Origin of the sequence: Streptomyces aureocirculatus (assembly GCF_000720475.1) — a bacterium.
Classification (GTDB): domain Bacteria; phylum Actinomycetota; class Actinomycetes; order Streptomycetales; family Streptomycetaceae; genus Streptomyces; species Streptomyces aureocirculatus.
On the sequence record NZ_JOAP01000021.1, the window covers coordinates 56,191 to 112,740 of the forward strand.

At 71.5% G+C, this 56,550-nt stretch carries 51 protein-coding genes (1 of these 51 only partly in view); 36 read left to right on the forward strand and 15 right to left on the reverse strand.

The genetic code is table 11. From position 1 onward, the window contains the following. On the forward strand, window positions 1-178 hold the 3' end of the coding sequence (locus IG78_RS0120390) for a UbiX family flavin prenyltransferase (protein ID WP_030565271.1). 515 nt of this gene lie to the left of the window's left edge; only the last 178 of its 693 coding nucleotides appear in the window; its start codon lies beyond the left edge, outside the window; it ends in the stop codon at window positions 176-178. Here IG78_RS0120390 and IG78_RS52165 read toward each other — a convergent pair. Continuing rightward, on the reverse strand, window positions 175-300 hold the full coding sequence (locus tag IG78_RS52165; protein ID WP_263972723.1) for a hypothetical protein: 126 nt from the start codon (window positions 298-300) through the stop codon (window positions 175-177). The two genes, IG78_RS0120390 and IG78_RS52165, sit on opposite strands and share 4 nt — an antisense overlap. Window positions 301-437: 137 nt before the next feature. Here IG78_RS52165 and IG78_RS0120400 point away from each other — a divergent pair, with 137 nt between their 5' ends. The 4 genes from IG78_RS0120400 to IG78_RS0120415 all read left to right on the forward strand — a co-directional run bounded on the left by IG78_RS0120400 (window position 438) and on the right by IG78_RS0120415 (window position 4,262). Then, window positions 438-893 (forward strand): Lrp/AsnC family transcriptional regulator, encoded by a 456-nt coding sequence (locus IG78_RS0120400; RefSeq protein WP_030565272.1) that lies wholly within the window; start codon window positions 438-440, stop codon window positions 891-893. Between the two features lie 61 nt (window positions 894-954). Next, window positions 955-2,118, forward strand: a complete 1,164-nt coding sequence (gene mqnE / locus IG78_RS0120405; protein WP_030565274.1) for an aminofutalosine synthase MqnE — start codon at window positions 955-957, stop codon at window positions 2,116-2,118. A gap of 94 nt (window positions 2,119-2,212) precedes the next feature. Further along, window positions 2,213-2,506 (forward strand): DUF4229 domain-containing protein, encoded by a 294-nt coding sequence (locus IG78_RS0120410; protein WP_030565276.1) that lies wholly within the window; start codon window positions 2,213-2,215, stop codon window positions 2,504-2,506. 427 nt (window positions 2,507-2,933) lie between these two features. Next, window positions 2,934-4,262, forward strand: coding sequence for a dicarboxylate/amino acid:cation symporter (locus IG78_RS0120415; protein WP_030565278.1), 1,329 nt, complete (start codon window positions 2,934-2,936; stop codon window positions 4,260-4,262). 115 nt (window positions 4,263-4,377) lie between these two features. On the opposite strand, the gene IG78_RS0120420 is transcribed toward IG78_RS0120415, so the two are convergent. Beyond that, window positions 4,378-4,620, reverse strand: a complete 243-nt coding sequence (locus tag IG78_RS0120420; protein ID WP_030565280.1) for a chaplin — start codon at window positions 4,618-4,620, stop codon at window positions 4,378-4,380. 394 nt (window positions 4,621-5,014) lie between these two features. On the opposite strand from IG78_RS0120420, the gene IG78_RS0120425 reads away from it, so the two are divergent. Beyond that, a complete protein-coding gene (locus tag IG78_RS0120425; RefSeq protein ID WP_030565282.1) occupies window positions 5,015-5,632 on the forward strand; it encodes a TetR/AcrR family transcriptional regulator in 618 nt (205 codons plus the stop codon). Window positions 5,633-5,643: 11 nt separating this feature from the next. On the opposite strand, the gene IG78_RS0120430 is transcribed toward IG78_RS0120425, so the two are convergent. Continuing rightward, a complete protein-coding gene (locus IG78_RS0120430) occupies window positions 5,644-6,585 on the reverse strand; it encodes a MaoC family dehydratase (protein WP_051852798.1) in 942 nt (313 codons plus the stop codon). Between the two features lie 246 nt (window positions 6,586-6,831). Then, on the reverse strand, window positions 6,832-8,136 hold the full coding sequence (locus tag IG78_RS0120435; RefSeq protein WP_030565286.1) for a 3-oxoacyl-ACP reductase: 1,305 nt from the start codon (window positions 8,134-8,136) through the stop codon (window positions 6,832-6,834). Window positions 8,137-8,374: 238 nt separating this feature from the next. On the opposite strand from IG78_RS0120435, the gene IG78_RS0120440 reads away from it, so the two are divergent. Then, the gene (locus tag IG78_RS0120440) at window positions 8,375-9,937 is read left to right on the forward strand and encodes an alpha/beta hydrolase (RefSeq protein ID WP_051852807.1); all 1,563 of its coding nucleotides are present in this window, start codon (window positions 8,375-8,377) and stop codon (window positions 9,935-9,937) included. Between the two features lie 16 nt (window positions 9,938-9,953). Here IG78_RS0120440 and IG78_RS0120445 read toward each other — a convergent pair whose 3' ends face one another. Then, a complete protein-coding gene (locus IG78_RS0120445) occupies window positions 9,954-10,829 on the reverse strand; it encodes a helix-turn-helix transcriptional regulator (RefSeq protein WP_031128978.1) in 876 nt (291 codons plus the stop codon). Between the two features lie 152 nt (window positions 10,830-10,981). On the opposite strand from IG78_RS0120445, the gene IG78_RS0120450 reads away from it, so the two are divergent. Beyond that, window positions 10,982-12,460, forward strand: coding sequence for an MFS transporter (locus IG78_RS0120450; protein WP_030565292.1), 1,479 nt, complete (start codon window positions 10,982-10,984; stop codon window positions 12,458-12,460). Between the two features lie 29 nt (window positions 12,461-12,489). Here IG78_RS0120450 and IG78_RS0120455 read toward each other — a convergent pair whose 3' ends face one another. After that, entirely contained in the window at window positions 12,490-13,698 is a 1,209-nt protein-coding gene (locus IG78_RS0120455) for a lipase family protein (RefSeq protein ID WP_030565294.1), read from the reverse strand. 79 nt (window positions 13,699-13,777) lie between these two features. Next, window positions 13,778-14,842: an AraC family transcriptional regulator gene (locus IG78_RS0120460; protein ID WP_051852799.1), complete on the reverse strand. Its 1,065-nt coding sequence runs from the start codon at window positions 14,840-14,842 to the stop codon at window positions 13,778-13,780. A gap of 163 nt (window positions 14,843-15,005) precedes the next feature. Here IG78_RS0120460 and IG78_RS0120465 point away from each other — a divergent pair, with 163 nt between their 5' ends. Next, window positions 15,006-16,769 carry an AMP-dependent synthetase/ligase gene (locus IG78_RS0120465; protein ID WP_030565298.1) on the forward strand — a complete coding sequence of 588 codons (1,764 nt, stop codon included), beginning with the start codon at window positions 15,006-15,008 and terminating at the stop codon, window positions 16,767-16,769. A 131-nt stretch (window positions 16,770-16,900) separates the two neighbouring features. Here IG78_RS0120465 and IG78_RS0120470 read toward each other — a convergent pair whose 3' ends face one another. Continuing rightward, window positions 16,901-17,215, reverse strand: a complete 315-nt coding sequence (locus IG78_RS0120470; protein ID WP_030565300.1) for an AzlD domain-containing protein — start codon at window positions 17,213-17,215, stop codon at window positions 16,901-16,903. Continuing rightward, a complete protein-coding gene (locus tag IG78_RS0120475) occupies window positions 17,212-17,961 on the reverse strand; it encodes an AzlC family ABC transporter permease (RefSeq protein WP_030565302.1) in 750 nt (249 codons plus the stop codon). The genes IG78_RS0120470 and IG78_RS0120475 overlap by 4 nt, the downstream gene beginning before the upstream one ends. A gap of 143 nt (window positions 17,962-18,104) precedes the next feature. On the opposite strand from IG78_RS0120475, the gene IG78_RS0120480 reads away from it, so the two are divergent. After that, complete coding sequence (locus tag IG78_RS0120480) at window positions 18,105-18,692, forward strand: helix-turn-helix domain-containing protein (protein WP_051852800.1); 588 nt, start codon at window positions 18,105-18,107, stop codon at window positions 18,690-18,692. Between the two features lie 315 nt (window positions 18,693-19,007). Here IG78_RS0120480 and IG78_RS0120485 read toward each other — a convergent pair whose 3' ends face one another. Then, window positions 19,008-19,211, reverse strand: a complete 204-nt coding sequence (locus tag IG78_RS0120485; protein ID WP_016645643.1) for a cold-shock protein — start codon at window positions 19,209-19,211, stop codon at window positions 19,008-19,010. Between the two features lie 323 nt (window positions 19,212-19,534). On the opposite strand from IG78_RS0120485, the gene IG78_RS0120490 reads away from it, so the two are divergent. The 3 genes from IG78_RS0120490 (at window position 19,535) to IG78_RS0120500 (ending at window position 22,935) form a co-directional block, all read left to right on the forward strand. Then, the gene (locus IG78_RS0120490) at window positions 19,535-20,419 is read left to right on the forward strand and encodes a menaquinone biosynthetic enzyme MqnA/MqnD family protein (RefSeq protein WP_030565306.1); all 885 of its coding nucleotides are present in this window, start codon (window positions 19,535-19,537) and stop codon (window positions 20,417-20,419) included. Window positions 20,420-20,812: 393 nt separating this feature from the next. Beyond that, window positions 20,813-22,456 carry a serine/threonine-protein kinase gene (locus IG78_RS0120495; RefSeq protein ID WP_030565317.1) on the forward strand — a complete coding sequence of 548 codons (1,644 nt, stop codon included), beginning with the start codon at window positions 20,813-20,815 and terminating at the stop codon, window positions 22,454-22,456. A 203-nt stretch (window positions 22,457-22,659) separates the two neighbouring features. Next, window positions 22,660-22,935, forward strand: coding sequence for a WXG100 family type VII secretion target (locus IG78_RS0120500; RefSeq protein ID WP_051852801.1), 276 nt, complete (start codon window positions 22,660-22,662; stop codon window positions 22,933-22,935). Window positions 22,936-23,119: 184 nt separating this feature from the next. Here IG78_RS0120500 and IG78_RS0120505 read toward each other — a convergent pair whose 3' ends face one another. Together IG78_RS0120505 and IG78_RS0120510 are read right to left on the reverse strand one after the other, a co-directional pair. Further along, window positions 23,120-27,592 (reverse strand): type VII secretion EssC family protein, encoded by a 4,473-nt coding sequence (locus tag IG78_RS0120505; protein ID WP_030565329.1) that lies wholly within the window; start codon window positions 27,590-27,592, stop codon window positions 23,120-23,122. A gap of 230 nt (window positions 27,593-27,822) precedes the next feature. Continuing rightward, window positions 27,823-28,089, reverse strand: a complete 267-nt coding sequence (locus IG78_RS0120510) for a hypothetical protein (RefSeq protein WP_030565331.1) — start codon at window positions 28,087-28,089, stop codon at window positions 27,823-27,825. Window positions 28,090-28,430: 341 nt separating this feature from the next. Between IG78_RS0120510 and IG78_RS0120515 the strand changes: the two genes are divergently transcribed. The 6 genes from IG78_RS0120515 to IG78_RS0120540 all read left to right on the forward strand — a co-directional run bounded on the left by IG78_RS0120515 (window position 28,431) and on the right by IG78_RS0120540 (window position 34,004). Beyond that, window positions 28,431-28,964 carry a DUF3093 family protein gene (locus IG78_RS0120515; protein WP_031128972.1) on the forward strand — a complete coding sequence of 178 codons (534 nt, stop codon included), beginning with the start codon at window positions 28,431-28,433 and terminating at the stop codon, window positions 28,962-28,964. A gap of 12 nt (window positions 28,965-28,976) precedes the next feature. Next, the gene (locus IG78_RS0120520) at window positions 28,977-29,801 is read left to right on the forward strand and encodes a hypothetical protein (RefSeq protein WP_030565335.1); all 825 of its coding nucleotides are present in this window, start codon (window positions 28,977-28,979) and stop codon (window positions 29,799-29,801) included. A gap of 72 nt (window positions 29,802-29,873) precedes the next feature. Beyond that, complete coding sequence (locus tag IG78_RS0120525; RefSeq protein ID WP_051852802.1) at window positions 29,874-31,112, forward strand: hypothetical protein; 1,239 nt, start codon at window positions 29,874-29,876, stop codon at window positions 31,110-31,112. Between the two features lie 135 nt (window positions 31,113-31,247). Further along, window positions 31,248-31,730, forward strand: coding sequence for a hypothetical protein (locus tag IG78_RS0120530; protein ID WP_225882127.1), 483 nt, complete (start codon window positions 31,248-31,250; stop codon window positions 31,728-31,730). 110 nt (window positions 31,731-31,840) lie between these two features. Continuing rightward, a complete protein-coding gene (locus tag IG78_RS0120535; RefSeq protein WP_030565340.1) occupies window positions 31,841-32,674 on the forward strand; it encodes a hypothetical protein in 834 nt (277 codons plus the stop codon). Window positions 32,675-32,708: 34 nt separating this feature from the next. Continuing rightward, on the forward strand, window positions 32,709-34,004 hold the full coding sequence (locus IG78_RS0120540; RefSeq protein ID WP_030565342.1) for a hypothetical protein: 1,296 nt from the start codon (window positions 32,709-32,711) through the stop codon (window positions 34,002-34,004). A gap of 64 nt (window positions 34,005-34,068) precedes the next feature. On the opposite strand, the gene IG78_RS0120545 is transcribed toward IG78_RS0120540, so the two are convergent. Beyond that, window positions 34,069-34,653, reverse strand: a complete 585-nt coding sequence (locus tag IG78_RS0120545) for a hypothetical protein (RefSeq protein ID WP_051852803.1) — start codon at window positions 34,651-34,653, stop codon at window positions 34,069-34,071. Between the two features lie 162 nt (window positions 34,654-34,815). On the opposite strand from IG78_RS0120545, the gene IG78_RS0120550 reads away from it, so the two are divergent. From IG78_RS0120550 to IG78_RS44165, 16 genes are all read left to right on the forward strand, one after another. Next, the gene (locus tag IG78_RS0120550) at window positions 34,816-35,337 is read left to right on the forward strand and encodes a DinB family protein (protein WP_030565345.1); all 522 of its coding nucleotides are present in this window, start codon (window positions 34,816-34,818) and stop codon (window positions 35,335-35,337) included. Window positions 35,338-35,917: 580 nt separating this feature from the next. After that, on the forward strand, window positions 35,918-36,643 hold the full coding sequence (locus IG78_RS0120555; RefSeq protein ID WP_030565347.1) for a hypothetical protein: 726 nt from the start codon (window positions 35,918-35,920) through the stop codon (window positions 36,641-36,643). A 17-nt stretch (window positions 36,644-36,660) separates the two neighbouring features. Further along, window positions 36,661-37,488: a hypothetical protein gene (locus IG78_RS0120560; RefSeq protein ID WP_030565348.1), complete on the forward strand. Its 828-nt coding sequence runs from the start codon at window positions 36,661-36,663 to the stop codon at window positions 37,486-37,488. After that, window positions 37,485-38,792 (forward strand): TadA family conjugal transfer-associated ATPase, encoded by a 1,308-nt coding sequence (locus IG78_RS0120565; RefSeq protein ID WP_030565350.1) that lies wholly within the window; start codon window positions 37,485-37,487, stop codon window positions 38,790-38,792. Before IG78_RS0120560 ends, IG78_RS0120565 begins: the two co-directional genes overlap by 4 nt. 7 nt (window positions 38,793-38,799) lie before the next feature. Continuing rightward, window positions 38,800-39,762: a type II secretion system F family protein gene (locus IG78_RS0120570; protein ID WP_030565352.1), complete on the forward strand. Its 963-nt coding sequence runs from the start codon at window positions 38,800-38,802 to the stop codon at window positions 39,760-39,762. Further along, window positions 39,759-40,688, forward strand: a complete 930-nt coding sequence (locus tag IG78_RS0120575; RefSeq protein WP_030565354.1) for a type II secretion system F family protein — start codon at window positions 39,759-39,761, stop codon at window positions 40,686-40,688. The genes IG78_RS0120570 and IG78_RS0120575 overlap by 4 nt, the downstream gene beginning before the upstream one ends. Window positions 40,689-40,763: 75 nt before the next feature. Then, on the forward strand, window positions 40,764-41,015 hold the full coding sequence (locus IG78_RS0120580) for a hypothetical protein (protein WP_030565356.1): 252 nt from the start codon (window positions 40,764-40,766) through the stop codon (window positions 41,013-41,015). 157 nt (window positions 41,016-41,172) lie between these two features. Then, entirely contained in the window at window positions 41,173-41,607 is a 435-nt protein-coding gene (locus IG78_RS0120585; protein WP_030565358.1) for a TadE/TadG family type IV pilus assembly protein, read from the forward strand. Then, the gene (locus IG78_RS0120590; RefSeq protein ID WP_030565360.1) at window positions 41,607-42,011 is read left to right on the forward strand and encodes a TadE/TadG family type IV pilus assembly protein; all 405 of its coding nucleotides are present in this window, start codon (window positions 41,607-41,609) and stop codon (window positions 42,009-42,011) included. Before IG78_RS0120585 ends, IG78_RS0120590 begins: the two co-directional genes overlap by 1 nt. Further along, window positions 42,008-42,475, forward strand: a complete 468-nt coding sequence (locus IG78_RS0120595) for a TadE/TadG family type IV pilus assembly protein (protein ID WP_037685765.1) — start codon at window positions 42,008-42,010, stop codon at window positions 42,473-42,475. Before IG78_RS0120590 ends, IG78_RS0120595 begins: the two co-directional genes overlap by 4 nt. A 227-nt stretch (window positions 42,476-42,702) precedes the next feature. Continuing rightward, on the forward strand, window positions 42,703-45,744 hold the full coding sequence (locus tag IG78_RS0120600) for an AfsR/SARP family transcriptional regulator (RefSeq protein WP_030565364.1): 3,042 nt from the start codon (window positions 42,703-42,705) through the stop codon (window positions 45,742-45,744). A gap of 304 nt (window positions 45,745-46,048) precedes the next feature. Then, the gene (locus IG78_RS0120605; RefSeq protein WP_030565366.1) at window positions 46,049-46,777 is read left to right on the forward strand and encodes a prepilin peptidase; all 729 of its coding nucleotides are present in this window, start codon (window positions 46,049-46,051) and stop codon (window positions 46,775-46,777) included. 91 nt (window positions 46,778-46,868) lie between these two features. Further along, the gene (gene mqnC / locus IG78_RS0120610; protein WP_030565368.1) at window positions 46,869-48,068 is read left to right on the forward strand and encodes a cyclic dehypoxanthinyl futalosine synthase; all 1,200 of its coding nucleotides are present in this window, start codon (window positions 46,869-46,871) and stop codon (window positions 48,066-48,068) included. 15 nt (window positions 48,069-48,083) lie between these two features. Then, window positions 48,084-48,623, forward strand: a complete 540-nt coding sequence (locus tag IG78_RS0120615) for an imidazolonepropionase-like domain-containing protein (protein WP_030565370.1) — start codon at window positions 48,084-48,086, stop codon at window positions 48,621-48,623. Between the two features lie 184 nt (window positions 48,624-48,807). Next, window positions 48,808-49,503: a demethylmenaquinone methyltransferase gene (locus IG78_RS0120620; RefSeq protein ID WP_030565372.1), complete on the forward strand. Its 696-nt coding sequence runs from the start codon at window positions 48,808-48,810 to the stop codon at window positions 49,501-49,503. A 172-nt stretch (window positions 49,504-49,675) separates the two neighbouring features. Next, window positions 49,676-52,615, forward strand: coding sequence for a hypothetical protein (locus IG78_RS44165; protein WP_157855819.1), 2,940 nt, complete (start codon window positions 49,676-49,678; stop codon window positions 52,613-52,615). Window positions 52,616-52,718: 103 nt separating this feature from the next. On the opposite strand, the gene IG78_RS0120630 is transcribed toward IG78_RS44165, so the two are convergent. Next, window positions 52,719-53,264, reverse strand: a complete 546-nt coding sequence (locus tag IG78_RS0120630) for a GNAT family N-acetyltransferase (protein ID WP_051852808.1) — start codon at window positions 53,262-53,264, stop codon at window positions 52,719-52,721. Window positions 53,265-53,415: 151 nt separating this feature from the next. Between IG78_RS0120630 and IG78_RS0120635 the strand changes: the two genes are divergently transcribed. Next, a complete protein-coding gene (locus IG78_RS0120635; protein WP_030565378.1) occupies window positions 53,416-54,699 on the forward strand; it encodes a geranylgeranyl reductase family protein in 1,284 nt (427 codons plus the stop codon). Window positions 54,700-54,959: 260 nt separating this feature from the next. Here the strand turns inward: IG78_RS0120635 and IG78_RS0120640 are convergent, their stop codons facing one another. Continuing rightward, window positions 54,960-55,811, reverse strand: a complete 852-nt coding sequence (locus IG78_RS0120640; RefSeq protein ID WP_031128966.1) for a C40 family peptidase — start codon at window positions 55,809-55,811, stop codon at window positions 54,960-54,962. Between the last annotated feature and the right edge of the window lie 739 nt (window positions 55,812-56,550).

Sequence of the window (56,550 nt, forward strand, 5' to 3'; positions counted from 1 at the left end):
GGTCGTGCTGCCCGCCTCGCCGGCGTTCTACGCGGGGGCGACGCACATCCAGGATCTGGTGGACTTCGTCGCGGGGCGGGTGCTCGATGCGGCAGGGGTGCCGCACACGCTGTACCGCCGGTGGAAAGGGGAGCTGGGAGGCGGCTCCCGTGAGCCGTACTCCCCGCGGAGCGGTTAGCGCTTCTTCGCGGCGCGCTGCTTCTTGGCGCGCACGGCGGTGGCGGGCTGGTGGGCACGCGAGCGGTTGGCCAGGTCCTGCAGCTCACGCATACGGGCGTAGGCCATCTCGATCGTGTACACGGAAACACTCCTGAAAGTTCGAAGGATCGTCGTTGATCGGCTGAGTTTTCGGAAGATTCGCAGGGTCTAGACCCTGTTACGCCTTAGATTCTACACGTAGACTCTCGAAAACGCTAAATAATGAAAGGCTTCGCCCTATGGACGCCGTGGACAGGCAGCTCATCCAGGCTCTGCGCGAGAACGGCCGCGCCTCCTACGCCGAGCTCGGGCGCCTCGTCGGCCTCTCCGGCCCCAGCGTCACCGACCGCATCAACCGCCTGGAGGCGGCCGGCGTCATCACCGGCTACCGCGCGACGGTCGACTCCGCCTCCCTCGGCCTCGGCGTCATCGCGCTGATCGGCATCTCCCTGTCCGACGCCGCCGACCACGAGGACGTGGCCCGGCGCCTTCGCGACCTGCACGAGATCGAGGACTGCTGGTTCATCGCGGGCGACGACTCGTACATGCTCAAGGTGCGCGCCTCCGACGTGGACGGCCTGGAGAAGACCATCCGCAGGCTCAGCGGAACGCGCGGCGTCTCGCGCACCCGCACCACGATCGTGCTTTCCACCAAGTGGGAGAACCGGGTCGGGGAGCTCCCCGAAGAGGTCTGAGAGCCAGGGAGTACGGTGGGGCGGGTCTGTCGCAGGTCGTCGGAGAGATAGAGGTACGGCAATGGACGCAGGGCTCAAGCGCGACCTTGAGGAGAAGGTCCGCTCCGGGGAGCGGCTGTCCCGCGAGGACGGCATCGCCCTGTACGAGTCCGACGACCTGGCCTGGCTCGGCGGTCTCGCCCACGAGGTGCGCACCCGCAAGAACGGTGACGTCGTGCACTTCAACGTCAACCGGCACCTCAACATGACGAACGTGTGCACCGCCTCCTGCGCCTACTGCTCGTTCCAGCGCAAGCCGGGCGAGAAGGACGCGTACACGATGCGCATCGAGGAGGCGGTGAAGCTCGCCAAGGCGATGGAGGGCGAGAACCTCACCGAGCTGCACATCGTCAACGGCCTGCACCCGAACCTGCCGTGGCGCTACTACCCGCGCTCCCTGCGCGAGCTGAAGGCCGCCCTGCCGGACGTCTCCCTCAAGGCCTTCACGGCCACCGAGATCCACCACTTCGAGACCATCTCCAAGCTGAGCGCGAGCGAGATCCTCGACGAGCTCATCGACGCCGGTCTGGAGTCGCTGACCGGCGGCGGCGCGGAGATCTTCGACTGGGAGGTCCGGCAGCACATCGTGGACCACCGCACCCACTGGGAGGACTGGTCCCGCATCCACCGGCTCGCCCACGAGAAGGGTCTGAAGACCCCGGCGACGATGCTGTACGGCCACATCGAGGAGCCCCGGCACCGCGTCGACCACGTGCTGCGGCTGCGGGAGCTCCAGGACGAGACCGGCGGCTTCCAGGTCTTCATCCCGCTGCGCTACCAGCACGACTTCGTGGACGTGAAGGACGGCAAGGTCCGCAACAAGCTCCAGGCCCGCACGAAGATGGCCTCCGGCGCCGAGGCCCTGAAGACCTTCGCCGTCTCCCGGCTGCTCTTCGACAACGTGCCGCACGTCAAGGTCTTCTGGGTCATGCACGGCGTGGCGACCGCACAGCTCGCCCTCCAGCACGGCGCCGACGACATGGACGGCTCCGTCGTCGAGTACAAGATCACCCACGACGCGGACAACTTCGGCACGCCGAACAAGCTGACCCGGGACGATCTGCTCGACCTCATCCGCGAGGCGGGGTTCCGCCCGGTCGAGCGCAACACCCGCTACGAGGTGATCCGCGAGTACCCCGGTCCCGACCGGGAACTCCGGGAGTCGCCGCAGCCGATGCGGTTCTGATCCGTATCCAGCCCGTCCGCACCCCCCTCCTGCTCGTCCGGGCACCCGTGCTTCACTGGAGAGGCTCCTTTTCGGAACGGAAGAGTGGATTGACATGCTCCGCTACACGCTGATGCGACTCGGGATCTTCGCGGGCTGCTTCTTGGTCGTCTGGGGCCTCGTCTACTCCGGCATCGTGCCCCGCGGTCTCGGCGGGTCCAACCTGCTGTGGGTGGCCCTTCTCGCCCTGGTGATCTCCGCGCCGATCAGCTTCGTCGTCCTGCGCAAGGAGCGCGACCGCGCGTCGGAGAAGGTCGTGGCCAAGGTCAACGACGTCAAGGCGGGCCTTGAGCGCAACCGTACGCAGGAGGACGTCGCCGACGACGCGGCGCGCACCGCGAAGCCGTAGCGCCCATGGACGGAATGCGTCCCACGAGCAGGACGCGTCCCACGAACGGGACGCGTCCCACGAACACGTCGCGTCCCACGGAAGCCTCGTAAGGTTCCTCACACACATCGAACCCCGGTAACGGAGCTTGTCGCTCCGGTACCGGGGTTTTGCCGTTCTTGAGACCCTTGAGGGCGCTCTACCTCAAACAAGGTCTTTGATGTACTCAAAGTTCAAGTGTTAACGTGTTCGACATGAAGACTGCAGCCGCGCACCGCACAGCCATGGGCACTCTGCTCGTGGCGCGCCTGCATGTCGATCTCTGCCGCTGCGTGTCCGCGGCCTGTCGCCGCGTCTGATTTCCCCGAACAGACCCCTGCAGCGGTGCCCGTCGGCCCTTCGCGGTCGCCGCTCCAACACGTTTCCCGTCATCACCCGGAGTGTGTCCGTGTCCGCGAATTCCGCGTCCCCCGTCGAGCCCGAGTCCGGGTTCCGGATACCGAAGTTCCTCAAGATCCCCTTCTGGGCCCAGATCCTCGGCGGTCTGGTCCTCGGTGTGCTGCTCGGCTGGCTCGCCCGCAGCCAGGACATCAGTTGGCTGGTCACCACCCTGTCGAAGGTCGGTGACACCTTCATCGGCCTCCTCAAGCTGGCCGTGGCCCCGCTGGTGTTCTTCGCCATCCTGATCTCGATCACCAACCTGCGGAAGGTCAACAACGCCGCCAGGCTCGCCACCCGCACACTGCTCTGGTTCATGATCACCTCGCTGATCGCGGTCGCGATCGGTCTGGTCATCGGCCTGGTCACCAACCCCGGCGCCGGTACGGGACTGACCCCGAAGGACGGCGCCAAGCCCGAGCACACGGGCTCCTGGATCGACTTCCTCACCGGCATCATCCCGACCGACGTCATCACGCCGTTCACCGAGCTGAACGTCCTCCAGATCGTCTTCATGGCGGCCGTCGCGGGTGTCGCCATCCTCAAGATCGGCGACGAGAAGGCCAAGCCGATCCTGGACCTCAGCGAGGCCGTGCTCGAACTGCTCCAGAAGGCCCTGTGGTGGGTCATCAAGCTGTCCCCGATCGGCACCGTCGGCCTCATCGGCTTCGCCATCGCCGACTACGGCTGGAACCTGATCAGCAAGTACGCGACGTTCACCGCCGACATCTACATCGGCTGCGCCCTGGTGCTCTTCGGCGTCTACCCGCTGCTGCTCGCCACCGTCGCCAAGGTCAACCCGTGGCAGTTCTTCAAGGGCGCCTGGCCGGCCATCCAGTTGGCGTTCGTCTCGCGCTCCTCGGTGGGCACGATGCCGCTCACCCAGAAGGTCACCGAGCGCCTCGGCGTGCCGAAGGAGTACACCTCCTTCGCGGTGCCGTTCGGCGCCACCACCAAGATGGACGGCTGCGCCGCCATCTACCCGGCGATCGCCGCGATCTTCGTCGCGCAGATCTTCGACGTACAGATGGGCGTCAAGGAGTACCTGCTCATCGCGTTCGTCTCGGTCGTCGGCTCCGCCGCCACGGCCGGTCTGACCGGCGCGACGGTCATGCTGACGCTGACCCTCTCCACGCTCGGCCTGCCCATGGAGGGCGTCGGTCTGCTCCTGGCCATCGACCCCGTCCTGGACATGATGCGCACCGCCACCAACGTGGCCGGGCAGGTCGTGGCGCCGCTGATCGTGGCCGCGCGGGAGAACATCCTCGACCGCGAGGCGTACGACAACGCCACCGCGTCGCCGGTGGACGAGCCGGGCGTGGCCCCCGCCGCCGCCTGACGTCCCCTGGCGGGGCATGTCCCCTGGTAGGGAAGTGCCCTGCTCACCGGGTTGAACGACGGGCCGAAGGCCGCCTCCGCACGGTGCGGAGGCGGCCTTCGCCGTGTCGGCCCGGCTAGTGGTTCTTGCAGGTGTTGTCGGTCGCCGGGTTGAGCAGGCCGACGATGTCGACGGTGGTGCCGCAGACGTTGGCGGCGACGTCGACCGGCACCTGCACCGCGTTGCCGGAGAGCACGCCACCGGAATTGGATATTCCGGCCGCGGCGTCGGGCTCGGGGTCCGCTGCCGCGGCGCCGGCCCCGCCGATGACGACGGTCGCGGCGAGGGCCGCTGCGGCGAAGAACGCACGCTTGCGCATGGGCTTACCTCCTGATGAGGGAAAGTCGGACGGTTTCGAGCCTCGTCCGGGCGCCGTCGCGGGGAAACAGCAGTGCTCCGTTCGGCCCAGGGGACCCGCTCGTCCGGGGGGATCTTCCTCGTGGAGGTTTCCCGCCGCCCGGTGATCTCCCGGTGATCTCCGGGTGTCCTACGGGTGGGGCGGAGCTCGCCGTACGCTGACCGGTGGACGGTTGGTGCGGAAGGCGGGGGCCGGAGTGGCGGATGTGAAGACCGTGCGGGCTGCGAAGGCTAAGAAGGCCGTGAAGACGGCCAAGCCTGCGAAGGCTGCGAAGGCTGCGAAGCCGGTGAAGGGCGCCAGGGCGGGGAAGGCGGCGGAGGCGAAGGGCGGGGACAGGGCGGTGCGGCAGAAACGGATGCCGCGTGCCGTGCGGGAGCGGCAGATGCTCGACGCGGCGGTGCGCACCTTCGGACAGCGGGGTTACCGCGCCGCGTCCATGGACGAGATCGCGGAGCTCGCCGGGGTCTCCAAGCCACTGGTGTATCTGTACCTGAACTCCAAGGAAGACCTGTTCACGGCCTGCATCCGGCGTGAGGCCGCGGCCCTCGTCGAGGCCGTACGTGAGGCCGTGACCCCGGACGCGCCCGCCGACCGCCAACTCTGGGACGGGCTGCGGGCCTTCTTCGCGCACACCGCCGAGCACCCCGACGCCTGGGCGGTGCTGCACAGCCAGGCCCGCACCGTCGGGGAGCCCTTCGCCGCCGAGGTCAACGTCATGCGCGAGGAGATCGTCACCTTTGTGACCGCGCTCATCGCCGCGGCCGCCCGTGCCGCCCACCACGACGCCGCGCTGCCCGACCGGGAGGTCGCGGGCCTCGCCCACGCGCTCGTGGGCGCGGCCGAGTCGCTCGCGGGCTGGGCCAACACGGAGGCGACCGTGTCCGCACACCAGGCAGCGGCGACGCTGATGAACTTCGCGTGGGCGGGCCTCGGCGACCTGATGGAGGGGCGCCCCTGGTCACCGCCCCGGTAGGTCGCCCCTGGTCACCGCCCCGGCAGGCGGTGCGGCTCCGGTGCCCGCGGGGTCCCGCCCGGCTCCCGCGGCGGGCCCGGCCGCACCGCACCCGTCAGGTGCACCCGGCCCGCCGGACCGCGCAGCGCGAAGGCGTCGCCCGCGGCCGCGTACGTCACCGAGCCGGGAAGCAGCACCGGCGCCCTGAACTCCGCGCTCACGCACAGCGCCGAGCCGCTCCCGCCGTCCGCCCACGGCCCCGCCTCGCGCTGGTGCTCGGCCACGCAGCGCGCGAACGTCCACATGCCGTGGGCGATGGCGCGCGGGAAGCCGAAGAGGCGGGCGGTGAGCGGGTGCAGATGGATGGGGTTGTGGTCCCCGGACACGGCGGCGTAGCGCCGGCCGAGGTCGCCGGGCAGCCGCCACTCCGCGTGCGCCGGCGGGCCGGGGGCGGGGTCGGGCGTGGGGCCGGGCCACCCGTCCCGCGCGGCCACGGACGGCTCCGCCCTGCGGTGCCGGGACAGGTAGGTGCTGCGGGACTCCCACACGGGCGTGCCGCCGACGCTCGCGAGGGTGACGACCGTCGCCTCGGTGCCCCGCCGGTGCGGTGCCAACGCCTCCGCGTACGTGGTGAGTTCGAGATCCTCCGCGGGCAGCAGGGCGCGGTGCTGCACGATCTCCACGGACGTGTGCACGAGCCCGAGCAGCGGCAGCGGGAAGTCTCGGCCCGCCATCAGCCGCATGGCCCCCGGGAACGCGAGGACGTGCGGGTACGTCACCGGCAGCGGCTCACCCCCGCCCGTGCCGCCGCCCCGCCCGGCCGCGAACCCGCACAGCCTCTCGTACGCGACGAGCCGCTCCACATCGGCCCGCACCCGCCCCGAGACGGCCCCCGGCAGCGGAGCATCGGACCGGGCCCGCTTGAACACGGACAGGGCTGCTCCCCGCAGCAGGGTGAGCGCGAGCGAGGTCATGACGGTCCCCTTCTGGTCACTGGGCGATCGGGACAACGGCGGGCGGGCCGGGCGGCGCGTGCGTGCGCTGGGTCCGGCGAGTTCGGTGGGAAAGTCGGGTCCGGCGAGTTCAGCGGGAATGCCGGGTCCGGTGTGTTCGGCGGGAGGAAAAGGTGGGTGGGTGGGAGAAACCGCCGCGGGGCGGCGGAGGGTTCGGCGGGACGGGAACGTGCAGGTTCAGGGGGGAGCCGCGGAACAGCCGGAGGCTCACGCGCCGAGAAGGCTCTGACCGCACACGCGGAGGACCTGCCCGTTGACGGCGCCGGTCGCAAGCCACGCCGTGGCCTCGGCGACATCCACGGGGAGCCCGCCCTGCCCCAGGGAGTTCATGCGCCGCCCGGCCGCACGGATGAACAGCGGAACCGCCGCCGTCATCCGGGTCTCGATGAAGCCGGGCGCGACGGCGTTCACCGTGACGCCGTACTCGGCGAGTGCCCGGGGCGCGAGGGAGCGTACGAAGCCGACGACGCCCGCCTTGGCGGCCGCGTAGTTCGTCTGGCCCGCGTTCCCCGCGATGCCCGCGATGGACGCCGTGGCCACGACCCGGCCGCCCCGGCACAGCGTGCCGGACTTCAGCAGGAAGTCCGTGGTGCGCAGCACGCTCGCGAGATTGACCTCGACGACCGAACTCCAGCGGTCGGCGGCCATGTTGGCGAACCGCCGGTCCCGGGTGATGCCCGCGTTGTGCACGAGGACGCCGAGCCCGTCGGGCAGCGCGGCGGCGATCCGCTCACCGGCGTCGTCCGCGGTGATGTCCAGGGGCAGCGCGGTGCCCTCGACGCGCGCGGCGACGCGGCCGAGCTCGGGCGCGGCGGACGGCACGTCGAGGACGACGACGTGTGCGCCGTCGCGGGCCAGGACCTCCGCGACGGCGGCGCCGATGCCGCGGGCCGCACCGGTGACGAGGGCGGTGCGGCCCGCGAGCGACCGGGCGCTGGCCGCCGTGTCCTCGTCGAGGTCGACGTCGATGACCTGTCCGTTCACGTACGCCGACTTCGGTGAGAGCAGGAAGCGCAGGGTGGCCTCGGCGGCGCGCGCCGACGGTGCGCGGACGAGCTGGACCGTCCTGCCGCGGCCCAGCTCCTTGCCGAGGGAGCGCACGAACCCCTCGAGGGCCTGCTGGGCGGCGGCCTGGTGGTGGTCGGCGGGGGAGAGGGGCGCGCCCAGGATCACCACGCGCCCGCAGGGGGCTATGGACCGGACGACGGGGTGCAGCACGGCGTGCACGTCGGCGAGGGCGGTGACCGTGGCGACGCCGGTCGCGTCCAGGACGACGGCGCCCGGAAGGCGGCCGCCGAGGGGCCCGCTGTGCGGGGGCAGGCCGGTGCGGGTGAGGGCCTCGTGCAGGCCGGGCAGGGGGATGTCGCCCGCGGTCAGGAGGAGGAGCGGGCCTTCGAGAGCCGGGCGCTCGGGCGACCAGCGGTGCAGGACGGCGGGCCGGGGCAGGCCGAGTCTGCGGGCGAGGAAGCGGCCGGGGCCGGTGCGGGTGAACGTCGCGTAGCGGTCGGCCATGGTCCTGCTCCCGGCGAACTCGGCGCTGAATTTACTTCGGAGTAAGGTTACTTGGGAGTCAGGGGGCGGTCGAGGGGGCGGATGAGGAAGATCGAGGGGGCGCGGGGTGCACGTACCGGCGCATTCGCTCAGCGAGCGCCGGTAACCCCCGGTCACGGAGCGTGATGACCTGAACGGGCGAGGTGGCCCGGGGGCGCCTAGGGTGACCGGAGGGGACCCGCACCTCTTGGAGGTCGCCGTGCGCAGCACATCCGCGCTCACCGCAGCCGCAGCCACAGCCTCAGCCGCGACCCTGGCACTGACCCTCACGGCCCTGCCCGCGAAAGCTGCTCCGGCGGAACCGGCGAAGCCGGACCTCGGGCGCTTCTACGCGCAGAAGATCAAGTGGGCCGCCTGCAAGCCCGATGCGCAGAACCTGCCCGAGGACGTGACCAAGGACAAGGACATCACCTGCGGCAAGGTCACCGTCCCGCTGGACTACGCACACCCGGGCCGCGCCACCCTTGATCTCGCGCTCATGAGGGTGAAGGCGAGCGGCGACAAGCGGGGGTCGCTCCTGGTGAACTTCGGCGGGCCCGGCGGCGCGGGCGTCGCGGGGCTCGCGGGCTCCAAGAAGGACTTCGGCTATGTCGGCAAGGGGTACGACGTCGTGGGCTTCGACCCGCGCGGGGTGGGCCTGAGCGAGCCGGTGAGCTGCGGAGGGCGGCCGGACCCCGGCGACGGCACGGGGGACGGCGCGGACGACCCGGCGGCGCTCCTGAAGCAACTGCGCGAGGCGGCCGCGCGGTGCGACAAGGAGTCGGGCCCCGTCCTTCAGCACATGGGCACCGTGAACGTCTCCCGGGACCTGGACGTCATACGGCAGGCGCTCGGCGACAAGAAGCTCAACTACCTGGGCTTCTCGTACGGCACCCGGCTCGGGGCGGTGTACACCTCGCAGTTCCCGAAGAAGGTCGGCCGGATGGTGCTCGACGGCGTGGACACCCTGACCGAGAACGTCGAGGAGCAGGGCCTCGTCGGCGCGGAGGGACGACAGACCGCCCTTGACAACTTCCTGCTGTGGTGCACCAAGAACGCCGGCTGTGTGTTCGGCAAGGACTCCCGTGCCGCCCGGCAGACCATGGTGAAGGTCATCGAGGATCTGGACGCGCACCCCCTGCAAGCCATGGACGGCCAGGAGTTCACGGGCCAGGACGTGGTGAGCGTCCTCGGCACCGCGCTCTACAGCAGGCAGGCCTGGCCCGCACTCTCGCAGGCGCTCGGCGGGCTGCTCGCGGACGGCGACCCGCGTGCGCTGCTGCGGATGGGCGGCGCCATGGGCGAGAGGCCGCAGGCACCGCAGGGCGCGCGCGCCGAGGTGCCCGAGGACAACGCCGATGCCGCGCTCATGGCCGTGAACTGCGCCGACGACCCGGACCGGCCGGACGCGAAGCGGCTGGAGCGGGAGGTCGGCCGCATCCAGCGGGAGTTCGAGGAGGTCTCACCGGTCTTCGGCAAGTCGATGCTGACACCCGTTCTCCTGTGCTTCGGGCGGCCCGCGGGCACCGACTACATCCGTAACGACGTACGCGACGTGGACACCCCGAAGTTCCTGCTGGTCGGCACGCGCGGCGACCCCGCGACGCCGTACCGCTGGACGGAGGAGACCGCGAAGCGGCTCGGGTCCTCCGCCGTCGTCCTGGACAACAAGGGCGACGGGCACACCGGTTACTTCGGTTCGAAGTGCGTGAAGGCCAAGGTGGACGCGTTCCTGCTGTACAAGGAGATGCCGAAGAACGGCAGTTCGTGCGCGGCCGAGTGACGGCGCCGGACGAACGTCACCCCCGCGGTGCCGAGCGGGCCGCCGTGTCCAGGCTCAGCATCGCCGTCTCGTCCGCGCTGCCCGGCTCCGCCTGGTACGTGATCAGGCGCTGGCCCGCGGTACGGGCAAGGCGCATCACCTCGTACGTGAGGGTCATCGGGCCCGCCTTGGGGTGCGCGAAGGTCTTCACGCCGCCGCCGCGCTCACGGACCTCGTACCGGTCCCAGAGGCGGGCGAACTCCGGGGACTTCAGGCACAGCTCGCCGACCAGGGCGGCCAACTGCGGCGAGTTCGGGTCCCGGCCGCCGACCGCGCGCAGATGCGCCACGGACTTGGCGACGGTCTCCTCCCACGGCACGTACAGCTCGCGGCCCACGGGGTGCAGGAACAGATAGCGCGTGAGGTTGCGCTGCTCGACGGGCCAGTCCCACAGGCCCGGCATGAGGCGGCGGCCGGGGGCGTTCGCGGCGAGCAGGTAGTTGTGCGGGCTGACCACGTACGCGGGCAGCGGGCGCAGGGCCTCCAGCATCCGTACGACGGAGGGGCGCACCTCGGACTCCGTCGTCGGATGCGGCTCGGTGAGCCGTCCCGACGCGAGCTCGGCGAGTTCGTGGAGGCGCTCGTGGGCGTCGCCGCTCAGCCGCAGCGCCCGGGCGAGGGCGTCGATCACGGCCGGTGACGGGTTGCTCTCGCGGCCGCGCTCCAGGCGCGTGTAGTAGTCGACGCTCACCCCGGAGAGCGTCGCGAGCTCCTCGCGGCGCAGACCGGGCGTGCGGCGCAGGCCCGTCCCTGCCAGGAGCCCGGCTTCCGCAGGGCGGATCTGGGCGCGCCGGGCCCGCAGGTACCGGCCGAGTTCGGTCCCGCCGCGTTCGGGGGGCGTGCCGTTCGTCATGGCTCCAGTGTCCGTGACGCGTACGGAAAGTGGGGGGCCGTGTCAGGACCAGGAACAGCGCGGTCTGCCGGGCGCGGCCGCGTGCGGGGATCGTGGGTGCCCGGCGGCCGGTGTACGGGCGCCGCCCGACACCCCCCTCCCGAAGGGCCCCCATGTCGTCCTCCACCTTGCTTCCGCGTTCACGACCCACCCCTGGGAGCGCCCCTGACCCCGGCGCCCCTGACCCTGGCGCTCCGGGCCCCGGTGCCCCGGGCCCCGTCACCCCGGACCGGCCCGCCGTCGCCCTCGTCGCCGCCCTGCTCGGCTTCACCGTCATCACCGTCGACGTGTCCGCCGTGAACATCGCGCTGCCCGGTATCAGCGCCGATCTGCACGGCGGGATGACGGGACTGCAGTGGGTCGTCGACGCCTACACCCTGATGTTCGCCGCGCTGATGATCTCCGCGGGGGCACTCGCGGACCGGGCCGGGGCCCGCCGGGCGTACGCCTGGGGCACCGCCCTGTTCGCCCTGGCCTCGCTGGCGTGCGCCCTCGCGCCGGGCATCGGCACGCTGATCGCCGCGCGGGTGGCGCAGGGTGCGGCCGCCGCCGTCGTCATGCCCGCCTCGCTCGCACTGATCCGCCAGGCCTACGACGACCCGCGGCGCCGGGCCCGCGCCATCGCGCTGTGGACGGTGGGCGGATCGGTGGCGATGGCCGCGGGCCCGGTGCTCGGCGGGGTGCTCTCCGAGACCGTGGGCTGGCGCGCGGTCTTCCTCCTGAACCTGCCCGTCGGCGCCGTGATCCTCGCCCTGCTGACCCGCATCCCGCCGTCCCCGCGCCGCCCGGCACCGCTCGACGTGCCCGGCCAGCTCACCGCCGTCACCGCACTCGCCGGGCTCGCGTACGCGGTCATCGAGGGCGGACACGCGGGGTGGACGGACCCGGGCGTCCTGGTCGCCGTGGCGGTCGCGGTCCTCGCGGCGGTCGCCTTCCGCGCCGCCGAGAAGCGCCACCGCGCGCCCATGGTGCCGCTTTCGATGCTGCGGCAGCGCGAGGTCGGCGTCTCGCTCGCCGTCGGCTTCGCGGTGAACGCGGGCTTCTACGGGGTGGTGTTCCTGCTCGGCCTGTACTGCCAGCAACTGCTCGGCATGTCGGGGATCGCGACGGGCCTGATGTTCGTGCCGCTCGCCGTGCTCATCACCTCGACGAACCTGGTGTCGCCGCGCATGGCGGAGCGCGTCGGCCGCCGCCCGGTGATCGTGACCGGCCAGCTCGTCCTCGCCATGGCCATGTTCGCCCTGCTGCCCCTCGGCGCGGACACGCCCCTGTGGCTCGTCCTGCTGCTCCTCGCCCCGACCGGCATCGGCGGCGCGCTCGCCGTGCCCGCGCTGACGGCCCTCCTGATGGACACCGTCCCCGGCCACCGCGCGGGCACCGCGTCCGGCCTCCTCAACTCCCTGCGCCAGACGGGCGGGGCGCTTTCGGTGGCCCTGTTCGGCGCCCTGATCGGCGGCTCCGGGGGCTCCGGCGCCGAAGGGTTCGCGGTGGGCGGGATGCGGCAGGGGCTCGTGGTGGTGGGCGTGACGCTCCTTGCCACGGCGGGGCTCTCGGGGTGGCTGCTGCCGCGGGGCGGCGGCCGGGCCTCGTGAGCCCGGCCCCCGACCAGGCCCGACAGGCCCTAGCAGTTGCCGCGCACCGGCTTGTCCGCGAAGCGGTTCGCCAGCCACTGGGTGGCCAGGGGCGACTGCGTGATGACGCCGCTCACATGCTCACCGAGCGGGATGGTGTGCCACTCCACGTTCGCGCCCCGCGCGCACCAGTCCGTGCGGACCTGCCTGCCGACGCCGTACGGAATGAGCTCGTCGGCCAGCGCGTGGTAGAGGTACACCGGCGCGTCGGGAGCGCGCGTGCCGACCTGGGACTCCCGCAGGCGCTGCTGCCAGTCGGCCTGTTCGAGGGGGTTCTCCGTCGTCACGTCGCGGATCTTCTTGAACGAGCCGAGCACCGCCCCGTCCGCCACACAACTGTTGCGCAGCGCGCCGATCAGGCTCCTGCCCGTGGCGTTCAGATACGACTCCAGCTTCAGTTCGGGGAACGCCGCGTTCTGGCCGATGGCCGCCATGAAGACGAGCCCCGAGCCGTAACTGCCGTCGTTGAAGTCGGCCACCTTCATCAGGTCGCCGGGCACACCGCCGGTCGCCGTGCCCTTGACATCGAGGTCGGGAGCGTACGAGCCGTGCAGCTCCGCGGCCCAGGACGAGGCCTGGCCGCCCTGCGAGTAGCCCATGATGCCGACCGGCGAGTCCTTCGAGAGCCCCGCACCGGGCAGCCGGATGGCGGCTCGGGCGGCGTCGAGTACCGCGTGCCCCGCGGCCCTGCCCACCGTGTACGTGTGGTCCCCGGGGGTGCCCAGACCCTCGTAGTCGGTCACGGCGACCGCCCAGCCGCGCAGGGTGAGCTGCTGGATGAGGTTGGCCTCAAGCGTGGTGCCCCGGGGGAAGCCTGCGCTCGGCGCGCAGTGGTCGCCGACGCCGACCGTGCCCACGGCGTAGGTGATCAGCGGGCGCGGCCCCGTGCGGCCGTCCTGGGGGACGATGACGGTGCCGGAGACGGTGTTCGGGGTGCCCTTCGCCGTGGTGGAGCGGTAGTGGATCTTCCAGGCCTTGGTGTGGGTGGGCTGGCCGGGCAGCGGGTGGAAGGCGCTCGGCTCGGAGCTGACGATGTCACCCGGCGCGGCGGCCGCTCGCGCGGGGGCCGCGGCCCCGGACCGCGCGGGGTCACCGGCGGCCTTGGTGTCGTCGGCGTGCGCGGCGGTCGTGAGGGTCGCGGCCGACAGGCCCGCGGCGGCCAGCAGGGCAACCGCTCTGAAGCTCGTGCGTACGTGCATGCGGCTCTCCCAACAGTTCGTGGGGGATGGGAGAACGACCGTAGTGACTGGTGAGTAAGGACGGGGCTGACGCGAACGCTCAGCTTTGTTGACCTGGGGTGCCAGTGGCACCCGCGGGGAAGGGTCGACGGGTGCCGTCGGCCCCCGTGCCGTCGGCGCGGTAGGCCCCGGGTGTCGTTCCCGTCCAGCGCCTGAACGCCCGGTGGAACGCCGTGTCCTCGGAGAACCCGAGTCGCGCCGCGAGCTGCGCGATCGGCTCCCGCCCCGCGGCGAGCCCGGCGATCGCCGCGTCCCGCCGCACCGCGTCCTTCAGTTGCTGGTACGACGTGGACTCCTGGGCGAGCCGTCGCCGCAGCGTCGCCGGGCTCACCGCGAGCCGCGCCGCGATCTCGCCGAGCGAGGGCAGGCGCGGCGAGGTCCGCAGCGCCACCGCGAGGGCCCGCCGCACCTGTTCGGCGACCGTCGTCCCGTAATCATGGCGCGAGAGCAGGTCGAACGGCGCCCGGCGCAGCATCGCCGAGAGCGCGTCCTCGTCCCGCACGATTGGCGCGGCCAGCCAGTGCGCGTCGAGCCCGGCCCCGGTGCGCTCCGCGCCGAAGCGGACCGGACAGCCGAAGAGCAGCTCGTACTCGTCCTTGTGCGGGGGCGGCGGATGCCCGAAGTCGGCCCAGCGCAGCGCGATCCGGCGGCCGATCAGCCAACTGCACAGCCGGTGCCAGATGATGACCAGACACTCGGCGAGGAAGAAGTCCTGGTCGAGGTCGTTGCGTACGGTGAAGACGACGCCGTCGGGCGCCTGCGTCAGGGCGAGGTCGGGGCCGTCGGGGAACAGTCCGTAGAACGTCACGCCACGCTCCATGGCCGCGCCCAGATCGTGGCAGCCCAGGGCGGCGTAGCACATCATCGCGAAGGTGCCGGGCCTGCTCGGCGATGAGCCGAGGCCGAGGAACTCGTCCTCCGTCGCCCGGTACAACTCGCGGAAGAGGCGGGCGAACTGGGCGGTCGTGACGCGCGCCCGGTCGTCCCCGAGAAGCAGCGGCGGTATCTGCGCGGCCTGGAGCAGCGGCACGGTGTCGATGCCGCCGCGCTCGGCGCCGCGCAGCACGGCCCGTACATGGTGCACGGTGATCGTCCGCCTGGCCATGACCACGACGTTAGCCGCCGGGGGCGCGGTCAAGAAGAGCGCACGGCGGGAGGGGGCCCGTCGACGAGCACGACAGGCCACCCGGTGGGTGAGCGCCCCGGCCAGGGGCGCTGACGTTTCGGGTCATCCCGCGCGACGGGGCGCCGTCCTTAGCGTCGTGAGCATGACTCAGTCCTCCGCGCTGCCACCGGCCGAACGGCCGAGGACCCTGTCCGTCCTCGCGGAATGGGCGGCCGACCGCCACGGCGAGCTGCCCGCCCTGCGATACAAACGCGACGACGCCTGGCAGGAGGTCACCTACGAAGGGCTGCGCACCGCCGTACGGGAGGTGGGGCGCGCCCTGCTCGGACTCGGCGTCGGGTGTGGGGACCGGGTGGCGATCCTCGCCGAGACCCGCCCGGAGTGGACGTACGCGCACTTCGGGGCCTTCGCCGCCGGAGCCGTCGTGGTGCCGGTGTATCCGACGGCGGGTGACGACGAGGTGACCTGGGTGCTCGGCGACTCGGGGGCCTCGGTGGTGCTCTGCGAGGACGCGGCGCAGGCGGCCACGGTGGAGCGGCTGCGGGGGCAACTGCCGGGGCTGCGGCGCGTCGTCGTGATGACGGCGGCGGACGCGTACGCCGGCGCCGGAGCTGTCACGGCCGACGCACTGGTGGCACGGGCACAGAGCCGCGGGCCCGACGATCCCGCGACCATCATCTACACCTCGGGCACCACGGGCCCGCCCAAGGGCTGTGTCCTCACGCACGGCAACGTCGGCGCCGTCCAGGACGCCTCACTGCCCCTGATCGAGGGCGGGCCCGGTGACGCCATGTACCTCTATCTGCCGCTCGCCCATCTCCTCGCGCAGCTCATCGAGTTCACCACCCTCATCGAGGGCGGCACGCTCGTGTACTTCGGCGGCCGCATCGAGAACGTCGTCACCGAGCTCGCCGAGGCCCGGCCCACCCATCTGCCGTCCGTGCCCCGCCTCTTCGAGAAGATCCACTCGGTGGTGCTCGGTCTCGCGGAGTCCCAGGAGGGCGGGCGCGAACGCTTCGAGGAGGCGGTGCGGATCGGGGTGCTCGCGGCGGACGGCGCGCTGCCCGACGAGCTGCGCGCAGCGTACGAGGCGGCGAACGGGACGCTGTACGAGCCGGTCAGGCAGGCCCTCGGCGGCCGGGTCCGGTGGGCGCTCACCGGCGGGGCCCCGATCGCCCCGCGCGTCCTGGACTTCCTGCGGGCCTGCGGCATCCGGGTCTTCGAGGGGTACGGGATGACCGAGTCCGGTGGAGTCATCAGCCTCAACCATCCGGGGGCCGTGAAGTACGGGACGGTCGGGAAGCCCATCGCGGGCTGCGAGGTGCGCGTCGCCGACGACGGCGAGGTGCTCGCCCGCGGCGCCAACGTCTTCCCCGGCTATCACGCCGACGAGGCCGCCACCCGCGCCGCCCTCGACGACGAGGGCTGGCTGCACACCGGCGACCTCGGCTCGTTCGACGAGGACGGCTATCTGCGCATCACCGGACGGAAGAAGGACCTCATCATCACCTCGGGCGGCAAGAACCTCACGCCGTCCCTGACCGAGTTCGCCGTCCAGGCCTCCCGGTTCGTCTCCCGCGCGGTCCTCGTCGGCGACCGGCGGCCGCACCCCGTCGCCCTGATCACCCTCGACGCGGAGGAGGTCGCGGGGTGGGCGGAACGCTCCGGCGTCACCCTCACCGCCCCCGCGTCGGCGGACCCGCACGTCCGCGCCCTCGTCCAGGAGGCCGTCGACGCGGCGAACGCCCAGGTGTCACGGCCCGCCCGGATCCGCGCCTTCGCGCTCCTTGAGGAGGACTTCACGGTGGCGGAAGGACTGCTCACGCCCAGCCTGAAGGTGCGCAGGCGGGCGGTGACGGAGCGGTATGCGGCGGTGGTGGAGAGGCTGTACGAAGATGGTTCGTGAGGCGGGGGCGAGGCGGTCCGCCGCTTTGACCGCGGCCCTTGACCGCCGCTCGTGAACGTCGCCCGTGACCGCCACCCTTTACCGCCGCCGGTGACCGCCGCCCGTGCCGGCGATGCCCAGGAGACGGATGCCTACGACAGCCCTGTGAGCCGCAGCAGCGCCGTCGCGCCCGCCGCCCCCGCCACGACCACCGCGAACGGCGCCCTGCGCCACGCGAGCACGCCACCGACGAGCACGCCCGCCGGACGCGACCAGCCCGCGAAGTCCTGCCCCTCGGTGAACGCGCCGGTGGTGAGCAGCGCGACGAGGAGCACGGTGGCGCCGACGGTCAGCAGTTCCTGTACGCGGGCGGGGAGTTCGACGCGGCCGTGCAGGACCGGGCCCGCGAGGCGGAAGGCGTAGGTTCCGGCGGCGAGGACCAGGACGCAGGCGAGGTAGGCGTTCATGAGGGGCTCCCGGGGCTCGGCGGGGTGACCGGCACCCGGCGGCGCATGGCCACCAGGCCGAGGAGGGCGAGCAGCACCGGCGCCCCCGCGGGCAGTACCGGGGTGGCGGCGAGGGCGATCACGGCGCCGACGGCACCGGCCCGGCGCGCGTTGCCGTCGTCCCGTACCGCGGGCAGCACCAGGGCGAGCAGCACCGCGGGGAACGCGGCGTCGAGTCCGAACCGCCCGGTGTCCCCGAGCGCGGAACCGGCGAGCGCACCGCCGAACACACTGATGTTCCACACGGCGAAGAGCCCGGCGCCGGAGATCCAGAACGCGGCCTTGCGGCTGCGGAGGTCCGGCTGGGCGAGGACGAAGGCCGCGGTCTCGTCGGTGATCAGGTGCGCGCCCACGAGCCGGGCCGGCCAGGACCGCCCCAGGCTGTCGGCGACGGCCAGGCTGAAGGCGGCCGTACGGGAGTTGAGCAGCAGCCCGGTCGCCGCCGCCGCTGCGGGGCCGCCGCCCGCGGTGAGCACGGCGACCGCGCTGAACTGGGCGGAGCCCGCGTACACGAGCAGGGACATGGCGACAGGCACCCACAGGGGGAGGCCGCCCGCGACGGATATCGCGCCGAAGGAGAGGCCGACGACGGCGTCGGCGACCAGGACGAGCGCGATGTCGCGCAGGACGCCGGGGGGCAGATCGGAGAATCGGACCAACCCCGTCGTTCGCTCTACGGGGTCATCCGTTCGGTGTGACGAACACATGCCGGGTAGCATGAACAGACACCACGCCGTTCGTCAAGCCGAACGATTCGTTCTCTGTGCCGAACGTCCTGCGGTCCGGGGAAGCCGGGAACCGGGACCGGGACCGGGAAAATCAGCAGCAGGAAGCGCAGGGAGAACACCGCATGACCGATGTCGACGAAGGCGCCGGGGCACCTCGTCCGGCAGGGTTGCCGCGTGAGTGGATCGCCGCGGCGCTGCGCCGCGAGCGCGCCCGCGTGGGGCTGTCCCTCTCCGAGCTGGCCAAGCGTGCGGGCATCGCCAAGTCCACGCTGTCCCAGTTGGAGGCGGCTTCGGGCAACCCCGGCATCGAGACCGTGTGGGCGCTGGCCGTGGCGCTCGGCGTGCCGTTCAGCGTCCTCGCCGAGTCGCCCGGCCCCGCGGTGACCGTGATCCGGGCGGGGGAGGGGCCCACGATGCACGCCGAGCAGGCCTCGTACGCGGGCACCCTGCTGTCCCCGGGGCCTGCCGGGGTGCGGCGCGACATCTATCACGGCGCGATGGAGCCCGGCTCGGTGCGGGCTTCCGAGCCGCACATCCCCGGTTCCGTGGAGCACCTGATCGTCAGCACGGGACGGTTGGCCGCGGGCCCCGTGGGGGAGGGTGTGGAGCTCGGCCCCGGGGACTACATGTCGTACCGGGGCGATGTCCCCCATACCTACGAGGCGCTGTCTCCGGGCACGACGTTCGTCCTGGTGATGCAGCACGTGTGACCGCCCGCCGCATCGCGGCCTTTTCTCCCACCCACCCACCCTTTCCACCCGTACCAGGGCGAAGGGCACCCAAATAGCCCGTCCGGCGCTTGAGGACAAGGCCGAAGGCCGGGGTAGTTCAGCCCGTCCGGCGTTTGAGGACAAGGCCGCGGGCCGGGGTGTTTCAGCCCGTCCGGCGTTTGAGGACGAGGCCGAAGGCCGACAACCCCCGCCAAGGGCGCCCACGCCAGGAAAAGGCAGGAGCCCCGTAGTCCCCGCCGACGCGGGGAGCCCGGGGCTCCTTGGGTACTGCTTCCGTTCCGGATCAACCCACCGCTAAGCGGGGGTGACGTTCTCCGCCTGCGGGCCCTTCGGACCCTGCGTGACGTCGAAGGTCACGGCCTGGTTCTCCTCAAGGGAGCGGAAACCGCTGGCATTGATCGCGGAGTAGTGCACGAAGACGTCGGGGCCTCCGCCTTCTTGGGCAATGAATCCAAAGCCCTTTTCGGCGTTGAACCACTTCACGGTTCCGGTAGCCATAAGCCCTCCTTGGGCCAAAGGGTTGCCCTGCTCCAGAACCTGCGATTGTTGAAACAACTGCAAAAGTCTGAAAACGACGAGAGCCTGCGGGTTACATGCTCCGCAGGCTCTGTACTGCAAGGGAAACCAAACTGCAACTTGCGGTGAGCTTAGCACGCAGGCACCCGAATGCAATAGGGATCAAGATCACGTCACCCGGAGGTTTGACGGGGGCCCGGAGGGGTTGACGGGAGCGCTCCCCGAGGTGCTCCCCAAGGCCCTCCCCGAGGGGCCCAGGGGCCCCGGCCGTCGCACCGTACCGAGGGAGGGCTAACCTCGCCGATGTGGACAATTCTCCCGCTGACACCTCGGACGGGGCAGCCCCCGTCCGCACCGCGCGGCCGCGCGTCGGCCACATCCAGTTCCTGAACTGCCTCCCCTTGTACTGGGGCCTCGCGAGGACGGGCAACCTCCTCGACTTCGAGCTCACCAAGGACACCCCGGAGAAGCTCAGCGAGCAGTTGGTGCGCGGCGAACTCGACGTCGCACCGGTCACCCTGGTGGAGTTCCTGAAGAACGCCGACGAGCTGGTCGCGTTCCCCGACCTCGCGGTGGGCTGCGACGGTCCCGTCATGTCCTGCGTGATCGTGTCGCAGGTGCCCCTCGACCAGCTCGACGGGGCCCGCGTCGCGCTCGGCTCGACCTCGCGCACCTCCGTACGCCTCGCGCAACTGCTCCTGGCCGAGAAGGTCGGCGTGCGGCCCGACTACTACACGTGCCCGCCCGACCTCGGCCTGATGATGCGGGAGGCCGACGCCGCCGTCCTCATCGGCGACGCGGCGCTGCGCGCCAACCTCATCGACGGCCCGCGGCTCGGTCTTGAGGTCCATGACCTGGGCCGGATGTGGAAGGACTGGACGGGTCTGCCGTTCGTCTTCGCGGTGTGGGCGGCCCGGCGCGACTACCTCGCGCGCGAGCCCGAGGTCGTGCGCGAGGTGCACCAGGCGTTCCTGTCCTCACGGGATCTGTCCCTGGAGGAGGTCACGAAGGTCTCCGAGCAGGCGGCGCGCTGGGAGACGTTCGACGCGAGCGTCCTGGAGCGGTACTTCACGACGCTCGACTTCCGCTTCGGTGCCGCGCAGCTTGCCGGGGTCCAGGAGTTCGCCCGGCGAGTCGGCGCGACGACGGGGTTCGCTCCGGATGTACGGGTGGAACTCCTCCAGACCTGACCGCCGGGGTGAATTCGACGGCACGGTATACAGCACGGTATCCGGGGGTCGTCCGGCACCGTCATACGAATGCCGATGTGCGGCTTCCCGCTATGCCACCGCCGCCATAAGGGAACTCGTCGCCGGGATTGACGACCGGCGTCACCACAATGAACAGCGGGCCTCCTTCCCCGGCGGCCCCCCCTTCCCCGGGCGCCCCTTTCCCGGCGGTCCCCTTCCCCCGGCGGGCGCCGGGCTTCCCGGACGCCTGGACCGCACACCCGGAGGGTGTGGGGGCGCAGCCCGCGCCCATTACGCTGGCCCCCAGCACCGGCATGCGGCGGACGACCGGGGGACGTACCGGAGGGCACCGCACCGGGCATGCGGTCGCCGCATCTGGGGGAGGCCTTCGCCATGCACCCGCTCGAACCGGACGAGCCCACCGCCATCGGGCCCTACCGGCTGCTCGGCCGGCTCGGCTCCGGCGGCATGGGCCGGGTCTACCTCGGCCGCAGCGCGGGCGGCCGCACGGTCGCCGTGAAGGTCGTGCACCCGCACTTCGCGCAGGACCAGGAGTTCCGCGCCCGCTTCCGCAGGGAGGTCGAGGCGGCCCGGCGGGTCGGCGGCGCCTGGACCGCCCCGGTCCTCGACGCGGACCCGCAGGCGCCGGTGCCGTGGGTGGCGACCGGGTATGCGGCGGGCCCCTCGCTGACGGACGCGGTGCGCGAGGGCGGGCCGCTGCCCGAGCACTCGGCGCGCGTCCTGGTCGCGGGCCTCGCGGAGGCGCTGACGCACATGCACGGCCTCGGCCTTGTGCACCGCGACGTGAAGCCGTCCAACGTGCTGCTCACCCTGGACGGGCCCTGCCTCATCGACTTCGGCATCGCCCGCGCCACGGACGGCACCGCCACCCTCACCGCGCTGACCTCGACCGGCGTCTCCCTGGGCTCGCCCGGCTATATGCCGCCCGAGCAGATCCTCGGCAAGGGAGTCGACGGCGCGGCGGACGTCTTCTCCCTCGGCGCCGTGCTCGTCTTCGCCGCGACGGGCCGCGCGCCGTTCCCCGGCGACTCCACGGCCGCCCTGCTCTACAAGGTCGTCCACGAACAGCCCGACCTCGGCGACCTGAGCGGCGACCTGCGCGACCTCGCCACCGCCTGCCTGCACAAGGACCCCGCGGCGCGCCCCGCCCCCGCCGACCTGTCCCGCCGCCTCGCCCCCGCCGGGGCCGCCGCCCTGGTGACGGCGGGCTGGCTGCCGGGACCGCTGGTGGAACGGGTGAGCCGGAGCGCGGTGCGGCTCCTCAACCTCGACGCGGGCGCCGGGGGCGCGGCCGCCGGGCCGCCGCCAGATCCGGTGCCCGCGTCCGGTCCCGTACCGTTCACCGGCCCCGCGGCGGGGGTGTTCGGGCCGCCGGACGCGTCGTACGGGGAGACGTCCGCTCCGTCGCACGGGGCGGCGGACTCCCCCCGCCCCGGCAAGCTCTCCCTCTCCGTGGCGGCGGCGGCCACGCCCGCGCGGCCCGACGGGCGGGGCAGGAAGATGAGTTGCACGGTGGTCCTGGCCGTGGCCGGGGCGCTCGCGGCGGTCACCGTGGGGTCGGTGTTCGTGTTCGGCGTGCTGCCGAAGGACGGGGACGACAACAAGGACGCGGCGGGACAGAAGCCGAGCGCGACGGGTGACGCGCAGACACCCGCGGACGGCGCCGTTCCCGTTCGCTACCTCGGCACGTGGCGGGGCAAGGCGTCCGCGCAGCAAGGACTCGTACCGCTCGGCACGTTCGACGTGACCGTGAAGCAGGCCGCCGGGCCGGGACGGCGCATCGGCACGGTGACGCAGACGGACCTCATCGGCAACAAGTGCGTCGACATCCTCACCCTGAAGTCGGCGTCGGCCAAGGAACTCGTGGCGACGGGCGTCGGCGCCGAGTCCAACGAGAAGCAGTGCTCCCAGGCGTCCCACACCGTACGACTGCGCCCGGTCGGCGCGGAGTTGCAGTACACCTCCGTGGACCCGGGAGCGGGGGACCCGGAAGCGCGGCTGAAGAAGGTGGACTGAGGAAAAGGCGGCGACCGGGGTGAAGGCCGGGGGAGATATGTGCCTCTGCAAGGCTATGGGGGATTCGTCGAACACCGTTGTGTCGCGGCAATGTCGCAGGACCGTCGCAGGATGCGGTGGGCGGTAAACCTGGCGTTGACAGGTGCGGTAGCGTCCCACGTGGCAGTTGAGAAGATTTACTTTAGCGACACGGGGAGGTATCGATGTCTGACATCGACCGCGGTGCAAAACTCGAGAAGCTGCAGAAGCTGTACGAGGCGTTCCAGAAGAAGGAGACCGAGGTCCGCGACCTGATCCATCTCCTGGACGGCCAGGCCAACGACAGCCACGGCTTCTGGAAGGGCCCGGGCGCCGACCGGTTCCGCGACGAGTGGCGCGAGTTCAAGCCGCAGATGAACCGTCTCGCGGACTCGCTGGGCGATGCCCACAAGTCGGCCAAGAACAGCCACGACCGGATCGAGCAGGCCACCGCCCGCTGACCCGTTTCCGCGTACCCGTACGTGGGGCCCCGTAAGGGGCGCGGGGAACTGCGCGCTCAGCGCGCGACAAGCCGCAGACGCGTCTGCCGAGCAACTGTGCAGACGCGTCTGCGGCTTTTTCGTGGCTGGTCGCGCAGTTCCCCGCGCCCCTGGCGGGGCCCCGGCCCTGACGGGGCCCGGCCGGTCAGGCGTCGAGGATGGCCTGCACCGGCACTATCAGGCCGGAGCGGACCAGGATGCCGCGCCCGACGGGACCCCCGCCGGACCCGGTCGGCACCCGGACGTTGAACAGCTCCCCGTCGGACGCGCTCTGCGGCGACAGGATCATGCCCTGGCGCGAACGCCGCGCCTCCACCACGAAACCGCGGTACTGCGAGCTGAGGGTGTCCGTGGCACCGGCCACGACGATCGCGATGCCGCCGTCCCTGCCGTTCTGCGCGACCTCCTCCAACGGCCGGTCCAGGGAACCGTCGTAGAGCATGTCCGCGTCGTCGGCCACCACCGCGAACTTGCCGTCCGTACGGTCGATGAGTTCCTTCAGGTCGCGTTCCGTGCTGTCGGCGGTGAGCACGCCGAGTACGCCGGGGTCCTCCTCCAGGGATCGCAACGGCGAACGCCGGGGGGTGACCAGGATCGTCGGCACCTGGTTCGCGAGGAGGCTCTTCGCCGCCACGAGCAGGGCGGTCGACCGGCCCGACTTGGGCGGACCCGCGATCACGAAGCCGGGGCCCGACTCGTCCAGGTCGATGCCGATGGGCTCCAGTTCGTCGCCGCCGACACAGAACAGGGCCCACAGCGGCGACGGCGGCACGAACGCCGGGTCGAGTGCGCGCACCTGGTCGAGGGTGATCCGCATGGGCAGTTCGTCGACGCGCAGGGGGCGGCGCTCCCGCGGCGGCACCGGGTGCACGCGCTTGGCCTCGGCCGCGATCTCCCGCAGGGCGGCGACCTGCGCCTGGCCGGAGGGGTCGGGGGCGAGCAGGGCGATCTGGCTCTCCTGGACGCCCTGGTCGGTCAGGCGCAGGGCACGGCCCGACGGCATGTCCTTGGGCACCTCACGGGCGGAGAGGCCCGCGAGGGAGTACTCGTTGGCGTCCGTGAGACGCAGGATCAGCTTGTCCGCGAACGACGGCGAGACCTGACCGCTGAAGCCGCTGCGGTCCGCGGTCATCACGACCTTCACGCCGACCGCCGCGCCCTCCCGGAAGATCTTGGTGGCCATGTCGATGAGCTTGCCGTAGTCGACGTTCTCCAGGGCGGCGACATAGCCCTCCCAGTTGTCGATGAGCAGCACCATCCACGGCAGTTGGTCATCGGGCGCCGCGCCGGCCCGCTGTTCGGCCGCGCTGGAGAGGCCCTCCATGGCCAGGTACTGCTGCCGCCGGGCGATCTCGCCGGAGAGCCGGTCGAGCAGTCTGCGTACGCGGTCGGGCTGGTCGCGGGTGACGACGGCACCGCAGTGCGGCAGATTGGCGAGCGGCAACAAGGCGTTCGCGCCGCAGTCGATGCCGTACAGGTGCACGTCGGCCGGCGAGGTGTTGGCCGCCAGGGAACCGGCGAGGCTGCGCAGGGCGGTGGAGCGGCCCGAGCGGGCGCCGCCGGCCAGCATGATGTGCTCGCCGTGCACCAGGTCGAGCGCCAGCGGTGCCCGGCGCTGCTGCGCGGGCAGGTCGGTGAGGCCGATCCTGATGGGCGGCACCTCGTCGGCCGCGCGCGGCCGCTCCTCAGTCACGTCGGGGAGTTCGCCGAGCCACAGCAGGTCCGGCAGCGGCGGCAGCCAGGGGCTGTGCTGCTCACCGAAGCCCATCAGCTCGGCGCCCGCACGGATGGCGCCGACAAGGACGCTCAGGTCGGTGACCAGCGTCCCGTCGTCGTCGTTCGAGGCGACGCGGGGGGCGGGACGGCCGAACGCGGCCCAGTCCACGGGGAACGCGGTCGCCTTCGGCCGGTCCGCGTCGTTGCTGGGCCTGCGGCCACCGATGCGGGCCGACTGCACGGCCACGAGCGACTGGGCGCCGGAGCGTACGTAGGCGCGTCCGGGCGTGGACTTGGCGATGGCACCGGCGTCCGGCGCGTCGATCACGTCGGAGGACTCGCCGCCGTCGGTCACGCGCAGCGCGATGCGCAGGTTGGTGTTGGCGCGGATGTCGGCGCTCACGACACCTGCGGGCCGCTGCGTCGCCAGGATGAGGTGGACGCCGAGGGACCGGCCACGGCGTGCGATGTCGACGAGTCCCGCGATGAAGTCGGGGAGTTCGGCGACCAGCGAGGCGAACTCGTCGATGATCAGGACGAGCCGGGGCATCGGTGCGAGCTCCGGGCGGATCCTGCGGGTGTCGTTGTAGTCCTCCAGGTCCTTGGTGCCCGTGTCGAAGAGGATCTCCTCGCGCCGCCTCAGCTCGGCGGCGAGCGAGGCGAGCGCGCGCTCCGTCAAATGGGCGTCGAGGTCGCTGACCATGCCGACGGTGTGCGGCAGTTGGGCGCAGTCCTGGAAGGCGCTGCCGCCCTTGTAGTCGATGAGGACGAAGTTCAGGGCGTCCGGGCGGTTGGCGAGGGCCAGCGAGGCGATGATCGTCTGGAGCAGCTCGGACTTGCCCGCGCCGGTGGTGCCCGCGACCAGGGCGTGCGGCCCGTCCCTGCGGATGTCAAGGACGAAGGGGCCGTCGGCCGCGATGCCGATGGGTGCGGCCGTGGTGGAACCGCCCTGCCGCCAGATGTTCGCGACGTCGGCGCCCGTGGGGTCCGGCATGCCGAGCAGCGAGAGCAGCCGGGCCGCCGTCGGCAGGGCGGCGTCGGCGTCGTCCTGGCTGACGTCGCGCACCGGGGCCAGGGAGCGGGTCAGGAGCTCGCACCAGGCGCCGGACACCTGGTCGGCGAGTACGTCCCCGACGTGTTCGAGGCCGCCGCCGCTGACGCGTACGTGGTGGGGCTGCTCGTGCAGGCCGATGACGGCGGCCTTGCACTCCTCGGGCAGGAGCCGGTCGTCCTCGTCGACGCACACGGCGAGGATGCCGTGCCGCGGCCCCTCCTGAAGCAACTGCGGTACGCCCGGCATGCGCCGCAGCAGCCGCGCGCCGTCGAGCAGAACGAGGACGAACGGGTCCGGGCGCAGCCGGTTCGAGGCACCGAAGTCGTTCGCGGCGGCCTTCCTCCGCTCCAGCTCGGCGAGCAGCTCCTGGATGCGGCGGCCCACGACCTCGGGCTCCGAGCCGACCAGGGACATGCAGTCCTGGCCCTGCTGGGGCGCGGTGTGCGGCAGCCAGTGCGCCCAGTCCCAGGCGGCCTTGGCGTCGGCGGCGGCGGAGAGCACGACGAGGGAGAGGTCACGCGGGCTGTGCAGCCCCGTGGCCTGGGCGAGCAGCCAGCGGGACACGGCGAGGCCGAGGTCGCGCCGCCCCGCCACACCGATGACGCCCAGTTCGGGCAGCGCCAGGGTGACCGGGACGTCGGCGACGACGGGGGGCTCCGGCGGTTCGTCGAAGCTGCTGCTCTTGGCGGCCCTCAGCTCGATCTCCGCGGGCAGCGTGGCGAGGCCCACCCGCAACTGGAGCACGTCGGGGTCGACGATCCTGCGCTCCCACAGGCGCCGGCGCGGCCCGGTCGCGTACAGCAGGAGTTCGGCGGGGTCGGGGTGGGCGGCGCGGCGGGCCCGCTGGTCGGCCTTGCCGAGCTCGGTGACCTGCGCGTCGAACGCGACGCACGCCTGCTTGTACTCCTTGACTTCCTGCTTGTACTTCTTGCGCTGGTGGCGGGCCTCGCTGAACCAGTACCCGAGCATCATCAGCGGGCTCATCGCGCAGAAGAGCAGCGTGTAGATCTGCCGGGTCATGAAGTACATGCTCAGACCGAACAGGGCCGGTATGAACGAGGTGATGAGCTGGAGCCGCGGGCCCTCGCCCTTCACGGGCTCCGCGGGCACCGTCACCCGCGGGCGCTGCCGCGGCGGGGAGAACCGGGGCGGGCGGTTGTAGGCGTAGCCGCCGTCGTCGGTGGGGGCGAGGTGGGCGTCCGGCGCCTCGGTCTCGGCCAGGATCACCCGGGTGTCGCCGACCGCGAGCAGCAGGCCCGTGGGCCAGGGGCAGTCGGCGGTCACGGGCGAGTCGTCCAGGGTCAGGGGTACGCCGTCCTGCGGGCGCAGCGTGACGCTGCCGTCGACGCCCACGGCGATCCGGAAGGCGAGGCCAGGGACGGTCGGGTCGGCGACGGGCAGCGTGCAGGAGGCGTCGGTGCCGACGCTCACGGTGCCCGCCTGGACGCGGGTGACGCGGCCGGTGTCCGGGCCGCCGCACACCCGCAGCTCGAAGCGGCCGACCGGTTCGCCCGCGCGCAGGAAGGGCCCGATGGAGTCGTCGGTGGTGACGCGCACGCCGTCGCGGAGCGCCGAGGACGCGGGGGCCGCGGCGTCGTACAGGGTCCCGTCCACCCACAGCCCCGCGGCCCTGGTGCCCGCGGTGCCGTCGGCGGCCTCGACGCCGTTTGATCCGTCGGCGCCCTTGACGGCTAGGGAGGCGGGGAAGCGTCCCGTGACCACGTTGCTCGTGTCGGCCGCGACGGTGAGACAGGCCGCCGCGTCGGCGACCGTCGCGTCGTCCTCCACGGTCAGCAGGACGTCCTGCGGGGCGACGCCCTCCCGTACGGCGGTCACCATGACCTGCATGCTGATGCTTCCTCCCGGCCTTCGGCCTTCGACCAGACCTCGTCCCGGCCTTGGACACGGCCTGTTCCAGGCCTTGGACACGGCCTGTTCCCGGCCTTGGACACGGCCTGTTCCCGGCCTTGGACACGGCCTGTTCCAGGCGTTGTAACCCCGGCCTGTTCCAGGCGCTGTAACCCCGGCCTGTTCCAGGCCTTCGACGCAGAGCTTCCCGGGCCCCCGGGCCCGCTTGCCTACTTCTCCTTCTTGTCCTTCTTCGCGTCCTTGACCGCCTGGTCGCAACTGCGGGCGACGTCGCGCAGCGCCTCCGCGACGTTCTCGCATTTGGTCTTCCAGCTCTTCAGGTCGCCCCGCACACCGTCGGCGTGCGGCCCGGCCCAGGACTTCATCTGCGTCGTCGAGAAGTCACGCGTGGCCTTCGGGAGATCCTCGATGTGGTCCGCGAGGCTGCGCAACTGGGAAGCCCTTTTCGTCTGCTCCGCGAGCTCTGGATCCGCCACCTCGACTACCTCCCCGTTGAACTGTCGACACCGGCCCGCCGGGCGCGGCGGGGGCTGCCCCGGGACGCCCGCGTTCGTAGCCGGTCCTGGAACGAGAGTACTCAGGGGCCCTCGGGGGTGTCGAAGTGCGGGACGGCGGAAGAAGGAATTCCCATCCGGCGTCGACTCAATTGCTCCCGCAATGCCCGGTGCGCCGGTATCGGGCGGGCATTCTCACGCCGACCCATGCAGCAAGTTGCCTGCTATGGGGGACTTGACCCCATATCACCATTGGCGGAACTGCGGGCCCCGTGGATAGCGTCAACCAGTCGGACGCGCCCCATAACCAGCAGCGAGGAAGCATGTATTACGAGGAGAGGCCCAAAAGGACGTGGTCCGTCATATGCGTGGTGCTCTACCTCGCCGGTATGGCGTACCTGGGCGTGGGGACGCTGCCCGACGACCTCGGTGTCTGGCTGGGGCTCGGCGCCCTGTTCCTGCTGCCTCTCGGCGTCTGCCTCGCCGTCCCGTTCTCGAAGCTCGTCCACCACCGCATCGACCTGGACGCGCGGACGCTGCGGGTGGGCCGTGAGCGCCTCCCGCTCGATTCGCTGGACCCCGGCTCCGTGCGGGCGGCCCTGGGCGAGGCCGTGCCGGGCGCGGCGCAGCGCTATGCCACCTCGCTGAACACGATCGACGCACCGCTGCCCGGGTTCCGCGCCGCCGACCAGGGCAACCCGCGGCTCGTGGGCGGGGCTTGGGGCGTGCCGATGGGCATGGACAGCGTCGTGATCGGCACCCGCCGGGGCGAACGGCTCACCATCGCCACCCGCGACCGGGCCGCGTTCCTCACCGCCCTGTCCCGGGCGACCGCCGCCGCCCCCCACCACCTCTAGAGGGAGTAGAAGATGCCCGCCATGGATCCGACCCGGCGACGGCTGCGGCTGTCGGACGCGCACATCAGTGTGCTTGGGCTGCTCGTCGAGGAGGGGGAGGTGCCGGAGGAGTTGGCGCAGGCGCACTCCCAACTGCGGTCCGCGGGAATCCTCGACGACGACGACAAGATCGCGTCCGAACTCTTCCCGCTGGTCTCCACCCTGCTGGAACCGCATGTCATCGCGCGCGTGGAGCTGACAGGGCCGCGGGGTGTCTCCACCAGCGGTGTCGTCGTCGGTAACGAGTTCGTCTTCGCGCACGAGGCGTGGCCGGGGGAGACGGAGTCGGAGTACGTCCCGGTGCAGCCCGCGATGCTGGTCTTCGAGCTGTCCCGGATGGTGGACCTGCATCAGGACGACACCGACGCCGACGGCATCGGCGAGGAGATCGTCTCGACGATGGGCGTTCTCGACGCGGTCGTGGACCGCATGGAGTCCGAGGGCGTCGATGAGCCCGACACCATCACCGGGGCCGTGAACGCCCCGGCCCGCCTGACGGAGATCCTGACGCAACTCAACTGCATGTGGCGGATGACCGTGGTCTGGCCCGGGGGCGAGGGACGGCCCGACGGCCTCGGCCTGGCCGGCCTCGCTGTCTGGGACTGCGGCCTGGAGGGCTACTGGGTACGGGAGGCACCGGCGGAGCCGATCCATGAGGGCCAGGTCGACACGAGCAGCGAGCTCAAGGTGCGCCGCGTCACGGCCAAGGAGATCTGGGAGCGGATCACGGACCTCCTGCCCGACCAGGACCAGCTCCTCGTCGACGCGCCCACCGCACCGGCGGCACCGGCTTCCTAGAACCCCGGCAACCACCCGAGTGGGAGCCGAACCAGCAACCGCGATCAAGTCAAGTCGGACTCAGGGGGACAAGTGACCGACGACTCCATGCGCCTCGCCAAACCAGCGGACCTCGAGCAGCTCGCCAAGCTGATCGACGGCAGGGGTGCGCTCCAGGACCGTCTGGACGAGGCGTTCACACGCGCCTCGAACCTGGGCGTACGGGACAAGCTCGCACCCATCAGCCCGATGGCGTCATGGGTGACGAAGACGGCACCCGACCTGCGCAAGCGGGCCGCCATCATCAGGGCAGGCGACGGCGACCCGCTGGCCGCCGCGCTGTACGCGGGTTTCACGCCCGAGCAGTTGAAGGGCGTGGACCTGCCGCCCGACACGATGCTCATCGCGAACGCCTCCGTGGCCAACGGTGACAAATTCGATCCCGGTTGGCTGAAACGGCAGGAGGGCGAGACACTCAACGACTGGCTGACCAGGATCAAGGGTGAGGCCGTCGCCAAGGTCACGGACAACAAGAACGCGGGCGAAGTAGTCAGCGACTACATCGAGTTGACGGCACTGGCCTCAACAATGCCGCAGGTATTCAAGATGTCGGTGCTCGGCACGATGAAACTCATCAAGCATTTCAAGCATGGTGAATTCCTCAAGGCGCCCGGCACCACGCTTTCGCAGCTTCTCCGCGGGCAGTCGCCGTCCAAGTTCACTCCGGCGAGCGTCGTCAGGATGGGAGCCAGGATCGGGGCCAGGATTCCCGCCCCGATCCTCGACGCGCTCGCGGGGAAGAACAGCCTCGCGGTCCTGGACGGAAAGCGGTGGGCCTGGGAGGCCAACCTCATCAAGGTGGGGAAGAACGCTTCCACCCTGCAGCGGGCCGGCGGCGCAGGAAAGCTCGCCGCCTTCACGACCGGAGCCGGTACCGCTCTCCGTACGGGCGGTTTCTGGCGGGTCGCCGGCGTCGGCGGCGGTGTGGTGGCGACGGCTGCGGGCGCGTTCGACGTCGTGCAGCAAGGCAATCCCGTCGACGCGTTCAAGCGGGACAAGGCCGGTTATGTCTCCGACGTGTCCGGCACCCTCTTCAACGCCTCCCTGACCGCCGCGATGGTCGCCCCCACACCGTGGACCCTCGGAGCGGCCGCGATCACAGGAGCCGTTTACGGAGTGTCCTCCGTCATCGACAACTGGGACAAGGTGAAGAAGTTCCCCGGTAAGGTCGCCGACGCCGGACGCTGGGCGGGCAAGAAGGTCGGGGAAGGCGTGGACAAGCTAAAGGAGGGCGGCAAGAAACTGGTAAGCGGACTGAACCCCTTCGACTGACCGCGGCACGGGAAAGGCGAGCAGGCAGGCATGGGCGCATCTTCGTTCGAACTTCGACACAGGTATTCCACCGGACATATGAGTCCGCGAGAGCGCATTTCTTTCTGGGGCGGTGAGGTGAGTGGCCTTGGGGCCGTGGAACTCGTTCTCCCGGCCCTGGAGCTCGTGCACGTTCAGGATCGGACGACGCACATCGGTGCGCTGGTGACGGGCGACAGCATTCCACCGTCGTCATTCGTCGGCTGGCCGTACTCCGGAAGGCCACGGCTCGCCCGAGGGAAGTTGAGCGTCGCCGGGCGTGACGCCGCCTTCTCGAGGAAGTCCTGGAGGACGGGCAAGGAAGAGCGGGCGCTGCGCATCTGGGCCGTCGGGCGCGAGTACACCTACGTGGAGAAGCAGGACAAGCGGCACCATGCTCTGGTGCGCGACGAAGCCAAGGTCGACATGGAGCGCTCCAGTTGGCGGGATCCAGAGGTGATCTCGGGCAGCGTCCAGGGCGCGGCGGACTCGGTGGACATCAGCATCGCCATCCTGTTCGAGGGGGTGTACGCGCGAGACCTCTCCCTGCGCGGCGCGTTGATCTCCGCTCCGGGACGGTTCATGGACCGGCTGTCGTAGCGACGGTTGCCGATCGCGACGGCGGCCGCGCGCAGGCCGGTCGCCCATCGCCAGTACGGCCGCTCCACCCCCTGCGCGAAAGCGAATCTGTGTAAGCGACACTGATCCACATGCCTTCCTTCGACAGCTCCCGCGGCCGGTTCAAGCTGGCCGAGCGCCACCTCGCCGTCTTCGCTCATCTCCTGGACAAGGAGACCCCGCCCGCCGAGCTGTACCACTCGCTCGGTGAGTTGCAGCAGATCGGTCTGGTGGGACCCGAGGGGGAGCTGTCCCCGCTGCTCCGGGAGTTCCTGACCGCGCTCGCGCGTCCGCTGGTGCTGATCCAGGCGGAGGTGACCGGGCAGCACGGTCCCCTCGCCCACGGTGTGGTCGTGGGGCAGGACGCCGTGTTCTCCCACGACGCGTGGCCGGGTGACGAGGAGTCGGAGTACGTGCCGATCGAGCCGGGGACCCTGGTGTGGGAGATGGCCCGCAAGGTCAAGCTGCGCCGGGGCGAGCGGGACGCGGAACACGCCGCGGGAGTCTCCGGCATCACGACGACGATGGGTGCCCTCGACGCGGTGTTCGCCGCCCTGGAGGGTGTGACCGACGAGGCGGCGGACCTGCGGGACGTGGCCCGTACCGCGCTCTCCGCGGCGAGCGACCTGGCCGAGCCCGAGCTCACCGCGCTCGTCGACCTGACGCTGAACCTCGACTCCACCTGGCGCATGACCACGGCGTGGGGCGCCGAGGACTCCCAGTCGGTGCGTTCCCTCGCGGTGTGGGACTGCGGGCAGCACGGGCACTGGCTGCGGGTTCAGCCCGAGGAGCCGATCCAGGAGGGCCAGGTCGGCCCCGAGAGCACGCTGCGGCTCGTCCGCTCCAGTGCGGGCGAGGTCTGGGACAAGCTCGCGGACCTCCTGCCGGAGAAGGACGAACTGGTCGGCGCGGGCGCCACTGCCTAGCACCCACGGCAGTCGCACTCACAGGGGGAACGAAATGCGGAACGTCAATCCGGACGACCTGGACCAGCTCGCCAAGCTCATCGACGGCAAGGGCGGTCTGGAGGACAGACTCGACGAGGCTTTCACCCGGGCGTCGCACCTCGGGGTCACCGACAAGCTCGGCCCCATCAGACCGATGCGCACCTGGGTCACCACCACGGCGCCCGACCTGCGCAAGCGGGCGACGCTCGTGCGCGGCGAGCAGCTCTTCGAACGCGGTCACCGCGAGACGTACAGCGACTGGCTGGCACGTATCGAGGCGCACTATCTGGCGAAGGTGCCGGGGCTGAAGGAGGCCGGTGAGAAGAACGTCGAGGAGGCGCTGAAGAACCTCAGCGAGGTCCTCACGCTGATGAAGGTCGGCGGTGTGACCACGGTCGCGGCCGCGGCCATGGCGACCGTCTTCACCCAGAACTCCTGGCACAGCGGACTGCTCAGGACGGCCCTCAACTCCGATTGGTGGGCGCGCGGCGGGAGCGCACGCGCGTGGGCGGGCGCCCGTCTGCTCGGCCTCCCGCAGGGCGAGCTGCGTTCGCTCGCCGCCCCGGGCAGTTGGCTTCCCGGCCAACTGGGCAACATGTTCACCCGGAACAGGCTCTATCAACAGGCCACCCGGGTCCCGTTCACCACGACGCTCCGGAGCACCTTGCTGGGGCGGGCCTGGGACGGCTTCCGGACGCTGCCCGTTGTGCGTTCCCCCTTGGTGACCAGCGGCGTCAACTTCTTCGTCGGATCGGACGCGCTGGCCGCACGGTACGGAGGGGTGACGCACTCGGGGGCGACGGTCGCCCGCGCCGGGCAGGCGAGCCTCTTCAGGGTCGGCCGGACGGCCGCCTACTTCCAGAAGCTCAACAACGCCCGGCCGTCCGTCATCGCCGCGGGCAGGACGGCGTCCCCGTTCCTCAAGGGGCTCGGCGCCGCCTCGAAGGCGGGAGGGTTCATCCGCGTCGCCGGTATCGGCGGGACCGCCCTGTCCACGGGTGTCAGCGCCGCCAACGTCTGGGCGCAGGGAAACCCGAAGGAAGCGTTCAAGAAGAACGGCGCCGGATATGTCGCGGACGTGGCGGAGGTCGGCTTCAACGCGTCCTTGACGTCGGCGATGGTGGCGCCCAATCCCTTCACGATCGGCGCCACCGTGGTCACCGGCGCCGTCTACGGCGGGGCCAAGGTCGTCGAGCACTGGGACGACATCAAGCACGGCGCGGGTAAGGCCAAGGACTGGGTCGGAAACAAGGCACAGGACCTGGGGAAGAGCGTCGCCAAATCCAAACTGAACCCGATGAACTGGTAACCGGGCTGAAGCCGGTGAACTGGTAACCGGGCTGAAGCCGGTGAACCGGTAGCCGGATCGGCAGCTACTCCGCGCCGCCCTCATTGCGTCCCGGGAACAGCAGCCGGTTCACGGTGCTGGAAATCGCGCCGCCGGCGGTGAGTTCGTCCGTGTCGATTTCCTCGAAGGCGACAGCGAGCGCGAGATCGACGGCGTCCGCCTCCCCGGTCACGCTGCCGAAACTGCTCATGCCCTTCTTGGCCGGGCTCGGGCCGCGGGTGAGGGAGACAAGGACACCGGGGCGGCTCAGCGTGGCCGACTTCCTCGCGCGCGTCACCACGTACTCGTACGAACGATCCTGGTACTCCAGGTGCAGCGCCCGCGCGGTGTTGCGGTAGGCCTTGTCGTTGAACCGGAGCAGGACGGGCTGTCCGGCGAGGGTGAGGCGCGCGTTCTTCAGCCTCGGCTCGCCGGGGCCGACCGTCTGGTAAAGGAGGTCGGGCATCTTGTCGCCGTATACGTGTACGTCCATGTGGACGCCGGTCGTCCGGGCGAATCCCTTACGGCGCTCGGCTTCGACCGTCACCTCTTCGAACGCACCCACGACGCCTTTGCGGCCCCGGATCTTCTTGTGGAAATAGGGATGCAGCTCGAACTGGTAATCCGTCATTTATCTGCCCGAGTCCTTCTCTCGCCCTGTGACATCGCCTGTTCGACGATAGTCGTAGCGGATCGCGGTTCCGGCGGCGGGCCTCGGGGCGGGCAGGCTTCGGTAAGGCGCGTTCCCGTACTGGTGGGGCGGCTGTGCCCTCGGCATCATGGGGCGATGCCGATGCCGAGTGATGACGTTCACAGAGATCCCCGGGGCGAGCCGCCGGGTGAGGCCGACGAGCGCACCATGCTCACCGCCTTCCTCGACTTCCAGCGCGAGACGCTCGCGCTCAAGTGCGCCGGGCTGACGCCGATTCAGCTCAGGCAGTGGGCGGTGCCGCCCTCCTCGCTGAGCCTGCTCGGCCTGGTCCGGCACCTCGCCGAGGTCGAGCGGGGCTGGTTCCGGTGCGTGCTGCTCGGGGAGGCGGACAAGCCGCACTGGGCGGGGCCCCGGGGGGAGGGGTACGCGCAGTGGGACGTCGACGACGCCGACGTCGAGGAGGCGTTCCGGGTGTGGCGGGCGGAGTGCGACCGCTCCCGCGCGACCGTCGCGGGCGCCGCCTCCCTCGATGTCGCCGGGTCCCACGACGGCAGGCCGTACTCCCTGCGGCACATCCTCACTCACATGATCGAGGAGTACGCCCGCCACAACGGCCACGCCGATCTGCTGCGTGAGCGGATCGACGGGGTGACGGGGGAGTAGGCCAGGAGCGGGGGAGCAGCCAACGGCAGGTGTGGCGCGGGGGTTCGTTCACGTGGGACGGGCCGCACCCCCGGTCGAAAAGCCGCAAATTTGTGCGGAGATTCTGCGAAGGTGTGGCGCCCCCGCGGTGCACCCCGCCGCGCGCGGTCCCTTTCCCTCCCGGTGGCCCCGTGGCGTCGCCGCCGTCACGGGAACCGCCCGCGCCCCGTCTGACGTCGTCCTGATGTCCGATGGGGCGCTGTACGGGGGCGCGGTGCGGGAGGGGGCGGGGGAGTGATTGGCGTGAAGTCGACGTGTCGTACCGCGTATGCAAAGGCGGTTGGTTCGCTAGTGCACACGCGTATGTGAGGGTGAGTGTTCTCGGTGACGGGGGAACCGAGGGTCACGCATTGCGCGTGAGTAACGATGAGGCACCTGCGCTTCGCGATCCATAACGCGCCTTGAGGGCCTTATGTGCTGCTGATACGGTGCGATGGCTTGACACTGCGCCTGGGGCTGACGGGCCGATGGAGCCCCGGCCGAGGCGGACTCGAAGTGTCTCAAATGACGGATTTTTCTTGGTCGTACGGGGAGCAGTTGCGTGAAGATCCAAGAGCGTACGGGGGCGGGCAACAACCGTTCCGCCGTGCCGGCTCAGGCCGGGGTCGGTGAACGTCTTCCCTCAGCACCTCGCGAGCGCAAACCCGCGCTGGCGGCGCTGGCCGTTCTGCTCATCCTGGTCGGGGCGCTCGGCGCCACCGTGCTCGTGCTGCGCGCGGGGGACCGTATCGAGGTCCTGAAGGTGAAGGAGAAGATCTCGGCCGGTGAGTCGGTCACGCGCGACAAGGTCAGCACGGTCATGGTCAACGAGGACTCCGGCCTGCACTACATCAAGGAATCGCAGTTCGGTGCGCTGAAGAAGCTCAAGGCCAAGAGCAGCCTCTACCCGGGCACGGTCATCGTCGGCGAGATGTTCGACGACAAGGGCGGCCTGCCCACCGGCAAGGCCTCCGTGGGTCTCGCCCTCAAGGAGGGCCAGTACCCCTCCACGCTGAAGCAGGGCGACACGGTCGCCCTCTACCGCGTCGCCGCCAACGGCTCCTCCGGCTCCAGCAACGACAAGAGCGGCGGCGGCAGCTCGTCCGGGCGGACCCCGCTGGTCGCGGACGCCCGCGTAGGCCTGGTGAACAGCAAGTCGGACGCCACCATCAGCACCGGCAATCTGAGCATCACCGTGCTCGTCGACAGCGACGACGTCGCCGCGGTCACCAGCGCGGCGTCGCTCGGCGAGGTCGCCGTGGCGGTCGTTCCCGGCAACGGCAACTAGAGGCGAGTAGAGGAGACATGACCCTCATCGCTCTCGCCGCCGACAAAGGCTCCCCCGGCGTCACCACCGCGGCCGTCGCGCTCGCGGCGGTGTGGCCGCGGCGCGTGCTCGTCGCGGAGACCGACCCCGCGGGCGGCGACCTCGTCTACCGCAGCGCCGCCGCGCACGGCGGCCCGCTCAACCCGAACACCGGCATGCTGTCCATCGCCGCGACCGCGCGCCGCGGCCTCGTACCGGATCAGCTCTGGGACCACACCCAGCCGCTGTCCGGCGGCCTCGAGGTGCTCGTGGGCCTCGGTATGTCCGAGCAGGCCGCCGGTCTCGCCGGGATCTGGCCCACGCTCGGCCGGGCCTTCGCCCAACTCGCCGAATCCCCGCACGCCCCGGCCGACGTCATAGCCGACTGCGGCCGGATCGCGGGGGACAGCCCGGCCGTGGAACTGTTCCCGCACGCCGCCCTCGTCCTGCTGATCTCGCGTACGGAGCCCGAGGCCATCGCCCGCGTACGGGACCGGGCCGCGGCACTCGCGACCAGACTGCACGGCGGGCCGCGCGGAGCCGCCACGCTCGCCACGCCGCTCATCGGCGTCGTCCTGATCGCCGACCCGGCGAACTCCGGCAAGCTGATACACCAGGTCAACGAGATGCTCATGGCCGCGCAGACCGGAGCCCGCGTCGTCGGCACGCTCGCCGACGACCCGGCGGGCGCCGACCAGCTCGCAGGCCGCAAGCGCGGCCGCCTCGACAAGTCGATGCTCATCCGCTCCGCCCGCAAGGTGACCGCCGACCTGTACCAGCAGTACGGTGCGGCCTGGGCCGGCCCGACCGCGGGGGCCGGGCGATGAGCGCCGTCGACCACCAGTTGGTGAAGCGGTTCCGGCAGGACGCCGGTGACCGCATCGCCGAGCAGCGCCGCCTCGACCAGGTCTCCGGTGTCACCCCGATGTCCAGCGAGGACGAGCGGCAGTACGCCCGCGCCGTCATCGCCCAGATCCTGGAGGAGTACGCCCGTACGGAGATCAACTCCGGGCGCACCCCGCTGGACGCCGAGACCGAGGAGCAGTACGCGGCCGCCGTGCACGCCGCGCTCTTCGGCGTCGGCCGCCTCCAGCCGCTCCTGGACGACCCCGAGGTCGAGAACATCGACATCAACGGGTGTGACCAGGTCTTCGTGGGCTACGCCGACGGACGTGAGGCCAAGGCCGAGCCGGTCGCCGAGACCGACGAGGAGCTGATCGAGCTCATCCAGATCCTCGGCGCCTACTCCGGTCTGTCGTCCCGGCCCTTCGACTCCGCCAACCCCCAGCTCGACCTGCGCCTCCCGGACGGCTCCCGGCTCTCCGCCGTGATGGATGTGACCCGGCGGCCCGCCCTGTCCATCCGCCGCGCGCGCATGGGCAAGGTGTTCATGTCCGACCTGGTCGGCAACGGCACGCTCACCCCGGACGTCGCCCACTTCCTCGCCTGCGCCGTACGCGCCCGCAAGAACATCATGATCGCGGGTGCCACCAACGCGGGAAAGACCACGCTCCTTCGGGCCCTGGCCAACGAGATACCGCCGCACGAACGCCTCATCACCGTCGAGCGCGCCCTGGAACTCGGCCTCGACACCTTCGCCGACCTGCACCCCAACGTGGTGGCGTTCGAGGAGCGGCTGCCCAACTCCGAGGGGCAGGGCACCATCTCCATGGCGGAGCTGGTGCGCCGCTCGCTGCGCATGAACCCCTCCCGCGTCATCGTCGGTGAGGTGCTCGGCGACGAGATCGTGACCATGCTGAACGCGATGTCGCAGGGCAACGACGGCTCGCTGTCCACGATCCACGCCAACAGTTCCAGCGAGGTCTTCAACAGGATCTCGACCTACGCGCTCCAGGCCGCGGAACGGCTGCCCATCGAGGCCAGCCAGATGCTGGTCGCGGGCGCGGTGAACTTCGTCGTCTTCATCCAGCGGCGCAACAACTACCAGACCGGCGGCAAGCTCCAGCGCATGGTGACCTCCGTCCGCGAGGTCAACGGCGTGGACGGGCGGGTCCTGTCCAGCGAGGTGTTCGCCGAGGCGCCGGACGGCAGCATCGTCCCGCACGCCCCGATCGCCTGCATGGACGACCTCGCCGCCTTCGGCTACCGGCCCGCCGGGCAATGGGGGTGAGCACGACATGAACTCACTCGGCTCCATGGGCGGCCTGTTCTCGCTGCCCGTGCTCTACGGACTCGCCTGCGGTGTCGCCGTCGGCGGCGGACTCGCGCTGCTCGCTGTCGCGGTGCGCGGTCTTCCCGTCAAGGCCGCCCACGAGAAGCAGCGGGCCAGCGAGCGGATGAGCGAACTCGTCCGGTTCGTCGGCCGGCGCGGCTCGATCGCCATCGGTGTCGGCCTGGTCGTCCTGCTGCTCACGCGGTGGGCGGTGGCGGGCCTCGCGTCCGGCGTCCTCGTCTTCTTCTGGGACAAGCTGTTCGGCGGCGCCGCCGAGGAGCGCCTCCAGATGAAGCGCGTCGAGGCACTCGCCGCCTGGACCGAGTCGCTGCGCGACACCATCGCGGGCGCCGTCGGCCTGGAACAGGCCATTCCGGCCTCCGCACGCGCCGCGGCACCCGTCCTGCGGCCGCACCTCGACGCCCTAGTCGACCGGCTGCGGGCCCGAACGCCGCTGCCCGAGGCCCTCCAGGTACTCGCCGACGAGATCGACGACGCCTCGGCCGACATCATCGTCGCCGCGCTCATCCTCAACGCCAAGCTGCGCGGGCCAGGACTGCGCCAGGTCCTCGGCGCGCTCGCCAAGTCGGCGCGCGAAGAGGTCGACATGCGCCAGCGCGTGATGGCACAGCGCGCCTCGACCCGGCGCTCGGTGCAGATCGTGGTCGCCGTCTCCATCGCCTTCGTGCTCGGCCTGTCCATCTTCAACCGCGAGTTCGTGTCGCCGTACAGCACGCCCGTCGGGCAGCTCGTGCTCGCCTGCGTGTGCGCTCTGTTCGCGCTCGGCTTCTGGTGGCTGCGCAAGCTGTCCACGGTCGAGACACCGGACCGTTTCCTCGTACGCGACGAGCCCGGGATCCAGTTCGTACGCCCCCGGGGTCCGGGCGGTGCCGCGGTGCAGGGCGCCACCGAGGGGGTACACCGATGAACCTGACCCTGCCGATAGTCATCGGCGCCACCCTGGGCCTCGGTGTCTTCGCCCTCGTACGGGCGCTGATGCCGAGCAAGCGCAGCGCGGTCGCCACGGTCGCCCGCATCGACGCCATGCGGGCCCGCGGCGCGGCGTACGAGTCCGCGCACCGCACCACCGACACCGCGGACACGGGGCGGCTCGGCACGGTGCGGTCCCGGGTGGGCGCGCGGGTCGCCGAGTTCTACCTCCAGCAGGGCTGGGAGCTGCGCTCGCTCCGCGCCGACCTGGCGGTGCTCGACCGGAGCTGGGAGAAGTTCCTGGCCACGAAGGTGCTGCTCGCGGCCGTCGGTGTCTTCTTCGGTCCGTTCCTCTTCGTCGTCATCTACACGCTCAACTTCGGCCGCAGCCCCATCATCCCGGTGTGGCTCGCCCTGATGTTCGGGGTGCTCTTCTTCTTCCTGCCGGACCTGGAAGTGCGGCGGGACGCCCAGGACAAGCGGCGGGACCTGCGCCGCGTCATCGGCGCCTATCTGGACCTGGTCTCCATGAGCCTCGCGGGCGGCCGCGGTCTGCCCGAGGCACTGATGGCGGCCGCCGAGGTCTCCGACGGCTGGGCGACACAGCGCATCCGCAACGCCCTCGCGGACGCCAGGATCACCGGCATCAGCCAGTGGCAGGCGCTCGGCGCGCTCGGCGAGGCCCTGGGCGTCGAGGAGCTCAAGGACCTCTCCGCGTCCCTGGCACTCGTCGCGGACGACGGCGCGAAGGTACGCGAGTCGCTCGCGTCCCGCGCGGAGACGATGCGCCACCGCGAGCTCGCCGAGATCGAGGGCAGCGCGGGCGAGAAGTCACAGTCGATGCTGGTGGCGCAGCTTCTGCTGTGTGCGGGATTCCTGGTGTTCCTCATCTTTCCGGCGGCGATGCGCGTGTTCCAGGCCTGAACCTTCCGACGCGGACGTAGCTCCACAGACCCGTACCCGCCCCCCACGGCTTCACTTTCGAAGGGACAACTCACCATGAACGGACGGAATTTCAGCTCCGGCATCCCGGCAGTCGACTTCCTCGTGACCTTCCTCCAGACCCGGGTGCGGCGCGCCCGCTCCGGCGAGCTCGACCGCGGCGCTTCCGCCGTCGAGTGGGTGATCATCTCGGCGGTCGTGGTGGCGATCGTCGGTGTGGTCGCCGCGATCATCAACAACGCGCTCAAGGGCGGCGCCGACAAGGTCAGCGACTGCATCGAGGGCGCCGACGCCAGCAAGACCTGCTGACCGGGCGGCTGTCGACGTCATGAAGGACAACGGGGGCGGGAGCGGCCGGGGCGTGTGCTGCGGCCGGGGTGTGTGCCGTGGCACGGGTGTGTGCCGTGGCACGGGTGTGTGCCGCGACCGGGGTGTGTGCCGCGGCCAGGGTGTGTCCCGTGGCCGGATGCCCGGGTTCGTGCGCCGAAGGGTGGAGGCCGCCTCGGCCCGCGGCGAGTCCGGCATGACCGCGATCGAGTTCGTGCTGCTCACCCCGGTGCTCTTCTTCCTGATCTTCGCGACCGTGCAGTTCGCGCTGTACTTCTTCGCGGACCACGTCGCCCAGGCCGCGGCCCAGGCCGGCGCGCGCAAGGCCCGCGCCACGGCGGACGAGAACCCGGGCGGCTGGCGGGGCGAGGCGACCGACGTCGTCGACGCCTACATCCGCCAGCTCGGCCCGAAGCTGGTGCTCGGCCCGGACGTGAAGACCATCCAGCCGGAGCGGAACACGGTCGGCGTGGAGATCACGGCCGATGTGCCCACGGTGTTCCCCGGACTCGACTTCACGGTGCACGCGCAGTCGTCGGGGCCGGTGGAACGGTTCGTCGAGGAGGACGGCTGATGCGTCGCTTGCACACCGACCGGGGGCTCTCGACCGTCGAAGTGGTCATCCTGGCGCCGGTGATGATCCTTTTCATCCTGGTCCTTGTGGCCTTCGGGCAGCTCGTCGAGGGCCGGGGCGCCGTCGACGGGGCGGCGCGCGACGCCGCCCGCGCCGGGTCGATCCAGAAGGACCAGGGCACGGCGATGGCCGAGGCGCGCAAGGCCGCCAAGGCGGACCTGGAGGACGTCTGCTCGGGCCCGGTGCACGTCGTCCAGAAGAGCGCGGGCTTCGAACCGGACACGCTCTTCACGGTCGAGGTGAGCTGCGAGGTACGGGGCCTGGAGATGCTGGGCCTCGACATCCCGACGACGCTGGAGGCGAGCTTCAGCTCTCCGCTGGACCCCTACCGGAGGTCGGCGTGAACACCGTGGCCGCGCGGATACGTGCGTGGGGCGACGCCCGCCGGGGCCGTCTGGACGACCGGGGCTCGGGCGCGGGCGCCGTCATCGTCTTCGCGCTCGTCTTCCTCACCCTGTCCGCGTTCGTGATCGACGGCGGCCTTTCCATCTCCAAGCGCGAACGCGCCGCCGACATCGCCGAACAGGCCGCCCGCTACGCCGCCCAGGACCTCGACACGGAGGGCCTGTACGAGGGCGCGGAGGGCGCTCCCATCAACTACGAGAACTGCGGCGCCCGGGTCCAGAAGTTCGCCCGCGAGATGGGGCTCAACGGCCCCGACGTGGCGGCCACGCACTGTGTCACCGCCACCGCCGAACAGGTCGAGGTCGAGGTGCAGATGACGTACAGCCCCGTGTTCACCGGGATGTTCTTCGGCGGCGACGTGACGGTGCGGGGCCGGGCGGCGGCGGAGAACGAGGTCGGGTAGCCGACGGCCGGGGAGTTGTCCACAGGCCCCCGCCGGGTCACGGGCACTTCCGTAACATCGCCGAGTACGCACCTACTTCGCCGAGTACGCACCTGCACCGCCGAGTACGCACCTGCACGCCGAGTACGCACCTGCATCGCCGAGTACGCACCTACGAACCACCCATACGTCTCTACGAACCGCCCATACACACGAGCCCACCAAGGATCAGGACCAGGAAACCCGCCATGGCGCGACGTACCACCCCAAGCTCGACGGGTCCGAGGAACCGGACGCCTCAGCCCCTGCCGGGGCGCCGGCGCTCGGCAGGGGACTTCGTCAAGGCGTTCCTCGCCTTCGTCGCCCTCGCCGCGCTGCTCGTCGGCGTGCCCGGAGCCCTCGCGTACTTCGTGGGATGGCCGCTGCCCGGCGGTTCGCCGTCCCTGGACTGGCTCAAGGAGGAGATCACGGTCACCACGTTCATCAACGTGCTGACCGTGGTGGTCTGGCTGGCCTGGGCCCAGTTCATCGCTTGTGTGCTCGTGGAGATCAAGGCCGCGCTCTCCGGTGTGGGCATGCCGGGACGGGTGCCGGGGGCGGGGCCGAGCCAGGTGCTCGCCCGGCAGCTCGTCGCGGCGCTGCTGCTCGTGGGCGCGACGGCGGCCGGATTCGCGCCGGGCCTGTCGAACTTCGGGCAGTCCGCGGAGGACAACCACAGGCCGACCGCCGCCACCGCCCAGCAGACCCCGGGCGTCCTCGGCCAGGACCAGCGGCATGCCGCGGCGAGCGCCGCGGACGCCCTCGCCGAGCAGGCCGGTCACGCCGCGGCCCGGGCGGGCAAGGAGGGGGACACGAAGTTCTACCGCATCCAGCCCCCGGAGGGCCGCCACCACGACTCCCTGTGGGAGATAGCGGAGCGCCACCTCGGCGACGGACGGCGGTACAAGGAGATCTACCAGCTCAACAAGGACCGTGAGCAGCCCGACGGTTCGCGGCTCTCCGAGGCCAGTCTGATCCGGCCGGGCTGGATCATGGAGATGCCCGCCGACGCGCACGGCGGTGACCTGGTGGAGATGCCCGACGAGGCGCCCAAGGTGTCGAAGGAAGTCCGCGAGCAGATCGCCGACTACGCCAAGTCCGGGGGCCAGCGGCAGGGCGGCGGCGCCCAGGAGGCGGGCGGCGACCGCAAGGTCGGCGGGGCCATCGACCGCGACACGGCCCACATCGCCATCCCCGAGCAGCGTCCTGGCGGCAGTGAGCGCGGCGACGGCCAGGGCGTCGGTGGCGACAAGGAGACGGCTGAACCCACCGCCCCCGGGTCCGGGTCCGACTCCGCATCCGACGACTCCGCCTCCGACGACTCCGCCTCAGACGACTCCGCCTCCGACGACTCCGCCTTCGGACTGCCCGAGGCGCTCATCGGCGCACCGTTGCTCGCCGCCGGACTGCTCGGCGCCCTCGGCCGCCGCCGGCGGCACGCGCTGTGGCAGTCGGCGATGGGCGCCGTCGGCCTGCGCCGCGGCATGGAGCCGCCCACGCCGACCGGCTCCGCGGCCGACGCCCAGGACGCCCTCCTCATTGGCGCCGACCCCGAGGGCGTGCGGATCCTCGACCGCTCGCTGCGCGGCCTCGCCGCCGCACTCACCGAGGAATCCCGCCCCCTGCCGACGGTGTACGCGGCCTGGCTCACCGGCGGCGATCTGCACCTCCAGCTCGCCCAGCCCTCCGGTCGGCCGCCCGCGCCGTGGCAGCCGGGACAGGACGAGACGTTCTGGACGCTCGCCCGCACGGAAGCCGAGCGGTACGGCGACGTGGACGCCGCCGCTCCCTACCCGGGCCTCGTCTGCCTCGGCACCATGGACGACTCGCGGCTGCTGCTCAACCTGGAGGCCGTGCCGGGAATCGTGTCGCTCGCCGGCACGGCGGCCGACCGGGCGGCCGTGTTCGCGTCCATCGCGGCGGAGCTCGCCACCAACGGCTGGTCGGACCGCATGACCATCACCCTCGTCGGCTTCGGCGAGGACCTGACCCCGCTCGCGCCGAACCGGCTGCGGCACCTGGAGGACATCGAGGCGCTCATCGAGACGATGGACGCCGAGACCCGGCAGCGGCGCGGCGCACTCGGCGCGGCCGGGCACGACTCGGTGCTCACCGGCCGCACAGGACCCGCGCAGCACACCCGCTGGGCCCCGCACCTGGTGCTGGTCGCGGACCGGCCGAGCCCCGAGGACGCCGTCACCCTGGCCGAGCTGGCCGCCGACGCGAGCCGCCTCGGCATCGGGTACGTGGTCGGCTCCGACACCGGCGAGCTGCCCGGCGCCGCCTGGGAGATGCAGATCACCGGCGAGGGCACGCTGCGCGCACCGCTGCTCGGCCTCGAACTGGTGGCACAGCAACTGCCGGAGCCGCTGCGGCGCGCCGTGGTCGAGCTGTTCGTCGACGCCGACCCCCGGCCCGGGGGCGGCGGCGACGGTTCGGACGGCGGGGCCGCGGTCGTGCCGCCGTTCCTCGTCGACGTCAGCGAACAGGGCCGCCCCGCGGTGTACGCACGGCTCGTCGGCAGTTACGAGATCATCGGCCTCGACACCCCGGACGGCGAGCGCAGCCCGCTCCTGCACGAGGCCCTCGCGCTCCTGTTGCTGCACCGCGAAGGCGTGCACCCGCGGGTCCTCGCCTCCGCGCTGTGGCCGCGCGGGGTCACCGACGACGTCCGCGACGCCCTGGTCGACCGGCTGCGGGGCTGGCTCGGCAGCGATCCTGACGGCTCGCCGCGACTGACCGCCGACGACAACGGCCGCCTCAAGCTCGCCAAGTCCGTCGTCTCCGACCTGGACGTCCTGCGGTCGCTGTACCACGAGGCGACACAGGGCCGCGGGTCCGGCAACCGGGCCGTGCGCGGGCGGATGCTCACCGACGCGCTTGTCCTGGTGCGCGGGCCGCTCCTCGCGGACCGGCCGCAGGGGCGGTACGGCTGGCTCACGCACGAGATAGTCGACGCCCAACTCCCGCTCCTCGTCGCGGACATCGGGCTCGCGCTGTCCGAGTTCCACCTGGAGAAGGACCGCGCCGAGAAGGCCATCGAGGCACTGAACGCCGCCCTCGGGTCCGCGCCCGCCGACGAGCGCCTGTGGAACGAACTGCTGCGGGCCACCCACGCCGTGGGCGATCCGGCCAGGCTGCAGGCCCTCGCCGTGGACCTGGTCGGTCGGAGCGGGGCGCGGGGGTTGCCTCCGCGTACGGAGGCGTTGCTCGACGAGTTGTCGCCGGGGTGGCGGACGGGGGCGGCGTAGGGGGGCCGCCGGGAGCGGCAACCGTTCACCGCCGCTGCGTAGGGGGCTGTGGGGGCGGCAACCGTTCATCGCCGCTGCGTAGGGGAGGGCTGCGGGGGCGGCGACCGTTCATCGCCGCTGCGCGGCGGTGCCTCCCGCCCACCCATCCGTCACCGCCGGACCCGGGCCACCGCCCGAGCCTGCCCCGCCCCACGGCCGACAGTGACGGGCGGGCAGGTGGGAAAATCCGTCGCGGTAGCGGCGGCACCACCCGCAACCCGCACCGAAGACCTGACCGTCGTCCCACCGACTGAAGCGGAGCGCCATGCAGACCCTGATCGTCATCGGGGCCACCCTCTGGGGCGCGGCCACGGGCTGTCTGCTGCCCCGCGCGGCCTACCGCTTCGCGGTCCCGCCGGAGGAACCCTGGCGGGACCGCTGCCCGAGCGGCGAGCACCAGCTCAAGGGCTGGCTGGGCCCGGCCCCGGACGAGTGCGGGGACGTGAGAGCGGCCCGCACCCGCGCCGCACTGACCGCCCTGGTCACCGCCGCGGCCTGCGCGGCCCTCGCCGCCGCCACGGGCCCCCGCCCGGAGCTCCTTGTGTGGCTGCTGCTCACCCCGCCCGGCGTCGTCCTCGCGATCGTCGACTTCGCCGTCATGCGCCTGCCGGACGTCCTGACCCTGCCGATGGCGGTAGCGGCTCTCGGCCTGCTCGGCGCGGCCGCCGCCCTGCCGGAGCACGGCGGCTCCTGGACGACGGCGGCGCTCGGCACGGCCATCCTCAGCGGCGGCTACTTCGTCCTCTTCCTGATCAACCCCAACGGCATGGCGTTCGGCGACGTCAAGCTGGCGCTGGCGCTCGGTGCCGCCCTCGGCTGGTACGGCTGGGGCGTCCTGCTGCTCGGCACGTTCACGGGCTTCGTGCTCGCGGCGGTGTACGGGGGCTGGCTCGTCGCGGTGCGCAAGGCGGGCCGCAGAACGGCGATCGCCTTCGGCCCGTTCCTTCTCGCCGGGGCGTTCGCGGGAGTCCTGCTCGGCGCGTACGCGGCGTGAGGCAGGCTCCCGCGCTCCCCACCGCAGCGGGCCCAGCGGCCTGGCGTACGCTGAAGAAGATCTGTCCGCCCCCTGACGAAAGGGACGCCCGGTGACCGAGAAGGCCGACCACAAGTCCGTCCTCGACCGCGCCGCAGCCGGCGGACGGATCAGCGCCGAAGAGGCGCTCGACCTGTACCGCGACGCCCCGCTGCACGCACTCGGCGCCGCCGCCGACGCCGTACGCCGCCGTCGCTACGCGGGCACCGAGCACATCGCGACGTACATCATCGAGCGCAACATCAACTACACGAACGTCTGCGTGACGGCGTGCAAGTTCTGTGCCTTCTACGCGGCCCCGAAGGACACCAAGAAGGGCTGGACGCGCGACCTCGACGACATCCTGCGCCGCTGCGCGGAGACGGTCGAGCTCGGTGGCACCCAGATCATGTTCCAGGGCGGGCACCACCCCGACTTCGGCGTCGAGTACTACGAGGAACACTTCTCGGCGATCAAGAAGAACTTCCCCCAGTTGGTCATCCACTCCCTCGGCGCGTCCGAGGTCGAGCACATGGCCCGCATCTCCAAGGTCACGGTGGAGGAGGCGATCCAGCGGATCAACGCCGCCGGACTCGACTCCTTCGCGGGCGCGGGCGCAGAGCTGCTGCCCGAGCGGCCGCGCAAGGCCATCGCCCCGCTCAAGGAGTCCGGCGAGCGCTGGCTGGAGATCATGGAGACGGCGCACAACCTGGGCGTGGAGTCCACCTCCACGATGCTCATGGGCACCGGTGAGACGAACGCGGAGCGCATCGAGCACCTGCGCATGATCCGTGACGTACAGGACCGGACCGGCGGCTTCCGCGCCTTCATCCCGTACACGTACCAGCCCGAGAACAACCACCTCAAGGGCCGCACGCAGGCCTCCGTCTTCGAGTACCTGCGCATGATCGCGATCGCCCGGATCTTCCTCGACAACGTCGCCCACATCCAGGGCTCCTGGCTGACCACCGGCAAGGAGGCCGGCCAGCTCACGCTGCACTACGGGGCGGACGACCTCGGCTCGGTGATGCTGGAGGAGAACGTGGTCTCCTCCGCCGGTGCCAAGCACCGCTCCAACCTGCGCGAGATGATCGACATGATCCGCACCGCGGACCGGGTCCCGGCCCAGCGCGCCACGACGTACGAGCACCTCGTCGTGCACGACGACCCGGCCGACGACCCCGTCGACGAGCGGGTCGCCTCGCACATCTCCTCCACGGCCATCGAGGGCGGCACGGCGCACCCGGAGCTGAAGCTCCTGGCCGCGAACTAGCGGATCGGCGCCGCCTTGCTGACGCTGCACCGGGTACGCGGAGTCGGACCGTCCGAGGACGAGGCGGTCCCCGGGCACGCCGTCGTCGTCGACGGCACCCGCTTCGCGGCCGTCGGCCCGTACGAGGACCTGCTCGCCGCGTACGGCGGACGGGCCCGCGTCCGGGAGTGGGACGGGGTCCTCACGCCCGGCAGGTACGAGCCGGACGCGGTCGCCCTCCTGGAGTCCGCCTACTGGCCCGACCCCCGCGAAGCCGACGCCCTCGGCACCGAGCCCCTGACCGGCCCGGCCCTCGCCGCCCTGGACATGACGGACACCCGCTGGGGCGCGAGCGCGAGACGCGGCATCCAACGCTTCCTGGCGACGGGCACCACGGCCCTGGCGGGCCCGTTCACCCACCCCGCGGTCCGCACGGCGGTCAACCGCTCGGGCCTCCGCGACCGCCCGGTGGCTCCGTCCCGGGCCGGAGGGGAAGCGGACTTCGCCGTGCTGACCCCCGACGGCACCTGCCTGGCGACGGCGATCGGCGGCCGCCTGGTGCACCGACGCCGCTGAGTCACGGGGCAAGCCGAGGCGCGGGGCAAGGTGGCGCCCCAAAGGGGCGCGGGGAACTGCGCGAGCAACCACAGAGCTCCCGCACCCGCCAGGGACCAGAACCCGGCAGACGCCCCCGCGAAGAAGCCCGCCGCAGGCGAAGGCCACCGCCAAGACAGAAGACCGGCCTGACACAATGGGCCGGGTGACCCGAGCTTCCTTGGACAAGCAGCCGCACGAAGTCGCTTCGATGTTCGACGACGTGGCGGAACGGTACGACCTGACCAACGACGTGATCTCGCTCGGTCAGGCCAGGCTCTGGCGCAAGGAGGTCGCCCGCGCCGTCGACGCCCGCCCCGCGCAGAAGGTCCTCGACCTCGCCGCCGGGACAGCCACGTCGTCGGGCCCCTTCGCGCGGGCGGGCGCGTACGTCGTCCCGTGCGACTTCTCGCTCGGCATGCTGCGCGTCGGCAAGCAGCGGCACCCGTGGATGCCGTTCACCGCGGGCGACGCGATGAAGCTGCCGTTCAAGGACGACACCTTCGACGCCGTCACGATCTCCTTCGGCCTGCGCAACGTCCAGGACACCGACGCCGCGCTGCGCGAGATGTACCGCGTGACCCGGCCCGGCGGACGCGTCGTCATCTGCGAGTTCTCCGAGCCCACGTGGGGGCCGTTCCGCACGGTCTACATCGAGTATCTGATGCGCGCGCTGCCGCCCGTCGCGCGCACGGTCTGCTCCAACCCGGACGCGTACGTCTATCTCGCCGAGTCCATCCGCTCCTGGCCCAACCAGCCCCAGCTCGCCGCGCGGTTGCGGGACGCCGGCTGGTCGAAGGTGGCCTACCGCAATCTGACGGGCGGAGTCGTCGCGCTGCACCGGGGATTCAAGCAGGGCTAGCCGCACCGGCTTCCCGCAAGGGAGTTGACGGGAACCGTACGGCGGAGAAGATGTGTCAGTTGATATATCCCGGCCACGTGCTGTGGCCGGGATGTGACGGTCGGCGTTCACCGGCCACGTCCCCACATCCTTCTTCCCACGTTCCTCACACTCCCCATAACGGAGCTACCCGATGGCGTCGAACTGCCCCGGCTGCGGGGCTCCAGCTCCCGACGAGGCCCGCTTCTGCATGAGATGCGGGCGCGAACGCGCACCCGTCGAGGACGGGGCGACGCCCCGTCCTCCCGCGGAACCGCAGGACGAGGCGGTGCCGCTGAAGCAGGACAAGCCGGTGCCGCTGAACAAGGCGGAACCGCAGGACGAGGCGGAACCGCAGGACAAGCCGGTGCCGCTGAACAAGGCGGTGCCGCCCGCACCCGCCGTCGAACCGGGCGCCGCACCCGCCGTCGAACCGGCCGCCGCACCCGCCGCCTCGCCCCGGGGCGAGGCGGAGCCCGAGACTCCGCCCGGCTCCGAAGTCCCGGCCCACCCCGCGACCCTGGTGGTCCCCCCAGCCGCCACCCCGTCGCCCGCACCACCCCCCGCAGCACCCCCGCCCCCTTCAGCCGCACCCGCTCCTGCGGCTCCCGCGGCTCCCGCGAACTCGGCGCCGCCCGCCGCCCCGCCGCCACCCGGCCATCTGCCCCCGCCACCAGGGCCCTCACCCCTGGGTGCCTTTCTCGGGCGGGCGTTTCGGGGCGACTGGGCCGGATCGGTGCAGGCGGCGCTGTGGCCGCTCGCGTTGCTGCTCGTCACGGCCGTGGGGTGCGCCGTCCCCGAGTACGGGCAGGACGAAGAGGACGTCGTCGGCTTCGTCGGGCGGCTGCGGCTGGCGCTGGCCTTCGCGCTGCAGGCGGTGGGCGGAGACGTGGAGCTCAGCGGCCGCGAGGAGCGCGACTTCACCGGCTCCACCAGCTCCACCACGGATTCCGCGATCGACGGCGCCATGTCGATACACCTGGTGCCGTTGATGGTCACGGCCCTGTTCATCGGGGCGCTGTTCATCGGCGTACGCGTCCTCAGGAACCGGCTGCGCAACCGTGCCGCCGCGTACGGCGGACAGCACACGGGACCGACGGCGGGGCTCGAAGCCGCCCTGCGCGTCGGCCTGTTGACCGCCGTCGGCGTACTGGCGCTCGGCCTCTTCGCGCAGCCGGAGATCGAGGGCGTCGAAGTGTCGTCGGGGCCGTTCCTCGCCACGCTCGGCGCGCTGCTGCTCGCACTCGCCGTCTCGGGCGGCCTGCTGTACCGCGAGGGCGTGCCGCACCACGGGGGCCCGGCGCCCTGGCCTGCCGGGCGCCCCGGCGCGCAGGCGTTCCTGCGCGCCGCCGGGGTGGCGCTGCGCGCCCTCGCCGTCGTGCTGGTCGTCGCGTCCGCGGTCGGCTACCTCACCCTCACTCAGCTCGACGAGCTGTCCGACGCGGCCGACACGGACGACGCCGGTGTGTCGCCGTACGTCATCGCGCTGCTCGTCCTTCCCAACCTGGGCCTCGCCGCCCTCGGGGTCGGCTGGGGCGCGCCCCTGGAGGCGCAGGCGTCCGGGCGGCGTTCGACGTCGTACGGCGGTGAACGCGAGAGCCAGTCGTTCGGGCTGTCCGAACTCGGTGACCTGTTCAACTCGGGTGCCGTGGTCGGCGCCTTGGCGCTCGGCCTGGTGTGCGCGCTGACCATCGGCGTGCTTGCCGCGCGCCGGTGCGCGGGCCGCGGCGAGCAGGTCCTGGCCGCGGGCCTGTTCTTCGGGATGTTCCTGCTGCTCGCGGCGGTCGGCGGTTTCAGCGTCGAGACCTCGGCGAGCGAGGTCGGGGTCGGCGGCGATTCCGCCAAGGCCACCGTCGAGGGCGGTGTGAGCCTGCCGGAGGCGTTGCTGTTCGGGCTGCTGTGGGTGGCCGGAGCGGTGGTCGTGGGGCCGTTCGTGGCGCGGCTGGCTGGGCAGCAGGGCGGGGTGGGCGGACCGCCGATGCCGCCGGGGCCGCCGGGGCCGTCCGGTTCGGGCGGGGTGCCTGGGCAAGGAGGGGCCCTTGGGGTCCCTGGGGTCTCTGGGGCCCCTGGCTCGGGCGGTGCGTCCGCTGCTGGCGGCGTTCCCGGTTCGGGTGGTTTCGTGGCGCAGGCGCAGGCGCAGAATCCGGCCCCGGACATGCACGCCGTGCCGACGCAGAGCGCCCTGCAGCTCCCTGCGCCCCCGCCGCACGTCGCGGCCCCCGACACGCACCCGCCGGCGCCCGCCTTCCAACTCGGCCGCCCCCAGGCTCCGCACCCCGCTCCCGGCGGGGCACGGGGCCGCGCGGGCATCTGGGTGGCCACGCTCGTCGGTGCCCTGGTCGTCGGCGGCGGTGTCGCGGCGGGCGTCCTGCTCTGGCAGCAGTCGGGCGACGACGACACGGACGCCAAGGGCAAGAACGGCAGCCCGTCCGTCAGCAGCAGCGAGGAGCCGTCCGAAGCGCCCACGTCGGACGCGTCGACCGCGGGCACCGCACAGCCCACGCCCTCCCGCTCGCCCTCGGACACCGTCGGCACGGACGACGGCGCGAACGGCGGTACGGACGGCGGCACGGACGGCGGCACCGACCAAGGGCCGGACGGCGAGGTGGACGAAGGGGCCGCCAACGGGGCCGGGGTGCCCGCCGGGTCGCAACGGGTGACCGACACGATGGGCTTCTCCTTCGCGGTCCCGGACGGCTGGAGCCGCGAGATCGGCGACAACCCGACCCAGATCACGTACGCGGGCGTGACAGGACCGGAGAACTTCCAGATCGGCGTCATCGACAACGCCGACTACACCTCGTACGGAAACCTCAGGAACATCGAGGAGCACGCCAAGAAGGACCCGGACAAGTCGGACTACCGGCGCATCCGCCTTGTGGACACGACCTTCAGGGGGCGACCGGCCGCGGTGTGGGAGTACACCTACGAGGACCGGGCGGGCCGGACGATCCGCGCCATCGACCACAGCTACATCGCGGAGAACGGCACCGAGTACGCCCTCCAGTTGTCCTGGCGCGAGGACTTCTGGCCGGCCGGGCACGGCGCGAAGACGCACCGGACGGCGCTGAACACCTGGCGCCTCACCGGCTAGCGGTCACGACGGCCCGCGCGGCACCCCGGCCTCGGGCACGGGGTGCCGCGCGGATGCCGTGCTCCACCCAGGAGACCGGGGGACTCGGCCCGCCCGGCCCCTGTCACAGCACCAGCCGGAAGCAGTGCGCCCGCTGCCCCGGCCGGGGCGAGGTGTACGTCTCCGCGAGCTCCATGCCGAGACCTTCGGCCACCGCGATCGAACGAGTGTTGCGTACGTCGACCACCGCCACCACCGCGGGCACGCCCGCCGCCCGCACCCGCTCCACGGTGGCGCGGGCCGCCGCGCTCGCGTAGCCCTGTCCCCAGGCCGCTCGCGCGAGGCGCCAGCCGATCTCTATGCCGCCCACCGGGCCCCACGGGTGCGGCCACGGCTGGGCGCCGGTGAAGCCGATGGGGTCGCCCGCCGGGTCGAGCAAGGTCCACAGGCAGAAGCCGTGTTCGGCGTCGTGGCGGCGCTGCCGGGCGGTCAGCTCCTCGTACGCGGACAGCTCCGCCGAGGTGCCGCCGAAGAACTCCATGACCTCCGGGTCGTCGAAGAGCCGGTGCCAGACGAAGGCGTCCTCGTGCGTGGGCACGCGCAGCCGCACGGCAGGCGGCACGACGCCGACGCGCGGACCGGCAGCCGCCGGACCGGCGGCGTCGGCCATGGGAGCCATGGTGTCGGCCACGGTAACGGGACTTACGTCGCTCACATCGCTCACAAGTGGCCCTTCGCCTGGTTGATCGGTACCGCCTCATAGACTGCCCATATCCCGTGCCCGTCGGCACACATATTTCGAGCCTTGGGGAGAACCCGCCGTGACCGAGCCCCTCTCCGAAAACACCGCTGACGTCATCGTCGTCGGGGCCGGGCCAGCCGGTTCCACCACGGCGTACTACCTGGCGAAGGCCGGACTCGACGTACTCCTTCTTGAGAAGACCGCGTTCCCACGGGAGAAGGTCTGCGGCGACGGGCTCACGCCCCGCGCCACCAAGCAGCTCGTGTCGATGGGAATCGACATCTCCGAAGAGGCGGGCTGGCTGCGGAACAAGGGCCTCCGCATCATCGGAGGCGGCGTACGGCTGCAACTGGATTGGCCGGAACTCGCCTCTTTCCCCGACTACGGACTCGTACGCAAGCGCGACGACTTCGACGAGCAGCTCGCCCGCCAGGCCCAGAAGGCGGGCGCGCGGCTGCACGAGCGCTGCAACGTGGGCGCCCCGATCGTCGACGACCGCACCGGCCGCATCACCGGTGTGCACGCCAAGATCGGCGAGGACAAGACGCCGGTGACCTTCCACGCGCCCCTGGTGGTGGCCGCGGACGGCAACTCCACGCGCCTTTCGCTCGCGATGGGCCTGCACCGCCGCGAGGACCGCCCGATGGGTGTCGCGGTGCGTACGTACTTCACGTCGCCGCGCCACGACGACGACTACCTGGAGTCCTGGCTCGAGCTGTGGGACCGCCGCGGCGCCGAGGACCGCCTGCTTCCCGGCTACGGCTGGATCTTCGGCATGGGTGACGGCACGTCGAACGTCGGTCTCGGCGTCCTGAACACCTCCGCCGCCTTCAAGGAGCTCGACTGGCGCGAGATCCTCAAGGCCTGGTGCGCCTCGATGCCCGCGGACTGGGGCTACACGCCCGAGAACATGACCATGCCCATCCGCGGTGCCGCCCTGCCGATGGCCTTCAACCGCCAGCCGCACTACACCCGCGGCCTGCTGCTCGTCGGCGACGCGGGCGGCCTCGTCAACCCGTTCAACGGCGAGGGCATCGCGTACGCCATGGAGTCGGGCCAGATCGCGGCCGACGTCATCGTCCAGGCACACGCCCGCGCCACGCCCGCCCAGCGCGAACTGGCCCTCCACGACTACCCGAAGACGCTCAAGGAGGTCTACGGCGGCTACTACACGCTCGGCCGCGCCTTCGTGAAGCTCATCGGCAACCCGAAGGTCATGAAGATCGCCGCGCAGCGGGGTCTCACCCACCCGATGCTGATGAAGTTCACCCTGAAGATGCTGGCGAACCTCACGGACCCGCGGGGCGGCGACGCGATGGACCGCATCATCAACGGCCTCAGCAAGGTGGCCCCGAAGGCCTGAGCCGGCCCCTGGGCCTCGTGCGGGACCGGGTGGGCCCCGCGGCCGCCGCAGGACCGCGGGGGCCCCGCGGGCCCGCCCGCGGTCCTCTGGGCCCGCCCTGGGGCCCGCCCGGGCCTACGACGAACCCGCCCGGGCCTACGACGAACCCGCCCGGGCCTACGACGAACCCGCCCGGGCCCACGACGAAGGGCCGGAACCCCGAACGGGGTTCCGGCCCTTCCGCGCGTACGTGTGGACGTACGCGAAGCCGTCAGGAGACGTCAGAGGACGCGCACGGCGCCCGACGCCGGGTAGCCGGAGAGGTCCTGGATCACGACGCCCTTGCTGGGGTTCGCGGCGTCCAGGTACTGGCCGCCGCCGATGTACACGCCCACGTGGTACGCGGACCCGGCGCCACCCCAGTAGACGATGTCGCCCACCTGGAGGTTGGACATCGAGACGGGAGTGCCCGCCGTCGACTGGGCCTGCGACGTGCGCGGCAGGTCGACACCCGCCTGCTTGAACGCGGCCTGCACGAGGCCCGAGCAGTCCCACGAGTTGGGGCCCGTGCCGCCCATGACGTAGGCGTCGCCGACCTGCGCCTTGAGGAAGCTGATGACACCCGCGACGCTGCCGCTCGAGGGCGCGGGGGCGTCCTGGGAGACGGAGGTGGAGGTGGAGGTGGAGGAACCGCTGCCGGAGGGCGCGGACTGCGTGCTGAGCTGGGTGCGCTCGGCGTCGCGCGCCGCGCGCTTCTCCGCGGCCTTGCGCTTGGCCTCGGCCTCGGCGGCGGCCTTCTTCTTGGCCTCCGCCTTCTTCGCGGCCTCGACCTGGTCCTTGGCGGCCTGCTCGGCCGCCTTCGTGGCCGCGGCGTCCTGCTGGGCGCGCGCCTCGTAGCTGTCGGCCGCCTGGGCGGTGGCGTCCGCGGACTGGGCGATCTGCGCGGACAGATCAGCCGTCAGGGTGGGCAGCTCGATGGTCTCGGTCACCGGCTCGGCGGCGGTCGCCGTACCAGCGGCGCCTGCCACTGCCAGGGTGCTGAGGACGCCACCGGCAACTCCGGCGCGCAGAGCCATCTTCGACGCGCTGCGGCGGGGCTTCCGGTGGCTGGGTATGTGAGCGGTGTGGGACATGAGAACAACCGCTATCAGGGACACACGGTTCCCTTCAAGAAACGTGTGCTGCGCCACAGTTGCCCCACCGGCGGCTGAATCCCGGGCGTGTCGCTTCTTATTGACGCCGTAACGGGCAATGCGGACAGTCACGATCACGCCTGTGATCATGGGTTTTCCGCTTTACGTCCGAATTGCCCCTGGAATACCACCTGGTGAGGCGGTTGGCCAAGCCCGGTTGTTCGGCCGACAGTTCGAGTGTGGTGCAGGTCACTCGGCCGGGGGGACTGGATCTCGTCGAGACCTGGCCGAGATCAGTCCGAGATCTTCCGGTTGTGCGGCGTGACGGGTCCGCGGCGGACTCGTCACGAAAGCGGGGGTGGCGCCACGTCGGCGGCGAGGGCTTCGTGAACCGATGCACACGTCCACGCCCGTCCACATCCCTCCCGCCAAAGTGTGAACGCGCGCCTGTATCAAGTGATCCAGTCCAGCGCCAATTTGCCTGTAGCTGCCAACCCTTGATAGTGCAACCACGCCCCGACCAGGCCTGATGGGTCAGGATGTCACCTCTGGTGATCACTCAGGTGCTTCGCGTGTGAAGATCACTGCTCATCCGACTTCATGATCCTTCGTTAGGTGGTGGAGATCACAAAGCCGTTGTCGTACCCCGTGTCGCAGATCACAGACCGGCAGGCATAGGATGCGGGGCAGTTGGGCTTGTGACCTGCTTCACATGTAAGCGATCTTCGAGGCCTCCGGC

What these genes read in the sequence shown, in the direction of transcription:
- IG78_RS0120410 (WP_030565276.1), top strand. Translation starts at nt 2,213, where the DNA reads ATGCTCCGCTACACGCTGATGCGACTCGGGATCTTCGCGGGCTGCTTC.
- IG78_RS0120420 (WP_030565280.1), bottom strand. Translation starts at nt 4,620, where the DNA reads ATGCGCAAGCGTGCGTTCTTCGCCGCAGCGGCCCTCGCCGCGACCGTC.
- IG78_RS0120480 (WP_051852800.1), top strand. Translation starts at nt 18,105, where the DNA reads ATGACCGATGTCGACGAAGGCGCCGGGGCACCTCGTCCGGCAGGGTTG.
- IG78_RS0120575 (WP_030565354.1), top strand. Translation starts at nt 39,759, where the DNA reads ATGAACCTGACCCTGCCGATAGTCATCGGCGCCACCCTGGGCCTCGGT.
- IG78_RS0120500 (WP_051852801.1), top strand. Translation starts at nt 22,660, where the DNA reads ATGTCTGACATCGACCGCGGTGCAAAACTCGAGAAGCTGCAGAAGCTG.
- IG78_RS0120565 (WP_030565350.1), top strand. Translation starts at nt 37,485, where the DNA reads ATGAGCGCCGTCGACCACCAGTTGGTGAAGCGGTTCCGGCAGGACGCC.
- IG78_RS0120455 (WP_030565294.1), bottom strand. Translation starts at nt 13,698, where the DNA reads ATGCACGTACGCACGAGCTTCAGAGCGGTTGCCCTGCTGGCCGCCGCG.
- IG78_RS0120430 (WP_051852798.1), bottom strand. Translation starts at nt 6,585, where the DNA reads ATGACCTCGCTCGCGCTCACCCTGCTGCGGGGAGCAGCCCTGTCCGTG.
- IG78_RS0120605 (WP_030565366.1), top strand. Translation starts at nt 46,049, where the DNA reads ATGCAGACCCTGATCGTCATCGGGGCCACCCTCTGGGGCGCGGCCACG.
- IG78_RS0120435 (WP_030565286.1), bottom strand. Translation starts at nt 8,136, where the DNA reads ATGGCCGACCGCTACGCGACGTTCACCCGCACCGGCCCCGGCCGCTTC.
- IG78_RS0120465 (WP_030565298.1), top strand. Translation starts at nt 15,006, where the DNA reads ATGACTCAGTCCTCCGCGCTGCCACCGGCCGAACGGCCGAGGACCCTG.
- IG78_RS0120505 (WP_030565329.1), bottom strand. Translation starts at nt 27,592, where the DNA reads ATGCAGGTCATGGTGACCGCCGTACGGGAGGGCGTCGCCCCGCAGGAC.
- IG78_RS44165 (WP_157855819.1), top strand. Translation starts at nt 49,676, where the DNA reads ATGGCGTCGAACTGCCCCGGCTGCGGGGCTCCAGCTCCCGACGAGGCC.
- IG78_RS0120445 (WP_031128978.1), bottom strand. Translation starts at nt 10,829, where the DNA reads ATGACGAACGGCACGCCCCCCGAACGCGGCGGGACCGAACTCGGCCGG.
- IG78_RS0120580 (WP_030565356.1), top strand. Translation starts at nt 40,764, where the DNA reads ATGAACGGACGGAATTTCAGCTCCGGCATCCCGGCAGTCGACTTCCTC.
- IG78_RS0120485 (WP_016645643.1), bottom strand. Translation starts at nt 19,211, where the DNA reads ATGGCTACCGGAACCGTGAAGTGGTTCAACGCCGAAAAGGGCTTTGGA.
- IG78_RS0120475 (WP_030565302.1), bottom strand. Translation starts at nt 17,961, where the DNA reads ATGTGTTCGTCACACCGAACGGATGACCCCGTAGAGCGAACGACGGGG.
- mqnE (WP_030565274.1), top strand. Translation starts at nt 955, where the DNA reads ATGGACGCAGGGCTCAAGCGCGACCTTGAGGAGAAGGTCCGCTCCGGG.
- IG78_RS0120400 (WP_030565272.1), top strand. Translation starts at nt 438, where the DNA reads ATGGACGCCGTGGACAGGCAGCTCATCCAGGCTCTGCGCGAGAACGGC.
- IG78_RS0120585 (WP_030565358.1), top strand. Translation starts at nt 41,173, where the DNA reads ATGCCCGGGTTCGTGCGCCGAAGGGTGGAGGCCGCCTCGGCCCGCGGC.
- IG78_RS0120600 (WP_030565364.1), top strand. Translation starts at nt 42,703, where the DNA reads ATGGCGCGACGTACCACCCCAAGCTCGACGGGTCCGAGGAACCGGACG.
- IG78_RS0120630 (WP_051852808.1), bottom strand. Translation starts at nt 53,264, where the DNA reads ATGGCCGACGCCGCCGGTCCGGCGGCTGCCGGTCCGCGCGTCGGCGTC.
- IG78_RS0120495 (WP_030565317.1), top strand. Translation starts at nt 20,813, where the DNA reads ATGCACCCGCTCGAACCGGACGAGCCCACCGCCATCGGGCCCTACCGG.
- IG78_RS0120570 (WP_030565352.1), top strand. Translation starts at nt 38,800, where the DNA reads ATGAACTCACTCGGCTCCATGGGCGGCCTGTTCTCGCTGCCCGTGCTC.
- IG78_RS0120535 (WP_030565340.1), top strand. Translation starts at nt 31,841, where the DNA reads ATGCCTTCCTTCGACAGCTCCCGCGGCCGGTTCAAGCTGGCCGAGCGC.
- IG78_RS0120590 (WP_030565360.1), top strand. Translation starts at nt 41,607, where the DNA reads ATGCGTCGCTTGCACACCGACCGGGGGCTCTCGACCGTCGAAGTGGTC.
- IG78_RS0120520 (WP_030565335.1), top strand. Translation starts at nt 28,977, where the DNA reads ATGCCCGCCATGGATCCGACCCGGCGACGGCTGCGGCTGTCGGACGCG.
- IG78_RS0120545 (WP_051852803.1), bottom strand. Translation starts at nt 34,653, where the DNA reads ATGACGGATTACCAGTTCGAGCTGCATCCCTATTTCCACAAGAAGATC.
- IG78_RS0120450 (WP_030565292.1), top strand. Translation starts at nt 10,982, where the DNA reads ATGTCGTCCTCCACCTTGCTTCCGCGTTCACGACCCACCCCTGGGAGC.
- IG78_RS0120425 (WP_030565282.1), top strand. Translation starts at nt 5,015, where the DNA reads ATGCCGCGTGCCGTGCGGGAGCGGCAGATGCTCGACGCGGCGGTGCGC.
- IG78_RS0120470 (WP_030565300.1), bottom strand. Translation starts at nt 17,215, where the DNA reads ATGAACGCCTACCTCGCCTGCGTCCTGGTCCTCGCCGCCGGAACCTAC.
- IG78_RS0120550 (WP_030565345.1), top strand. Translation starts at nt 34,816, where the DNA reads ATGCCGAGTGATGACGTTCACAGAGATCCCCGGGGCGAGCCGCCGGGT.
- IG78_RS0120460 (WP_051852799.1), bottom strand. Translation starts at nt 14,842, where the DNA reads ATGGCCAGGCGGACGATCACCGTGCACCATGTACGGGCCGTGCTGCGC.
- IG78_RS0120560 (WP_030565348.1), top strand. Translation starts at nt 36,661, where the DNA reads ATGACCCTCATCGCTCTCGCCGCCGACAAAGGCTCCCCCGGCGTCACC.
- IG78_RS0120515 (WP_031128972.1), top strand. Translation starts at nt 28,431, where the DNA reads ATGTATTACGAGGAGAGGCCCAAAAGGACGTGGTCCGTCATATGCGTG.
- IG78_RS0120640 (WP_031128966.1), bottom strand. Translation starts at nt 55,811, where the DNA reads ATGTCCCACACCGCTCACATACCCAGCCACCGGAAGCCCCGCCGCAGC.
- IG78_RS0120540 (WP_030565342.1), top strand. Translation starts at nt 32,709, where the DNA reads ATGCGGAACGTCAATCCGGACGACCTGGACCAGCTCGCCAAGCTCATC.